52 protein-coding genes and 1 tRNA gene (1 of these 53 running past the window's edge) are annotated in these 56969 nt (G+C 68.1%); 27 read left to right on the top strand and 26 right to left on the bottom strand.

What is annotated here, in order from left to right; genetic code table 11:
- The 7 genes from FHY03_RS19885 to FHY03_RS19855 all read right to left on the bottom strand — a co-directional run.
- A protein-coding gene (locus FHY03_RS19885) for a VOC family protein (protein ID WP_183932182.1) crosses the window boundary here: on the bottom strand, nucleotides 1-440 show its 5' portion. It extends 415 nt beyond the left edge of the window; the window shows 440 of its 855 coding nt (coding positions 1-440); its start codon is at nucleotides 438-440; the stop codon falls past the left edge of the window.
- 722 nt (nucleotides 441-1162) lie between these two features.
- Complete coding sequence (locus FHY03_RS19880) at nucleotides 1163-1726, bottom strand: antibiotic biosynthesis monooxygenase (protein ID WP_183932181.1); 564 nt, start codon at nucleotides 1724-1726, stop codon at nucleotides 1163-1165.
- A 77-nt stretch (nucleotides 1727-1803) separates the two neighbouring features.
- Nucleotides 1804-4047, bottom strand: a complete 2244-nt coding sequence (gene paoC / locus FHY03_RS19875) for an aldehyde oxidoreductase molybdenum-binding subunit PaoC (protein ID WP_183932180.1) — start codon at nucleotides 4045-4047, stop codon at nucleotides 1804-1806.
- The gene (locus FHY03_RS19870; protein ID WP_183932179.1) at nucleotides 4037-5002 is read right to left on the bottom strand and encodes a xanthine dehydrogenase family protein subunit M; all 966 of its coding nucleotides are present in this window, start codon (nucleotides 5000-5002) and stop codon (nucleotides 4037-4039) included. Before FHY03_RS19870 ends, paoC begins: the two co-directional genes overlap by 11 nt.
- On the bottom strand, nucleotides 4999-5553 hold the full coding sequence (locus FHY03_RS19865) for a 2Fe-2S iron-sulfur cluster-binding protein (RefSeq protein WP_260159510.1): 555 nt from the start codon (nucleotides 5551-5553) through the stop codon (nucleotides 4999-5001). Before FHY03_RS19865 ends, FHY03_RS19870 begins: the two co-directional genes overlap by 4 nt.
- A gap of 117 nt (nucleotides 5554-5670) precedes the next feature.
- On the bottom strand, nucleotides 5671-6315 hold the full coding sequence (locus FHY03_RS19860) for a response regulator transcription factor (RefSeq protein WP_311722455.1): 645 nt from the start codon (nucleotides 6313-6315) through the stop codon (nucleotides 5671-5673).
- Complete coding sequence (locus FHY03_RS19855; RefSeq protein WP_183932177.1) at nucleotides 6312-9299, bottom strand: sensor histidine kinase; 2988 nt, start codon at nucleotides 9297-9299, stop codon at nucleotides 6312-6314. Before FHY03_RS19855 ends, FHY03_RS19860 begins: the two co-directional genes overlap by 4 nt.
- 216 nt (nucleotides 9300-9515) lie before the next feature.
- Between FHY03_RS19855 and FHY03_RS19850 the strand changes: the two genes are divergently transcribed.
- Both FHY03_RS19850 and FHY03_RS19845 read left to right on the top strand, forming a co-directional pair.
- Complete coding sequence (locus FHY03_RS19850) at nucleotides 9516-9872, top strand: hypothetical protein (RefSeq protein ID WP_183932176.1); 357 nt, start codon at nucleotides 9516-9518, stop codon at nucleotides 9870-9872.
- 100 nt (nucleotides 9873-9972) lie between these two features.
- Entirely contained in the window at nucleotides 9973-10494 is a 522-nt protein-coding gene (locus tag FHY03_RS19845) for a winged helix-turn-helix domain-containing protein (protein WP_183932175.1), read from the top strand.
- Nucleotides 10495-10511: 17 nt separating this feature from the next.
- Here the strand turns inward: FHY03_RS19845 and FHY03_RS19840 are convergent, their stop codons facing one another.
- A complete protein-coding gene (locus tag FHY03_RS19840) occupies nucleotides 10512-13586 on the bottom strand; it encodes a sensor histidine kinase (protein WP_183932174.1) in 3075 nt (1024 codons plus the stop codon).
- A 223-nt stretch (nucleotides 13587-13809) separates the two neighbouring features.
- On the bottom strand, nucleotides 13810-14733 hold the full coding sequence (locus FHY03_RS19835; protein ID WP_183932173.1) for a LysR family transcriptional regulator: 924 nt from the start codon (nucleotides 14731-14733) through the stop codon (nucleotides 13810-13812).
- 117 nt (nucleotides 14734-14850) lie between these two features.
- Here FHY03_RS19835 and FHY03_RS19830 point away from each other — a divergent pair, with 117 nt between their 5' ends.
- The 3 genes from FHY03_RS19830 (at nucleotide 14851) to FHY03_RS19820 (ending at nucleotide 17061) form a co-directional block, all read left to right on the top strand.
- On the top strand, nucleotides 14851-15645 hold the full coding sequence (locus FHY03_RS19830) for a DJ-1/PfpI family protein (protein ID WP_183932172.1): 795 nt from the start codon (nucleotides 14851-14853) through the stop codon (nucleotides 15643-15645).
- Between the two features lie 79 nt (nucleotides 15646-15724).
- On the top strand, nucleotides 15725-16021 hold the full coding sequence (locus tag FHY03_RS19825; protein ID WP_183932171.1) for a putative quinol monooxygenase: 297 nt from the start codon (nucleotides 15725-15727) through the stop codon (nucleotides 16019-16021).
- A gap of 29 nt (nucleotides 16022-16050) precedes the next feature.
- Nucleotides 16051-17061, top strand: a complete 1011-nt coding sequence (locus tag FHY03_RS19820) for an aldo/keto reductase (protein ID WP_183932170.1) — start codon at nucleotides 16051-16053, stop codon at nucleotides 17059-17061.
- A gap of 275 nt (nucleotides 17062-17336) precedes the next feature.
- On the opposite strand, the gene FHY03_RS19815 is transcribed toward FHY03_RS19820, so the two are convergent.
- The 3 genes from FHY03_RS19815 to FHY03_RS19805 all read right to left on the bottom strand — a co-directional run bounded on the left by FHY03_RS19815 (nucleotide 17337) and on the right by FHY03_RS19805 (nucleotide 19242).
- Nucleotides 17337-18566, bottom strand: coding sequence for a site-specific integrase (locus FHY03_RS19815; RefSeq protein WP_183932169.1), 1230 nt, complete (start codon nucleotides 18564-18566; stop codon nucleotides 17337-17339).
- A gap of 279 nt (nucleotides 18567-18845) precedes the next feature.
- Nucleotides 18846-19028, bottom strand: a complete 183-nt coding sequence (locus FHY03_RS19810; protein ID WP_183920408.1) for a hypothetical protein — start codon at nucleotides 19026-19028, stop codon at nucleotides 18846-18848.
- 124 nt (nucleotides 19029-19152) lie between these two features.
- Nucleotides 19153-19242: transfer RNA gene (locus FHY03_RS19805), tRNA-Ser, on the bottom strand.
- Nucleotides 19243-19339: 97 nt separating this feature from the next.
- Here FHY03_RS19805 and FHY03_RS19800 point away from each other — a divergent pair.
- The 14 genes from FHY03_RS19800 to mazG all read left to right on the top strand — a co-directional run bounded on the left by FHY03_RS19800 (nucleotide 19340) and on the right by mazG (nucleotide 31913).
- Nucleotides 19340-20398 carry a lytic transglycosylase domain-containing protein gene (locus tag FHY03_RS19800; RefSeq protein WP_183920406.1) on the top strand — a complete coding sequence of 353 codons (1059 nt, stop codon included), beginning with the start codon at nucleotides 19340-19342 and terminating at the stop codon, nucleotides 20396-20398.
- Between the two features lie 64 nt (nucleotides 20399-20462).
- Complete coding sequence (locus FHY03_RS19795; RefSeq protein WP_183920404.1) at nucleotides 20463-21635, top strand: D-alanyl-D-alanine carboxypeptidase family protein; 1173 nt, start codon at nucleotides 20463-20465, stop codon at nucleotides 21633-21635.
- Entirely contained in the window at nucleotides 21635-22264 is a 630-nt protein-coding gene (gene tmk, locus FHY03_RS19790) for a dTMP kinase (RefSeq protein ID WP_183920402.1), read from the top strand. Before FHY03_RS19795 ends, tmk begins: the two co-directional genes overlap by 1 nt.
- Nucleotides 22261-23250, top strand: coding sequence for a DNA polymerase III subunit delta' (locus FHY03_RS19785; RefSeq protein WP_183920400.1), 990 nt, complete (start codon nucleotides 22261-22263; stop codon nucleotides 23248-23250). The genes tmk and FHY03_RS19785 overlap by 4 nt, the downstream gene beginning before the upstream one ends.
- A gap of 9 nt (nucleotides 23251-23259) precedes the next feature.
- Nucleotides 23260-24810 carry a methionine--tRNA ligase gene (metG, locus tag FHY03_RS19780; RefSeq protein WP_183932168.1) on the top strand — a complete coding sequence of 517 codons (1551 nt, stop codon included), beginning with the start codon at nucleotides 23260-23262 and terminating at the stop codon, nucleotides 24808-24810.
- A complete protein-coding gene (locus FHY03_RS19775; RefSeq protein ID WP_183932167.1) occupies nucleotides 24810-25589 on the top strand; it encodes a TatD family hydrolase in 780 nt (259 codons plus the stop codon). Before metG ends, FHY03_RS19775 begins: the two co-directional genes overlap by 1 nt.
- Entirely contained in the window at nucleotides 25586-26350 is a 765-nt protein-coding gene (locus FHY03_RS19770; RefSeq protein WP_183920394.1) for an MBL fold metallo-hydrolase, read from the top strand. Before FHY03_RS19775 ends, FHY03_RS19770 begins: the two co-directional genes overlap by 4 nt.
- A complete protein-coding gene (locus FHY03_RS19765) occupies nucleotides 26347-26511 on the top strand; it encodes a hypothetical protein (protein WP_183920392.1) in 165 nt (54 codons plus the stop codon). Before FHY03_RS19770 ends, FHY03_RS19765 begins: the two co-directional genes overlap by 4 nt.
- Nucleotides 26512-26623: 112 nt before the next feature.
- A complete protein-coding gene (locus FHY03_RS19760; protein WP_183920390.1) occupies nucleotides 26624-27904 on the top strand; it encodes a glycoside hydrolase family 130 protein in 1281 nt (426 codons plus the stop codon).
- A gap of 118 nt (nucleotides 27905-28022) precedes the next feature.
- Nucleotides 28023-28259, top strand: coding sequence for a hypothetical protein (locus FHY03_RS19755; protein WP_183932166.1), 237 nt, complete (start codon nucleotides 28023-28025; stop codon nucleotides 28257-28259).
- Nucleotides 28250-29149: an alpha/beta hydrolase gene (locus FHY03_RS19750; RefSeq protein ID WP_311722444.1), complete on the top strand. Its 900-nt coding sequence runs from the start codon at nucleotides 28250-28252 to the stop codon at nucleotides 29147-29149. The genes FHY03_RS19755 and FHY03_RS19750 overlap by 10 nt, the downstream gene beginning before the upstream one ends.
- A gap of 54 nt (nucleotides 29150-29203) precedes the next feature.
- Nucleotides 29204-30538, top strand: coding sequence for an amidohydrolase (locus tag FHY03_RS19745; RefSeq protein ID WP_183920385.1), 1335 nt, complete (start codon nucleotides 29204-29206; stop codon nucleotides 30536-30538).
- A 113-nt stretch (nucleotides 30539-30651) separates the two neighbouring features.
- Nucleotides 30652-31116, top strand: a complete 465-nt coding sequence (locus tag FHY03_RS19740; RefSeq protein ID WP_183932165.1) for a VOC family protein — start codon at nucleotides 30652-30654, stop codon at nucleotides 31114-31116.
- A 38-nt stretch (nucleotides 31117-31154) separates the two neighbouring features.
- Nucleotides 31155-31913, top strand: coding sequence for a nucleoside triphosphate pyrophosphohydrolase (gene mazG, locus FHY03_RS19735; protein ID WP_183932164.1), 759 nt, complete (start codon nucleotides 31155-31157; stop codon nucleotides 31911-31913).
- Between the two features lie 170 nt (nucleotides 31914-32083).
- Here the strand turns inward: mazG and hflX are convergent, their stop codons facing one another.
- The 7 genes from hflX to dusB form a co-directional block, all read right to left on the bottom strand.
- Entirely contained in the window at nucleotides 32084-33376 is a 1293-nt protein-coding gene (hflX, locus tag FHY03_RS19730; protein WP_183920379.1) for a GTPase HflX, read from the bottom strand.
- A gap of 10 nt (nucleotides 33377-33386) precedes the next feature.
- On the bottom strand, nucleotides 33387-34079 hold the full coding sequence (hfq, locus tag FHY03_RS19725) for an RNA chaperone Hfq (RefSeq protein WP_311722441.1): 693 nt from the start codon (nucleotides 34077-34079) through the stop codon (nucleotides 33387-33389).
- A 91-nt stretch (nucleotides 34080-34170) separates the two neighbouring features.
- Nucleotides 34171-35541, bottom strand: coding sequence for a sigma-54 dependent transcriptional regulator (locus tag FHY03_RS19720; RefSeq protein ID WP_183920375.1), 1371 nt, complete (start codon nucleotides 35539-35541; stop codon nucleotides 34171-34173).
- A 6-nt stretch (nucleotides 35542-35547) separates the two neighbouring features.
- Nucleotides 35548-37797, bottom strand: coding sequence for an ATP-binding protein (locus FHY03_RS19715; protein WP_183920373.1), 2250 nt, complete (start codon nucleotides 37795-37797; stop codon nucleotides 35548-35550).
- A gap of 52 nt (nucleotides 37798-37849) precedes the next feature.
- Nucleotides 37850-39292: a nitrogen regulation protein NR(I) gene (ntrC, locus tag FHY03_RS19710; protein WP_183932163.1), complete on the bottom strand. Its 1443-nt coding sequence runs from the start codon at nucleotides 39290-39292 to the stop codon at nucleotides 37850-37852.
- Nucleotides 39289-40350, bottom strand: coding sequence for an ATP-binding protein (locus FHY03_RS19705; RefSeq protein WP_183932162.1), 1062 nt, complete (start codon nucleotides 40348-40350; stop codon nucleotides 39289-39291). The genes ntrC and FHY03_RS19705 overlap by 4 nt, the downstream gene beginning before the upstream one ends.
- Nucleotides 40347-41360 (bottom strand): tRNA dihydrouridine synthase DusB, encoded by a 1014-nt coding sequence (dusB, locus tag FHY03_RS19700; protein ID WP_183920367.1) that lies wholly within the window; start codon nucleotides 41358-41360, stop codon nucleotides 40347-40349. The genes FHY03_RS19705 and dusB overlap by 4 nt, the downstream gene beginning before the upstream one ends.
- An 81-nt stretch (nucleotides 41361-41441) precedes the next feature.
- On the opposite strand from dusB, the gene FHY03_RS19695 reads away from it, so the two are divergent.
- Genes FHY03_RS19695 through FHY03_RS19685 form a run of 3 tightly spaced genes read left to right on the top strand, consistent with a single transcriptional unit; the run spans nucleotide 41442 to nucleotide 43638 of the window.
- Entirely contained in the window at nucleotides 41442-42569 is a 1128-nt protein-coding gene (locus FHY03_RS19695) for a bifunctional 2-C-methyl-D-erythritol 4-phosphate cytidylyltransferase/2-C-methyl-D-erythritol 2,4-cyclodiphosphate synthase (RefSeq protein WP_183932161.1), read from the top strand.
- Nucleotides 42566-43105, top strand: a complete 540-nt coding sequence (locus tag FHY03_RS19690) for a hypothetical protein (protein ID WP_183932160.1) — start codon at nucleotides 42566-42568, stop codon at nucleotides 43103-43105. The genes FHY03_RS19695 and FHY03_RS19690 overlap by 4 nt, the downstream gene beginning before the upstream one ends.
- Nucleotides 43102-43638 carry a CinA family protein gene (locus FHY03_RS19685; RefSeq protein WP_183920361.1) on the top strand — a complete coding sequence of 179 codons (537 nt, stop codon included), beginning with the start codon at nucleotides 43102-43104 and terminating at the stop codon, nucleotides 43636-43638. The genes FHY03_RS19690 and FHY03_RS19685 overlap by 4 nt, the downstream gene beginning before the upstream one ends.
- On the opposite strand, the gene FHY03_RS19680 is transcribed toward FHY03_RS19685, so the two are convergent.
- On the bottom strand, nucleotides 43566-44060 hold the full coding sequence (locus FHY03_RS19680; protein WP_183920359.1) for a type II toxin-antitoxin system RatA family toxin: 495 nt from the start codon (nucleotides 44058-44060) through the stop codon (nucleotides 43566-43568). The two genes, FHY03_RS19685 and FHY03_RS19680, sit on opposite strands and share 73 nt — an antisense overlap.
- Nucleotides 44047-44967, bottom strand: a complete 921-nt coding sequence (gene lipA / locus FHY03_RS19675; protein ID WP_183920357.1) for a lipoyl synthase — start codon at nucleotides 44965-44967, stop codon at nucleotides 44047-44049. The genes FHY03_RS19680 and lipA overlap by 14 nt, the downstream gene beginning before the upstream one ends.
- Nucleotides 44968-45021: 54 nt before the next feature.
- Between lipA and FHY03_RS19670 the strand changes: the two genes are divergently transcribed.
- Entirely contained in the window at nucleotides 45022-45651 is a 630-nt protein-coding gene (locus tag FHY03_RS19670) for a carbonic anhydrase (RefSeq protein ID WP_183920355.1), read from the top strand.
- 153 nt (nucleotides 45652-45804) lie between these two features.
- On the opposite strand, the gene aspS is transcribed toward FHY03_RS19670, so the two are convergent.
- Nucleotides 45805-47628 carry an aspartate--tRNA ligase gene (gene aspS / locus FHY03_RS19665; RefSeq protein WP_183932159.1) on the bottom strand — a complete coding sequence of 608 codons (1824 nt, stop codon included), beginning with the start codon at nucleotides 47626-47628 and terminating at the stop codon, nucleotides 45805-45807.
- Between the two features lie 173 nt (nucleotides 47629-47801).
- Between aspS and rnd the strand changes: the two genes are divergently transcribed.
- Both rnd and FHY03_RS19655 read left to right on the top strand, forming a co-directional pair.
- On the top strand, nucleotides 47802-48977 hold the full coding sequence (gene rnd, locus FHY03_RS19660) for a ribonuclease D (RefSeq protein ID WP_183932158.1): 1176 nt from the start codon (nucleotides 47802-47804) through the stop codon (nucleotides 48975-48977).
- Nucleotides 48974-49285 (top strand): I78 family peptidase inhibitor, encoded by a 312-nt coding sequence (locus FHY03_RS19655; protein WP_311722436.1) that lies wholly within the window; start codon nucleotides 48974-48976, stop codon nucleotides 49283-49285. Before rnd ends, FHY03_RS19655 begins: the two co-directional genes overlap by 4 nt.
- A 188-nt stretch (nucleotides 49286-49473) precedes the next feature.
- On the opposite strand, the gene FHY03_RS19650 is transcribed toward FHY03_RS19655, so the two are convergent.
- From FHY03_RS19650 to FHY03_RS19635, 4 genes are read right to left on the bottom strand one after another with little or no spacing between them, the layout of a single operon-like run.
- Nucleotides 49474-50964, bottom strand: coding sequence for a Ppx/GppA family phosphatase (locus FHY03_RS19650; protein WP_221190370.1), 1491 nt, complete (start codon nucleotides 50962-50964; stop codon nucleotides 49474-49476).
- A 5-nt stretch (nucleotides 50965-50969) separates the two neighbouring features.
- The gene (locus tag FHY03_RS19645) at nucleotides 50970-53150 is read right to left on the bottom strand and encodes an RNA degradosome polyphosphate kinase (protein ID WP_183920349.1); all 2181 of its coding nucleotides are present in this window, start codon (nucleotides 53148-53150) and stop codon (nucleotides 50970-50972) included.
- Entirely contained in the window at nucleotides 53147-53767 is a 621-nt protein-coding gene (locus FHY03_RS19640; RefSeq protein ID WP_183932157.1) for an HdaA/DnaA family protein, read from the bottom strand. The genes FHY03_RS19645 and FHY03_RS19640 overlap by 4 nt, the downstream gene beginning before the upstream one ends.
- Entirely contained in the window at nucleotides 53764-55008 is a 1245-nt protein-coding gene (locus FHY03_RS19635) for a heavy-metal-associated domain-containing protein (RefSeq protein ID WP_183932156.1), read from the bottom strand. The genes FHY03_RS19640 and FHY03_RS19635 overlap by 4 nt, the downstream gene beginning before the upstream one ends.
- Before the next feature lie 63 nt (nucleotides 55009-55071).
- Here FHY03_RS19635 and purM point away from each other — a divergent pair, with 63 nt between their 5' ends.
- Together purM and purN are read left to right on the top strand one after the other, a co-directional pair.
- Nucleotides 55072-56163: a phosphoribosylformylglycinamidine cyclo-ligase gene (gene purM, locus FHY03_RS19630; protein ID WP_183932155.1), complete on the top strand. Its 1092-nt coding sequence runs from the start codon at nucleotides 55072-55074 to the stop codon at nucleotides 56161-56163.
- A complete protein-coding gene (gene purN / locus FHY03_RS19625) occupies nucleotides 56160-56741 on the top strand; it encodes a phosphoribosylglycinamide formyltransferase (protein ID WP_183932154.1) in 582 nt (193 codons plus the stop codon). The genes purM and purN overlap by 4 nt, the downstream gene beginning before the upstream one ends.
- Nucleotides 56742-56969 lie beyond the last annotated feature (228 nt).

Here is a 56969-nt window from a genome sequence, read left to right as displayed (position 1 = left end):
TCCAGGACCATGTTGTCGAACTGGATGAAGCGCACATCCAGGCGCTGGCTGCCGCCGCGCAGATCGGGAACCCCGATTGTCGCCGCATCGACGTGCTTCTCAGCAGCGACGATCTCCTGATCGGCGAGCAGTGTGTTCTGAACGGCGTCGCCCTGAAAATCTCCGTGCCGGAACACCTCGGTCCCGCCGAGGACCTGCGTATAGAACTCGTATGCGCGCTCCATGTTCTGCACGGTCAGCCCGAAGTGCTGCACGCCTTGCAGGCGGGCGCCCACTGGTGCGTCGTTCCTGCTGCCGCTCCCTTGCCGAGGCCTCGGCTGCGCATCCGCGGGTTCCGAGGCAACGGCACTGGCCATCGCGCCGGCGACGAGCGTGCCTCCTGCGGTGAGGACGTCTCTCCGGCCTAAGCCATGGATGTTTTCCTGTTCGACATTGCCCATTTCACAATCTCCTGAGGACATGGTGCTTTCGCAGGAACGCGGGTTCTCCATGCACGCGGCTGACGCCGAGTTCGCCGCTCCAGCTTGGCTCGAACGGACGTCGCGTCGGACGGCTCGCCCGCTTGAACTGCTGATGAGGGGCTATAAACGCTGCGCTTTGCGCCTGAAGTAAAACGGCGTAAAATCCCATGGAGCCCGGCATCCACCGCGGCTCGCTCCCCATTCCGCGTCGCCCCGAACGTCTAATCGAACGGCGCTGGAGCCGATCGCCAACCAAGCCGTTCCGGCACAGATCCTCTTATACTTAGATGGGGCCGGTCTCCGCGCGAGCGGCGTGCTTCTCAAGGACGCAGTCCGGAAGGCTTGCACGGGCCACGAAGGCGCCGGGGGGGCCGGCCATACCGATCTACAGGAGCGCGGCCTGATGGGCGCCTCGTGTCGCCGCTAAAGCTTCCGCATGACTTCGACCTTTGCGGGCACGGCGTCGCCGCTGGGTCGGCATTCGAAGTGCATTCCGCCGGTGACGACCTCTGAGCGGTATGGCACGCCCGCCACGATCTCGCAGTACCTTCACGCCCCCTTGGGCGTGAGCCGCTGTAGGGCGTTCTCCTAGTCGTCGAGCGAGTAGTGTCTGCTAGTGCCCGGTCCTATCCGAAGCGGCTTGGTCAAGGGCGGCCGCCCCGATCGCCGGTTGATGTTGAGACCGCCTGATCCGGCACGGCTCACGAGACTTTGGCAACCGGCGACGGGTACCTGGTCACCTCAACCCTCATCTGCTGGTTTCGTAGCCGCCATACGCGCGTAAGCGCGTGTGTCACGGGATTGATGACCCAGAGCGAGGCGACTGAGAGGACGCTCGACGTCACTGCCAGTCTCAATGCGAGTTGCAGGCCAGGTACGAGCAGGTCGAGGGTTAAGCTGAGCGCCAGAAGCATCGGATACACGACGATCCAGGTCGAGACAAAGACCTTCCACTTTGGCCCAGACCCATCGCTGGGGACGGCAACGCGCACGATTGGTTCGCCGATAACGCAGAGTTCACGCAGCGAGTCGCGTTCGAACGCACGGACCATTTCCTTGTGGGCCGGGGACGCGAGCCAACTGTCGTATTCAGCCTCGTCAGCAAATTGCGAAACGAGAAAGTTCAGACCGCCGTCCTGCTGAATAAGCAGGGTGCCGAGGTGGTGCGAATTTTGCCCGGCTTCGGCAAAGGCACGCTCGAAATCCTCGACTACCGCCCGCTCGTGACCATGCCGCGAGATCAATGTGGTGACAGTGGTCAGCATCGCCACATGTTCCAGCCCGATGAAGGACCGCTTCCGGCTGCGATCCGGAACGGTGAGATGGAGGGGCCCGCCATCGTTCAGTCGGCCGTATGCGAATTGAGTGAGGCGAGGGAGGGCAGCCTGTGCAGGTGCTTGTCTAGGGTGATCGGATACTCGCGCACCCGGATGCCGGTCGCGTTGTAGACGGCGTTGGCGACTGCCGGCGCCGCACCGCAGAGGCCGAGCTCTCCGATCCCCTTCGCCTTGACCGGCGAGATCGATGCGTCGGGGTGGTCCAGCAGGATCACCTCGAGATGGGGCACGTCCGCGTGCACGGGCACCTCGTAGCCGGCCATGTCGTGGTTCACGAAGAAGCCGCGCCTCTTGTCTACGCCCAGCTCCTCCATGAGCGCAGCGCCGATGCCCATGGTCATCCCGCCGATCACCTGGCTGCGGGCGGTGAGGGGATTGAGGATGCGCCCGGCGTCGCAGACCGAGAGCATGCGGTTGACCCTGATCTCGCCGGTGTAGACGTCCACCCGGACTTCGGCGAAGTGTGCGCCGAAGGTGGAGAGCTGGAACTGCTTGTCGAGGTCTCCGAACTCCATCTCGTCCTCGGCGACGATCTCGCCGGCAGCGGCGGCCTCCGCGATGGTGGCGACGCTGTTGCCGCAGCGTATTTCACCGTTGACGAACTCGCATCCCTCGGCCGGGAAGCCAAGATGCTCGGCGATCGCATCCCTGAGCTTCGTGCAGGCGGCGAACACTCCTGCCGTGACGTTGCCCGCACCCCACTGCCCGCCGGAGCCCGAGGCGCGGGGCAGGCTGGAGTCGCCCAGGTGGACCGTCACCGCATCGATCCCGAGCCCCAGCATCTCGGCCGCGGTTTGGGCGACGATCGTGTAGGTGCCAGTGCCGATGTCGGTCATGTCGGTCTCGACGATGAGGCGCCCGGACCGCTCGAGCCGGACGCGCGCGCCCGACGGCATCGGCAGCGCGTTCCGGATGCCCGCCGCCACGCCCATCCCGATCAGCCATTGGCCCTGACGCGCCTGCCCCGGCTTCGAACTGCGGCGTGACCATCCGAATCGATCGGCGCCGGTCCGCAGGCACTCGACGAGATGCCGCTCGGAGAAGCGACGTCCGGGCTTGTGCGGGTCCTCCTGCGTGTCGTTCAGGATGCGGAACTCGACGGGGTCGATGCCCAGACGCTCGGCCATCTCGTCCATGGCGACCTCGAGCGCCATCAGTCCGGGAGCCTCGCCGGGCGCCCGCATGAAGTTGCTCTCCGGCAGGTCCAGCGTAGCCAGGCGCATGCCGATCTCGCGGTTCGGGGCAGCGTAGAGCAGCTTCGTCTGGGAGGTAGCCATCTCGGCCATCCCTTTGGGCAGGTTGCCTGCAAGTCCGAGGTGCGAAATGCCGGTCAGCTGCCCGTCGGCATCGGCGGCGAGCCTGACCTGCTGCGAGGTGGCGGATCGGTGCGTCCCGTTGTTGAAGATCAGCGGTCGCTGCAGCGTGACCTTAACCGGTCGCCCGACGGCCTTGGAGGCGAGGGCGGCGACGACGACGTCGCTGCGGATGAAAAGCTTGGCCCCGAACCCACCGCCGACATAGGGTGAGAGCACATGGAGCTTTTCGGGATCGACGGAGAGCGCCTTCGGCAGGTCGCGCATCGCCCAGTTGATCATCTGGTTTGACGTCACGACAGTGAGGCGGTCGCCGTCCCAGGATGCCGTGGTCGCGTGCGGCTCCATCATGGCATGGCTCTCGTACGGGGTCGCGTATTCGCCCTCGTGGGTGAACGCCGCAGCCTGGAAGGCCCTCTCGAAGTCGCCCACTCGATTCACGTCGGGTGCGTCGGGACCGTCGTTCTCCTTGTCGGGTGCGGCCTCCGCGTTTGGTGCCTCGGCGGCGAGGTCGAAGCGGCCACCCTCGCCATCGTAGCTGACGACGAGCAGCTGCGCGGCGGCGCGGGCCTGCTCGAACGTCTCGGCGATCGCGACGGCGACCGCCTGATGGTGGTGTTCTACCTTGTCGCCGCCGAACAGGGTGGCGGCTGCGCCCTGCGCAACCGGGAGGGGATCGTGGTCCAGCGTTGTTACGACGCCGAGTACGCCCGGCGCGGCGAGCGCAGCTGCCGTGTCCACGGCTCGGACCCGTCCCTTCGCGATGGCCGAGCCGACGATGTAGCCATATGCGCGGTTCGGGAAGGCATCGTTGTGCTCGTAGGCGTAGCGCGCTTCCCCGCTGACCTTCAGGGGGCCGTCGATCCGCTCTGTCGGGCGTCCTACCACGGACAGCTTGTCGAGCGGGTTGAGCGCTGCGGGTTCTTCAAAGCGCATTGTTCGCCTCCTTGGACTGGGCGATGACCGAGGCGAGCGCGCGCGCGGCAAGCGGCACCTTGAAGGCGTTCTGCTCCGTCGGGGCGGCATCCGCGAAGGCGATCTCGACCACGGCCTCGGGCCCCTCGGCCAGCGCCTGCTCGGCCTCCTCGACGCGCCAGGGCTTCGGAGCGACGCCGCCGAACGCGACCCTGCCGGTGCCGTCCACGTGGAGCACGGCGGCGACCGAGACGAGCGCGAAGGCGTAGGACGCCCGGTCCCGGACCTTCTGATAGAAGTGCCGTCCACCAAGTGGCGGCGGGAGTATTATCGCCGTGATCAGCTCGCCCGGGGCGAGCGCGTTCTCGATCTGCGGGGTGTCGCCTGGTAGTCGGTAGAACTCCGAGATGGGGAGCGTCCTCTGCGTGCCGTCCACGGCGACCATCTCGACGGAGGCATCCAGGAGACGCAGCGCCACGACGAGGTCGCCGGGATAGGTGGCGATGCAGGCCGGGCTCGTCCCGATGACCGCCAGGCCGCGCGACGCGCCGCCGATGGCGGAGCAGCCCGACCCGGGCACACGCTTGTTGCAGGGCTGATCGGTGTCGTAGAAGTAGGGGCAGCGGTTGCGCTGCAGCAGGTTGCCGGCGGTGCTCGCCTTGTTGCGCAGCTGGCCGGTGGCTCCGGAGACAATCGCGCGGCTGATCGCGGCGTAGTCCTGTTTGATGCGGCGATCCGATGCCAGGTCGGTGTTCGTCACCAGCGCTCCGACGCGGAGACCGCCATCGGCGGTCGGATCGATGCCCTTGAGGTCCAGGTCCCGGATGTCGATCAGGTGCGTCGGCACCTCGATCTGGAGTTTCATCAAGTCCAGCAGGTTGGTGCCGCCAGCGATGTATTTGGCGCCGGGGTTGAGCGCGAGCGCGGAGGTGGCTTCAGCGGCCGTGCGGACGCGCTCGTAGGTGAACTCCCTCATGCTGCGTCTCCGATATAGTCGGCGATGGCCTCCTGGATGTTCGAGTAGGCGCCGCAGCGGCAGATGTTGCCGCTCATCCTCTCGCGCATCTCGCTGCGCGAGGCGTGCATTGGCTCGACCAGCTCCTCCGTCACGTGGCTGGGCACGCCGCGCTCGACCTCATGCAGCGCGCCGACAGCGGAGCAGATCTGCCCAGGCGTACAGTAGCCGCACTGGAAGCCGTCGTGCTTGATGAACGCTCGTTGCAGCGGGTGGAGCGCGCTGGCGCTCCCCAGTCCCTCGACGGTCGTCACCTCATCACCGTCGTGCATGATCGCCAGGCTGAGGCAGGAATTGATCCGGGTGCCATTGACTAGGACGGTGCAGGCCCCGCACTGCCCTTGGTCGCAGCCCTTTTTTGTGCCGGTCAGGTTCAGATGCTCGCGCAGAAAGTCTAGTAGGCTAGTGCGCGGATCGGCGGGGAAGGGCCGGCGGACACCATTGACCACTATTGATCGCGCGGACGCAGGTTCGGCGAGCGGATCACTGTCTCGGTGTTCCGAAGAAATCAAATCTGCCACCGCACGCGCTCCAGCCAAAGCTTCAAGGTATGGAGGCTAGCCAGATCGACAGCCCGGAAGAAGTAAATCAGGGTAAAGGTCCCGGTGGGCCTGCGTCTGGCGATGCACCTACAGAAAGAACAGGCCTCGCCGCAGCGCTGTCGTCACCGCCTGGGTGCGATCGTGGACGTTTAGCTTCGCTAGAATGTTCTTCATGTGGCCCTTTACGGTGTCTTCCGTGAGAGACAGCCTCCAGGCAATTGTCTTATTGGCATGGCCGTCCGCAACCAGCTTCAGTATCTCGATTTCGCGCGGCGTGAGGCTCTCCTCGCCGGCATGAAGCGCAATCTGTTGCGCTACTTCAGGAGGAATATGCTTGCGGCCCGAATGCACCGCACGGATCGCCTCCAGCAGCTCTCGTCGAAGTGAAGCCTTTAGCAGGTAGCCGACGGCGCCAGCCTTCAGCGCTTCTACCGCCTGCAGGTCGCCGTCATAGGTGGTCAGTACGATAATTCGCGCATGACGTGATCGCTCGCGAATGGCGCGGATCGCACCGATGCCATTCGTTCCTGGCATCTGCAAATCCATCAGCGTGACGTCTGGACGTAGGCGTTCGAACGCCTCCAACGCCGCCTCGCCATCTGGTGCCTCGCCCACGAACGCGATGTCGGTTTCATATTGCACCATCGCCGCGACGCCCTCGCGCAGCGCAGGATGGTCGTCGACGATTAGGAGCCGTATGCGGCTGTCGCTCCCGGTGACGCTGGCACTCACGACTTTCTCCTGAAGCGGCTGACGATCCAGCGACGCCGTGGCTGGGTTATTGGCGCGTAGGCGACGGTCCCTGGCACTGTCGCGATCACTTCGGTATAGGCGCCGAGCCGACTGGTGATTGTCAGCGTACCGCCGATCTTGGTTGCGCGTTCGCGCATGCCGATCAATCCATAATGCCCATCGCGCAGGCCGTCTGCCTGTACCGCGCTCGGGAGTCCGACGCCGTCGTCGCGAAGGGCGAAGCGCAGTTCTCGCTGACGATAGGTCAGCACAGCTTTGATCGAACGTGCCTCGGCGTGGCGAAAGGCGTTGCGGATTGCTTCCTCACCGATGCTCCGAAGTTCCTGGGCGGCGACGGGATTGAGCGTGCGCGAGTGCCCCTCGGTCGTGAGCGTGAAGCTTCCCGGCCAGTCGATACTCATCTGTTGCGCGACATCCGTTAGCGCCTCCGAAAGGTTGCCGGCGTCGGAACGTAGGTCGCGGACGCGATTTCGCCCTTCAACCAGCACTGCTTCTCCTCTGCCCAGCGCCTCTTCTAACTCCTCGCCGAGCGGTACGTTTGCCGGCATGCGATTGGCGATCGACTGGAACCGAAGCAGGAGCCCTTGAAAGCCCTGAAGCAGCGTGTCGTGCAGTTCGCGGGCGATTCGCTCACGCTCCCCCAGCCGCTCTTGCATTCGCTCGGCGAACCGGGTCGACAGCGTCTGCACACGCCATCGATAGGCGACGATCAACGCCACGACGAGCATCAGCATCATTGCGACGCGAATATCGTGGCGCTCCAGAATCCCGGGCCTGATGACGAAGGCCAAGCTTTCGGCCCTTCGGCTCGGCAAGCCGGCGCTGTTCAAGGCGCGCAGGTGAAAGACGTAGCGACCGGGCCGCAAATTCGTATAGATCGCCTCGCGGCGTGGTCCCGCATCGATCCAGGCGCTGTCTTGCCCTTCCAGTCGATATGAGAACCGTGTTCCGCGTGGATCGGTCAGCGATGTCGCAGTATAATCGATCTCGATTGACCGTGTCCCGACTGGGAGCTTGGCGGTGCCGTCGAGCGCGAAGCGTCGCCCGCCGGCAAGCAGGTTTGTCACCACGGCGCGGGGCGGCATGGTCGACGCATCCGCCCGTCCCATGTCGATCGAGACTAATCCTTTGGTTGTGAACGCCCAGAGCCGACCGTATCTGTCCGGCGCCATCGAACGGGAAACGAAACCGTTCGGGTCACCCCGCAACCCTTGTTCCGTTCCAAAGCGCTCGAAATGTAGGGGCTGCCCTGGGGCGGCAAAGGCACCGGCTAGGTCGCGCGTCGAGATGCGCAGGAGCCCGGCGTTGGATGACAGCCATGTCCAGCCGTCCTGAGCCTCAACAACGCCGCTGACGTTCAACAGCTCCGGATAGGCGCTCGATCGCAGCGCGCGCATGCGCCTGCCGGTGAGGCAGAACAGCCCGTTCTGCCCGCCGAAGAAAGTGCACTTCTTCCCGGCGGCCACGGTGCGGATGTAGCCTGCCGCCTCGCCTTCGGCTTCCAGCGGCATGATGCCGTTGTCCCGCACGACGCCGATACGATCAGGCTTGAAGACGACATACGTTGTTCCGTCAGCACTGCGCACGAACAGCAAAGCGCTAAGATCCTGAAACGTCGACACCGGAATGGCGCGCCATCCGGCCTTGTCGTGCCGCCAGAGGCCGCCGTTAACGATCGAGACCAACAAAGTGCCGTCGACACCGACAGCGCACGCCATGACATAACGCGCATTGGTGCCGAGCCCTGGGGGAGAACGGAACGGCCTGGCCCGTCCGCCGGCCAAATTGAAAAGTCCCGCCGCAGTACCGACCACAAGTCCGGTGTCGCGGTCGCCGCAGATCGTCGACGCGTTGGCCAGCGCTGCGAGTCTGCGTAAGGACGTCGATTCCGAACGATAGACGTTATTTCCGGAAAGAAGGTAGGTAGCCCGCGCCGTCACAAGGCTGTCGACCGTATAACTCTGCGGCAAGTCGCTGCGTTTGACCGACCGCGACGTGGCGAAGCGGTCGAGCCCAGCTACCGTGCCGACCCAAATGTTGTCCTCCCGATCGCGCAGCATTGACAGCGTGATGCTCGAACTAAGTCCGTCGTCCGCGGTGTACCGGCCCGGCACTCGACGGAATTGGTCTCCTCCGGCGTCTGGCGCGAGGACGCGAATTCCGTCTTCGGAACCTCCGAGCCAAAGCATCCCATCCCGCGAGAACGCAAGTCGGCGATAGACGCTCGTGTAGTTGGCACGCTCTAGCGGAGTGGGCGGCCCTACGAAGCCCTTGCCCATCTCGACACGGGATAGGCGGCTATCATTGGCTAACCAAATTCGCCCCCGTCTGTCCTCCGCAATTGTCGCGCCATCGCCCGGGTTCAATGGCTGGAAGCTGAAGCGACGCCCCCCACGCGGCAGGTGCCGCAATCCATCGGTGCTTAGCAGATAAAGTGCTCCGTCGCGGGTGACGAGCATTGCGACGGTTGAAAGCGTTGAGGGCAGATTCCACCTGCTTCCCACATGCTCCCATCGGCCGAGCGCATAGCGTACGATGCGGCTGCCTTCGCTGCCGCCTACCCGAGCCCACAAGGCGCCGTCAGGCGTGACGGTCAGGTAGACCGCGCGGGGGCTCGGCTTGCCAGGATTTAGCCTTTGCAGTCGGCCGCCCCTGTATCTGGCAATACCCCCGTTGGCATATCCGATCCAAACGTCCCCATTCGGTGCGGCTGCAATGGACGATACCTGCAGCGACGGGCTGGGTAGGCCTTCCTCCGGGACGGTGAAGCGCTCAAACGACAAGCCGTCGAAGCGATAGAGACCTGTGCCGGTCGCGAGCCACAGGAAACCGTCCGGCGTTTGTGCCAGCCCTTCGATGCCGCCGGGCGCATTGTCTTCTGATCGCCAAGCTAGATGGCTGGTCTGCAGGAATGGAAGAGGCGGGCTGGCTGCTGCGAAAAAGGGAATATTCAGCAGCAGCAAGATCAGCAGGCGCTTCCCACACCTCATAGGCGTCCCGACAGGTTCAGCATCGCCTCCCCAAACCCGCGACCAAGCGGCGTATTGCATCGCGACCTTGCATCCGCACGCTGCAATTTACCACAGCGGCGGGGGTGCTAGAAAACCACCCTAAAGGGGGGGTGGTGAGCGGCTCGAAGGAGCCTGCCGACACGGGCGAAGTAGTTTTACCGTTGCTTTATGAAACATCCGTTCTCCGCCTTTCCTGCGGGGTCGGCCGGCGTCGCCCTGCTGCTCCTGCGCGCCTCCGTTTCGATCCAGCTGCTCTCGCAGGGACTGTTGCGAAATGATCGCGACCCGTGGCTTGCGCTCTCAACGCTGCTCCTGGCCCTTGTGATCACAGGGGGACTTTTGGTGCGGGTGGCAGCGGTGATCGCTGTCGTGCTGAGCTATTGGGCGATCTGCCGCGTCCCTGACCCGAACGAGCTGCGGCTTGCTTCCGACGTACTTAGCGCGCTTGCGCTCGCTCTGGCAGGTCCGGGTGCCTTCTCGATCGATGCCTGGCGGTTCGGCCGTTCGACCGTGACACTGCGGTAAAGGCCGACTGCTCGAAGGTGTAGCTAAGCACCCCCCCGAAGGCGGCTGGCTCCCTGCGTGACCACGAGCGATCTTGATTACGACGAAAGGGAGACGAGAGGTGATCCGAACGCCATCGTTAGTCGCCGAGCAGAAGCACCGCGGGGACCCCGGACACGTCATCCGTGTCGGGATGCTTGAAGTCTTCCCCGCCGCACGCTCGCTGTCGCTGTGCGGCCGTGAGGTCGTGCTGGGTGGACGAGCGTTCGATCTCCTCCTGGCCCTCCTTCGCGCGCGGGGGCAGATCGTCTCGAAGCAGCAGCTCATTGACGATGTCTGGCCCTCGGTCACCGTGGTTGACGCAAATCTTAAGGTGCAGCTCAGCCTGTTGCGGCGTGCCTTGGGACCGGAACGCTGGCGCATAAAGACTGTCGCCGGCCGTGGTTACATGTTGGTGAGCGACGACTTTGCTGCCGCCGACACTGATGCGAGGGCTGCGGAGATCGAAAATTCGCTATGGATCGTCGTCGATGGCGAACCTGCTGTGCAGGCGCTCGTCGCGCGAATGCTGTCCCGACTAGTGCGCCGCATCCCGCGGGCTGCGCGTCTCGCGGTCTACGGCGGCGGTGAAATGCTCCTCTGACCAGGGTGGCCGCGCCGCTATTTGGTCCGCCGTGCCCAAAGAAGGCGCAGGAAGTTCGGGACCAGGGGCCTGTGGGTCGCGGCGTATGCCGTCCGTGCGGGCACATTCAACGTTACTTCAGTCCCCCCTTGGTCTGTATTGTGGATGCGCAGGGTGCCACCGATCTTCTCAGCACGCTCCCTCATTCCGATAATTCCGAAATGCCCGGCTCGCCCGGAAGTGCGAACCTCCAGCGGCAAGCCGATGCCATCATCCATGATGATCACCTTCAGCACGCTCCGGTCATAGGCGACATGGACTGACACGCGAAAGGCTCGCGCGTGCAGGCAGGCGTTGCGAAGCGCTTCCTCGCCTATCGCTGCGACTTCGAATTGGGCGGCGACATGGAGATGACGTGAGCGCCCGCTGGTACTTACGCTGACCTTCGGCGGCGCCTCGCCGGAGAAGACGCGCTTCGCGATCGAGCGAAGCTCGGCATCGATGGGAAGCTGCCCTTCGGAGCGACGCAGATCATGTACCCGATCCCGCCCTTCGACAAGGACCGTCTCAGCGCGATCGAGCGCCTCGTCAAGAAGCCGCCGCGCGGGCTGGCTTGCGGGAAAGCGTTGCGCGACCGCTTGGAACCTCAGCATGAGACCCTGAAAGCCTTGGAGCAGGGTGTCGTGCAGTTCCCGCGCAATCCGCTCCCGCTCGAAGACCCGCTCCTCAAGCCGGCCACGGATGCCGGAGGCAACTGCACGAACACGCAGCGCATAGGTCAGCCACAGAGCACCGACTGCCGCGGCGAGACAGAGGATCCTGAACATGTTCGACTGAACGAACGTCGGCGGTAGAATAAAGGCATACTCTGTCGCGGTATTGCTAAAGTCGCCGTTGCGATGCGCAGCGCTCACCTGGAACACGTAACGGCCCGGCGCAAGATTTGTGTAGGCCGCGCCACGGTCGTTCCCGGCAGAGATCCATGATCGGTCAAACCCTTCAAGCCGGTAGCGAAACCGCACTCCGCTCGGGTCGGCAAAGCCGGGCGCAGTAAAGCCGATTTGGACGCGGGAAGCACCCGCCGGCAGCGTCGCGGGTCCGCCGGACGCGAGGCTGTGGCCATCAACGCTAACGGACCGGATCAGCGCCGCTGGCGGGGGTTCTGACATGCCAATCTGCGACGGGTCGATCCAGGATACACGGCCGCTGGCCAGGACGAGAATACGATGGTCCGGCGCTTCGGCGAGGAAGTCCGACTCGGTCCGGCTGAGGTCCGGTGGGCCGGGCAGACCGTCGCGCCAGTCGAGCAGCGTCGCGCGAAGCGTGGCGGGCGGGTTGTCGAACGCTTGCTCCAGTGACAGCGTATCGAACCGGATCGCGCCAGCCTGGCTCAACACCCAAGTCGATCCGTCTCGAGTCCGGATCATGTCGGATGTCTGTTTAAGGATCGGAAAGCGGCTCGCGGACAATGTACTTAGCCGGCCGCCCATCAATCTCCCCAGGCCAAAGTCGCCACACAGGTAGATGGCTGTTTCGTGCCTCACGATCGCACGAATTAGGCCGAGTGGATTGCGGTCAGCCTTAAGGAGGACGCGCCAGCGATCGTTCGCAAATATCTCAAGATTGCCGAACGGCGCGTAGATAATCTGGTCTTGCCCGATGTCATGAGCGGCGCTGAAGAATGAACGACGCTCGGTCGCCGGGTCGTGTGACCATGTCCTTCCCTCGTCTGCTGATCGGTATAACCCGTGCGTGAACACCGTCACCAACAAGTCACCATGGGCGTCCACGGTACAATCGACCATAAAGCGGGCTGCATCGACCGACGGCACCGCGATCGGGGTCAGCTTTCCCTTATAAAGCCGCATCAGCGGCGCGCGCGCGCCAAAGTAGAGCCCGCCCTCACGATCCTGGCACATCACCGTCGGCCGGCGGGGCAGGCTTGCTACGCGCCGCCATCGTCCTTCCTGCAGCCTGTAGAGGTCGCTGCTGGATGCCACGAACAGATCGCCACCGGCGGCTTGCCGCGCCACCAGTCCCATCCGCGTTGAAGGGAGGACAGTGTCCTGTACGATGGCAGTATCACTGAACCGCTCGAGTCCACCAGCTGCCCCGAGCCAGACGCCCGTCTCCTTGTCCTCCATCACCGGCCCGGTGGCGAACTGGGTCAATCCGCCCTTCGGCAGGTGACGCTGTACCGTAAGGGGTTGGCCCGCCTGATTGAGTGGTACACGGGTCACACCGCCTTGGGCGGCGATCCAAGCTACATTGTTCTTGTCGAAGAAAAGCTGGCCGATCTCCCCATCGGCGGGCTGGTGGATAGCCTTCGCATCAAGGACATCAACGGTGCGACCGTTCAAGTCCGCGAGCCGATGGAGGCCGAGCGAATCGGCCACCCACATCCGGCCCCGCCGGTCCTTCGCGATTCTCGCGTACTGACCCACCTTTACTCGGGTGCGCTGCACAAGGCGGCTTCCAGGCGGGATGACGTGCAGTGCATCCTGCTCCAGCGCGAACCATACCGCCCCCCTGGAGTCGACCGCCATGCCGGTTATCCACGGAATGCTAGATCCCCCGATGGTGATCGGCGACTGCCAGCCGCTTGCAGTCCGGTGCCAAATCCGTGACCTGGATCCGAGGGTTGAGACCCAGATGTCCCCCTGGCCATTTTCGGCAATCGCGTTCACCGATCCTGTAGGGTGACGGTAGCCCGCATCCACGACTTTGCCATTTCGCACCGCGGTGACGCCGCCCCAGTCGTGCCCCAGCCAAAGGTCGCCACTACGAGAGGCGAGCAGCGAATTTATCTCGACCGATTTCTTCTGCCCCCACCATGACGGCAGCCGCTCGAAGAGTACCCCATCGAAGCGGGAAAGCCCCTGTTGCCCTGCGATCCACAAGTAGCCGTCTTGGCTTTGAGCAAGGGCATTCACGTTGACGGGGCCGCCCTCGCGCAATCCCCAAAACTGTGCGCGCGCATAGGATAATGGCCGCGCGGGATCGAGCGCAGACAGAGGCGTCGCGACCGCGCATGCGGTGGCTATCGCCATCAGGACCCTGCACAACGTTCCGAACATGCCGTTCTTCTCGCACGAAGCCGAGCGTCTGGACATGAAGCAAATGATCTCAGCCGACCGAGCGTAGGGGGGGGCGGCAATCGTCTGAAATGCCGAGATGGCCGACTGGACCGAAGGCCGTGCCGACAATAGGATCCAGACGGCTGCTGATGACCGTTCGCAAAACAAGGATTGGTACCGGCGTCCTGAGTGGTTCATTAAGAAGTAAGTTGAGCGCTTCCGTGCGAAACAACGTGACACCGATCAGCGCTGCCGATCTTCAGTCAGGGCCTTGATTTTTCTTTGCTGTTAGTTTGTCCGCCACCTGCGAGACGATTGAGCGTAGCCAGCGGTGGGCGGGATCGTGACGATAGCGGACGTGCCAGGCCATCTCTACCGGAAAGCTGCCCAGATCGACCGGCGCGGGCAGGATGCGCAGCCGCCGGTCCTTCGCCAGTCGGCGGCAGATTAGCCGGGGAAGCGTTGCTACATAGTCGGTGACCGCAATCATTTCGGCGACCGCGAAGAAGTTGGTGACCGACAGCGCGACCTCGCGCTTCAAATGCTGCTGTGCCAGCGCTTGGAACAGTCCGGCGCGCATCCGGCCTGGCGGCACGACGTTGACGTGGCGCATGCCCTGGAATTGTTCGCGGGTGATCGCCCCGCCGATGTCCGGATGCCCCGCGCGCACCACGCAATCCAGCGCCTCGTCCATCAAATGCTGAACCACGAGATTGTCCGGAGGATCGGTGATGCGGCCGAGCACCATTGCGGTCGTGCCGGAGACGACGCCGGTCTCGGTCAGGTCGTTGCCATAAGGCGTTAGCCGCAACTTGATCCCGGGCGCGACCTGCGCGAGCCTCGCCACCAGCGCCGGCACGATCACGAATTCGACATAGCCGTTCGGCGCGATCGTGAAGAGCCGCTCGGCGCTGGCGGGATCGAAGTCCCGCTGTCCGAGCACTGCGTCATCGAGGCTCGCCAGCGCGTTAGCAATCCCCGGCGCTAGCTCCAACGCGATCGGCGTCGGCTGGATGCCATAGCGTGCGCGCACGAACAGCTGATCCTTCAGCATCAGGCGCAATCTCGCGAGTGCGTTGGATAGCGCGGGCTGCGTCATGCCCAGACGCTCCGCAGCACGGGTGACGCTGCGCTCCTCCATCAGCGCCACGAAGATCGGCAGCAGGTTGAGATCGTAGCGCATAAGTTATGCTCTCACACGTATATCTAAAATCCAAGAAATAGAGTTCTGCCATGAGTGACGAGAGCGCATCTCCTGACCGTCCGGAATGCGGACGAGATCGAATGACAGGAGGTTCCCATGAGCAAGGGTACGGTTCTGCTGATCGGCTCCAACGCGACCCGCATCGAGGTACAGGGCAACAAATGGGGCGCTACGGGTCAGTATCTCAACGAAACGGTCGTCCCGGCGATGGCGCTTGAGGCCGCCGGCTATGAGGTCGTGCTCGCAATGCCGAATGGCGCGAAGCCGACCATCGATGCCGCGTCGGATGCGCCGGCGCATTTCGGAAATGACGAAGCTGCCTACCGCGCCGCTCGCGATTATTACGACAACAGCCCCGCGATGAACGCACCGGTGACGCTCCGCTCAGTCATCGATGGCGGGCTCGACCAGTATGCCGGTGTCTTCTTCCTCGGCGGACAGGCCCCGGCGGTCGATATCATGCAGGACGACGAGACCGGCGAGGTTCTACGCCACTTCCACAGGACGGCCAAGCCGACCGCGCTCCTCTGCCGCGGTCCGATCGCGCTAACCGCCGCGATGAACGATCCTCGAGCCTTTCGCGCCGCGCTGATGGCCGAGTCCGACGACAAGGCGCGCGAATGGGCGCGCAGCTGGCCCTATGCCGGCTATCGCATGACGATCTTCTCCGCGACCGAGGAGAAGGTGGTTGAGGAACACATTCTTCACGCCAAGATGTACTTCGACATGCCGCAGGCGCTGACTGCCGCAGGCGGCAGGGTAGAGACGACGACGGCGGACTTCGAGCCCCATGTGGTCATCGACCACGAGTTGATCACCGGCCAAAACCCTCGTTCGGACCACCCGATCGCCAAGGCGCTGGTCGAAGCGCTCGACGCACGTCAGGCATGAGAACCCGGATGACCGGTGGAGCGCTGCGGACGTCCCCGCCTCGTCCCCCCCCCGTCCATTCCAGGCAGGAATAAGCGCCATGACCAGCCCTATCAAGATCGTCGCGATCCTCACCGCTCGCCCCGGCAAGGCCGACGCGCTGCACGACCTGCTCGACGGCATGATCGAGCCTTCGCGATCCGAGCCCGGCAATCTGCGCTACGATCTCTGGACCGATCATGCCGAGCCGGGCCGGTTCTTGCTCGACGAGCTTTATGAAGATGCGGACGCCGTGGCAGCGCATCGTGCATCCCCGCACTTCCAGACCTATCTCGCCACCATTAACGACATCGCCGAGCGGAGCGCCTTCACGCTCGCGCCTGCGGCGGTCGCCTGAACGCAATTACCGACACAAGGATTATCGTTATGGCCCTCAAGGACATCCTTTTCTCCAAACTCGGCTTCGGCGCCGCGCCGCTTGGCAATATGTTTCGCGCGATCCCGGAGGAGGAAGCGCTCGCCACCGTCGAAGCTGCTTGGAACGACGGCATCCGCTATTTCGACAACGCGCCCTTCTATGGCGCCGGCCTTGCCGAGATCCGCATGGGCGAGGCGCTGAAAGGCAAGCCGCGCGATCAATATGTGGTCAGCACCAAGGTCGGCCGTATCGTGCTCGACGAGATCGACGATGCCCCGCGCGCCAATGGCGAGAAGGGCGACGTCTTCGCCAATGGCCGACCCAACAAGGTGATCAACGACTATTCGCACGACGCGACGCTGCGCTCGATCGAGGACAGCCTGAAGCGCCTGCAGACCGATCACATCGACATCGTCTGGGTGCACGACGTGGCGCAGGACTTCTACGGCGACGAATGGCTGGCGAAGTTCGAGGAGGCCCGCACCGGCGCGTTCAAGGCGCTCGATCGCCTACGCGACGAAGGCACGATCAAGGCCTGGGGTCTGGGCGTGAACCGGGTCGAGGCAGTCGAGCTGTTGCTCGATCTCGACGGCCCGCGCCCCGACAGCTCGCTGCTCGCCGGCCGCTACACGCTGCTTGACCATGACCGCGCGCTCGAACGCCTAATGCCGAAGGTCGCCGAGCGCGGCTTGGGCATCGTAGTTGGCGGTCCCTACAGTTCGGGCGCGCTCGTCGGTGGCCCGAACTTCGAATATGCCCCCGCCACGCCTGCGATCCTTGCGAAGGTCGTCGCAATCAAGGCAATCGCTGATCGCTACAACATCAGCATGAAGGCGGCCGGCCTGCAATTCTCGCTCGCCAACCCCGCCGTCGCCGCGGTCATCCCCGGCGCGAGCCGGCCGCAGCGCATCGCCGAGGACACCACCGCGCTGAACGAGGTCGTGCCCGACGACTTCTGGCGGGAGTTGCGCGAAGCCGGTCTTGTCAATCCGGCCGCACCGCTTCCTGGCTCTATCTGAGCGCGGTCCCCAACCTGCGCCTAAGGCACCGTTTATGGTCCATAAACTTATTTTAGGGTCCATAAACTTATCAAAGATGTCGCAGATTCGATTAAAGGAGATCAAGCGATTCACCGATATGATCCGGTCTGTGACGCGATCCGCCGGTTGCGTAGAAGACAACAGGGTAAATGATCTTACGAAAAAAGCAGGGCTTCTTTGATAAGTTCGACATTTCTATCGGCTGTCGATAGCCAATCATTCTGTAAAGCTTTTGAGCAACGGCGCTGCTGAGGTCAGCTCGGCGTTGCTTCTTCCACGATCCGTTTTAACTCGCTAGCCCAGCTCTCCAAGGCTTCCCGTTTTTCTCGCTGGTAATCGTAGCGTTGATAGACGCCTGCGATGCCCGATCGGGAGCCGCTGATGTGGTTCAGAACGGCTTCGGTAACGGGCATCGGTACTCCTAGGCGCTGCATGCCTGTCGCGACTGTCCGTCGCAGATCATGCAGGATGAAGTGATCCACCGTTTCTAACTTCATGATCTTGGCCATCTCCCGAAGGAGGCGCGGATGCCCTTTGCTGAAGCCGTTGACCGAAGCGTCCGGATTACCTGCGACGGGAAAGAGCTTGCTGGAGCCATCCATCACCGGAAGGTCGTCGATCAATGCCTTGGCGCTTTTGGTAAGCGGCACGATATGGGCTTTGCCGTTCTTTGCTCGAGCGGCTGGGATGACCCAGGTGTCGCCGTCAAACTCGGAACGGGCTGCGTCGAACACCTCTCCGCGACGTTGACCGGTTAAGAGAAGCAGCTTGAAGCCAGGTCCGAACGGCCATCCCATAGCGTCGCATGCCTGCCAGAAAACCCGGATTTCTGCATCTGAGAGGAAGCGGTCCCGAGCCTTTGGCAGGGGAGGGCGACCCGCATCACGACATGGATTGGCTGGTAGCTTTTCCAGCTTCGGCATCGCCCAAGTGAAGAATGAGCTCAGCTGTTGGTGCACTCCCAACCCCGCTCTTGGCGTCGGATTGTTCGCGTCTCGGTAGGTGACGTCTTCGACTAGCGCGGTCACCTCCGAGCGGGTGATAGTGTCGGCCAGCCGATCGCCAAAACGTGGAAGGATGAACTTCTTTCCGATGCGCTCAATCTCGGAGGCGCTCCTCTTTTTACCCCGTACAGCACGCTCAAGGTATTGCCCCCAGAGTACGGAGAAGGTGAGGCGTCCGACAGCGCCAGCGGTGCTACTGGTCGGCTGGGGCAGCCCCTTTCCGGATTCAAGATCGATCAGCAACGATCGAGCTTTCTTGCGGGCGTCGGCCAGCGTGAACGCATCCGAGAAGCGGCCTAAGGTAACATTCCGCACAGAGCCTCCAACGCGCTTGCGCAGGATGAAGGTTTTGCCTCCGGACGCGCCGACACGGACACGAAGTCCGCCAACGAGTTGATCGAGCAGTTCCACTTGGCCGGAAGAGGGCGGGGTAAGGCCGCGGATCTTAGCATCCGTCAGACCTACAGCTTTGCTGGGCATAGCTATGATCCTGGTTCGTTCCGGCCACCATGCTGTTACCTTAGGTAACAAATGGGTGCTGATACCCTAGAACATACAGGGAACGTGCGGAACGCTCAAGTTGTTGTATTCGCACCAGAAAGGGATGTTCTGGGACGCTGCTGGATAGCGCTTTATCGCCCTACGAATCTGAGGGTCGGACGTTCGAATCGTTCCGGGCGCGCCATCGTTCACTGCCGCAAGGCGCGCGGGAGCCGGGTCAGCGATGGCCCGGCTCCGCCGCCTTCGGGGACGCCGGCGTCAGGCGCCGCTGATTTTCTGGCCGCTGTTGTCAGACTCGGCCGCATCCTTCTTCTTCGTCGCCGCTTTCTTGGCGCCCGTCCCGGTACCGCCACCGCGTTCGGTGCCGAGGCTGCCGCGCGCCCCGTCGCTGCCCTTGGCGGTCACCGCTCCGGGATTCCCGCCGGCACCTTTCTGTGCCATGATCCGTCTCCTCGCTTAGGTCGCGACAAGAACGTCGACACCGACGGAGCAGTGTCGCGCGAATACAGTGGCTTGGGTGGGCAATCTCGATCGAGCCTCAGTATGGCGATGCGATCGGATCAGGTGGCGGAGAGGGTGGGATTCGAACCCACGGTGAGCGTGAACCCACGGCGGTTTTCAAGACCGCTGCCTTAAACCACTCGGCCACCTCTCCGCAGGCGACCCGCTTAAGCGCGACGCCGCGGCGAGTGCAAGGATTCGCTCGATTTGCGGTTCCGCGCGCCGACGCGCTGTGCCAGAACGCCCCGACCATGACAGCGGTCGCAACGCTCGCCCGCGGCATCGCCGCCACGCTCCTCCTGCTCGCCGCGCCCGCCTCCTCGGCGCAAGGCGTCGTGCCATCCGCGGTGGACGCCGAGGCGTCGGGCTTCCAGACCTATCTGGCGCAGGTCCGCGCGCGCGCCGTCGCCGCTGGGGTGCGCCCGGTTACGGCAGACAGCGCGCTCGCCGGGCTCACCTTCAACCCGCGCGTCGTCGCGCTCGACCAGCAGCAGCCCGAGGCGCGCCCGAACGCGCCGGTCCCGCTGTTCGCGCCCTATCGCGCCGCGCACGTCGACACCGCGCGAATCTCGCGCGGGCGCGCCGCGTACACCGCCAACCGCGCCAAGCTGGCGCGCGTCGAGGCGGAGACCGGCGTGCCCGAGCAGATCATGGTGGCGATCTGGGGGCACGAGACCAACTACGGCTCCTACACCGGCAATTTCGACCTGCTGCGCAGCCTCGCGAGCCTCGCCTATGAGGGGCGTCGCCGCCCGTTGTTCGAGGGCGAGCTGATCGCCGCGCTCAAGATGATCGATCGCGGCGTGCCGCGCTCGCAGCTGGTCGGCAGCTGGGCGGGCGCGATGGGCAACCCGCAGTTCCTGCCCTCGGTCTACCTGCGCCTCGCGCGCGACGGCGACGGCGACGGGCGGATCGACATCTGGAACTCCTCGGCCGACACGCTCGCCTCGATCGGTAATTACTTCACCCAGGCGGGCTGGCGCGCGGGCGAGCCGTGGGGCGTCGCGGTCAGCGTTCCCGCGAGCTTCTCGCGCGCGAGCGTCGCCAATCGCCTGATGTCGCCGCGCTGCCCGCGCGTGTTCGAGCGGCACAGCGGCTGGCGCAGCATGGCGGAGTGGCGCGCGCTCGGTCTGGCACCGCTCGACGGGCGCTGGCCCGGCGACCGGGTGCAGGCGGTGCTGATCGAACCCGACGGCCCCGGCGCGCCCGCTTACCTGCTGACGAGCAACTATCGCGTCATCCTCGACTATAATTGCTCCAACTTCTACGCGCTGTCGGTGGGCTTGCTCGCCGACGCGATCGCGCGCTAGGGCGCGAGCCTCGACGCGCATTCACGCAATGTCCCCCGCCTGCCATCGAACCGGATTCCGCCCCATGACCAAGCTGCTGACCGTCCTCGCGCTGCCCGCCGCCGTCCTCGCGGTCGCCTATCCCGCCATGGCGGCGGCGCCGCAGTTCGACACGCCCGCGCCGGTCGCCTTCATGGAGGACCTGTCCTCGGGCGCGATCCTCTACGCCAAGGACGCCGATCGCCGCATGCCGCCCGCGTCGATGGCGAAGATGATGACGGTCTACACCATCTTCCAGATGATCAAGTCGGGCGACGTCAAGCTGTCGACCGAATATGAAGTGCGCCCCGAGACGTGGCAGCGCTGGCACGGCCCCGCGGCGGGCTCGACCATGTTCCTCTCGGTCGGCGAGCGTGTGTCCGTGGCGAACCTGCTGTACGGCATCGTCACCTTGTCCGGGAACGACGCCTGCGTCGTGATCGCCGAGGGTGCCTCGGGCACCGAGCAGGCCTTCACCGAGCGGATGAACGAGAACGCGCAGAAGCTCGGGCTGACCAACAGCCATTTCGGCACGTCGAACGGCTGGCCCGACGGCGGCGTCACCTATGTCACCGCGCGCGACCTCGCCAAGCTCGCCGCCGCGACGATCACCGAGTTCCCGCAGCTCTACAAGCAGTTCTACTCGCGCCGCGATTTCACCTGGGGCAAGACCATGGGCGCGGGCGCCGCGATCACCCAGGCCAACCGCGACCCGCTGCTGGGCCGCGTCGCCGGCGCCGACGGGCTCAAGACCGGCCATACCGAGGAGGCCGGTTATGGCTTCACCGGCTCGGCCGAGCAGAACGGGCGCCGGCTGGTGATGGTGCTCGCCGGGCTGACCAGCTTCAACCAGCGCGCGCAGGAGTCGGTACGCTTCATGGAATGGGGCTTCCGCGCGTGGCAGGCGCGCCCGGTGGTGAAGGCGGGCAAGACCGTCGGCACCGCGGCGGTGCAGCTGGGCAACTCGAGCGAGGTCGAGCTGGTCGCGCCTAAGGCACTGGCGGTGACGGTCCCATCGGGCACGCGCCCGCAGCTGTCGGGCAAGATCGTCTATGACGGGCCGGTCAAGGCGCCGATCAAGCAGGGCGCGCACATCGCCGATCTCGTCGTCTCCGCGCCGGGCCTGCCCGAGCAGCGCATGCCGCTGGTGGCGGCGCGCGACGTCGGCGAGGCGGGCTTCTTCGGGCGCGCCATGGCGGGCCTGCGCGGCCTGTTCTGATGCCGCGGGGGCGCTTCCTCAGCCTGGAGGGCGGGGAAGGGGCCGGCAAGTCGACCCAGGCACGCGCGCTCGCCGCGGCGCTGCGCGAGCGCGGCGTCGAGGCGGTCGTCACGCGCGAACCCGGCGGCAGTGCGGGCGCCGAGGCGATCCGGGCGCTGCTCCTCGAGGGCGAGCCGAAGCGATGGAGCGCGCGCGCCGAGACGCTGTTGTTCGCCGCCGCACGCGCGGATCATGTCGAGAAGGTGATCCGGCCCGCGCTGGACGCAGGCCGCTGGGTGATCTGCGACCGTTTCGTCGACTCGACGCGCGCCTATCAGGGCGTGGCAGGCGGCATCGACGACGCGGCCGTGCTGGCGCTTCACGCCTTCGGCAGCGAGGGTCTGCGGCCGGACCGTACGTTCCTGCTGACGCTGCCGCTCGCACTCGGCGCCGAGCGCACAACGCTTCGCGACCGCGGGGCGAGCGACCGGTTCGCGGCGCGCGGGCCTGACTTTCACGCCGCGGTAGCCGCGGCCTTCGAACGCTTCGCCGCTGCCGAGTTCGAGCGCTTTCGCCGCATCGATGCTGCCCAGCCACCCGAGGCGGTGACCGCCGCGATGCTCGCCGAGCTGGCGGACTGGTTGCCGTGACCGACCTGCGCGGCCATCGTGCCGCGGTCGACGCCTTCACCGCCGCGCTGCGCGGCGGCAACGTCCACCACGCCTGGCTGCTCGCCGGGCCCGAGGGCGTCGGCAAGGCCACCTTCGCGCGTGCCGCGGCGGCGCGGCTGCTCGCCGAGGCGATGACTCCGGGTCAGATCGACCCCGGCCTCGCGGTACCGCCGAACCATCGTGCCGCCACCTTGCTCGCGGCCGGCTCGCATCCCGATTATCGCGAGCTGCGCCGCCTAGCCAAGAAGGACAAGGATGACGAGCTGGCGCGCTCGATCACGGTCGACCAGGTGCGCGCGCTCGGCCCGTTCCTCGGCACGATGCCCTCGCTCTCGCCGCGCCGTGCGATCGTGATCGACGCCGCCGACGATCTCGAGCGCCCGGGCGCCTCCAACGCCTTGCTCAAGAGCCTGGAGGAGCCGCCCGCGGGCACGGTGTTCCTGCTCGTCAGCCACGCGCCCGGTCGGCTGCTCGCGACGATCCGCTCGCGCTGCCGCGTGCTGCGGTTCGAGCCGCTCGGCGACGACGACATGGCGGCGGTGCTGCGCGGCGCGCTCCCAGACGCCGAGCCGGACGAGATCGCGTCACTCGTCGGCGCCGGCGAGGGCTCGCCCGGTCGCGCGCTCGGCTATGCCGGGCTCGATCTCGGCGCGATCGAGCAGGCGCTGGCGGGCATCGCGCGCGACGGCGACCCGACGCTGACGCGCCGCGGCGCGCTGGCCAAGTCGCTCGCGCTCAAGGCGGCGCAGCCGCGCTACGAGGCCTTTCTCGACCGTGTGCCGACAATGATCGCGCGCGCCGCGGCGACGCGCGTCGGCACCGACCTGCGGGCCGCGCTGGACGCCTATGACGAGGCGCGCTCGGTCGCCGCGGCGGCGCGCGCGCTGTCGCTCGATCAGCAGGGCAGCGTCTACGAGCTCGCCGGCATCGTCGCGCGGCTGGCATCGCGCGAGGGAGAGCGTTAGGAGGCGGCCATGGGCCATCCCTTCTACATTACCACCGCGATCAGCTATCCCAACGGCCGTCCGCACATCGGCCATGCCTATGAGGCGATCGCGGCCGACGCGATCGCACGCTTCCAGCGCCAGGCCGGGCGCGACGTCCGCTTCCAGACCGGCACCGACGAGCACGGGCTCAAGATGGTGCAGACCGCGCGCGACCGCGGCGTCGAGGTGCGCGCGCTGGCGGACGAGATGTCTGGTTATTTCAAGGCGATGTGCGACAGACTTGCGATCAGCTACGATCGTTTCATCCGCACCACCGACGCGGATCACCACCGTGCCAGCCAGGCGATCTGGCAGGCGATGGGGGACGCCGGCGACCTCTACCTCGACCGCTACGAGGGCTGGTATTCGGTCCGCGACGAGGCCTTCTACGACGAGAAGGAGCTGACCGAGGGGGAGGGGGGCGCCAAGCTCTCGCCCCAGGGCACGCCGGTGACCTGGACCGCGGAGGAGACGTGGTTCTTTCGCCTGTCGAAGTACCAGCAGCCGCTGATCGACTTCTACGCGGCGAATCCCGACTTCATCCGCCCCGAGGCGCGCCGCAACGAGATCATGCGCTTCGTCGAGGGCGGGCTGTCGGACCTGTCGGTGTCGCGCACGAGCTTCGACTGGGGCGTGGCGGTGCCGGGCAGCCCGGGGCACGTCATGTACGTCTGGGTCGACGCGCTGACCAACTATCTCACCGGCGCTGGCTATCCCGACGGCGAGCTGCGCTACTGGCCGGCCGACCTGCACCTGATTGGCAAGGACATCGTGCGCTTCCACGCGGTCTACTGGCCCGCCTTCCTGATGTCGGCCGGGATTGCGCTGCCGAAGACCGTGTTCGGCCACGGCTTCCTGCTCCACCGCGGCGAGAAGATGTCGAAGAGCCTCGGCAACGTGGTCGATCCGCTCGATCTCGCCGAGGCGTTCGGGGTCGACGGGCTGCGCTACTTCCTGCTGCGCGAGGTCAGCTTCGGGCAGGACGGCAGCTACTCGGCCGAGGCAATCGTGACGCGAGTCAACGCCGAGCTCGCCAACGCCTTCGGCAATCTGGCGCAGCGGACGCTGTCGTTCATCGCCAAGAACCTTGGCGGCGCCTTCCCGGACGCGGGCCGCGCCGAGGACGCCGACGCGCAGCTGATCGAGGAAGTGGTCGTGGCCTGCGCCGGGCTGCGCGCCGGCTTCACCGACCTGCTGCTCAGCCAAGGCGTGGAGGCTTGGCTGCGCGGCGTGTTCGCGTGCAACCAATATATCGACGCGCAGGCGCCCTGGTCGCTGCGCAAGACCGATCCCGAGCGGATGCACGCGGTGCTGCGGACGCTGGTGCGCGCGATCCGCATGCTCGGGATCGCGATCCTGCCGGTGGTGCCCGAGGGCGCGGGCAGGGTGCTCGACCAGCTCGGTGCCGACGAGCGCGACCATGAAGCAATCGACGACGACGGCTGGTACCAGCGCCGCGTCGACGCCGGCGCGACGATCGTGCCGCCGACGCCGGCCTTCCCGCGGCTGGAGCTGCCCGCCGAGACGGAGCCCGCCTGATGCTCGCCGACAGCCACTGCCACCTCAACTATGAGGGCGTATTCGAGCAGCAGGCCGCGGTGCTCGAGCGCGCGCGCGCGCGCGGCGTCACCGCGATGCTCAACATCGCCACGCGCGAGCGCGAGTGGGACGCGGTGCTCGCCACCGCCGAGCGCGAGCCCGACGTCTGGGCCAGCGTCGGCATCCACCCGCACGAGGCGGATCAGCACCCGCATGTCGACACCGCCAAGCTGGTGGAGCGCGCGCGCCACGCGCGCGTGGTCGGCATCGGCGAGAGCGGGCTCGACTATCACTACGATCACTCCGACCGCCAGCGGCAGCAGGCGAGCTTTCGCGCACATATCGCCGCCGCGCGCGAGAGCGGCACGCCGATCATCGTGCACACGCGCGACGCCGAGGAGGACACCGCCGCGATCCTGCGCGAGGAGATGGAGCAGGGGGCCTTTACCGGCGTGATCCACTGCTTCACGGCGAGCGACAGCTTCGCCGATCAAGCGCTTGAGATTGGAATGTTTATCTCGATCTCCGGCATTGTCACCTTCCGCAACGCCGAGGCGTTGCGCGCGACCGCCGCACGGATCCCGCGCGAGCGGCTGTTGATCGAGACCGACGCGCCGTTCCTCGCGCCCATACCCCATCGCGGCAAGACCGGCGAACCCGGTTTCGTCGCTGACACCGCCGCCTTCCTGGCCCAGCTTCGCGGCGAGGAAGTCGAGGAACTTCAGCGCTATACCGCCGAGAACTTCCACTCGCTCTTCAGCAAGACGCGGCCCGCGTGAGGGTTCGCATTCTCGGCTCCGGCACGTCGTCGGGGGTGCCACGGATCGGCGGCGACTGGGGGGACTGCGATCCGACCGAGCCACGCAATCGCCGCACACGCTCCTCGCTGCTCGTCGAGCATGACGGCGTGCGGATCCTCGTCGACACCAGTCCCGACATGCGCGAGCAGCTGCTCACCGCCGGGATCGGGCAGGTCGACGCGGTAATCTGGACGCATCAGCACGCCGATCACGTTTTCGGCATCGACGACCTGCGCCAGGTCTATCACGCGCTCGGCCATCCCGTGCCGGGCTATGCGCGCGCGAGCTGCGCGGCGGCGCTGCGCCAGCAGTTCGCCTATGTGTTCAAGGGTGCCGGCGGCTATCCGCCCACCGTGGATCTCTCACTGCTGCCCGATCGACTCAGCGTTGGCGGCCTGACGATCGAGGTGGTCGACCAGCCGCACGGCTCGATCAGCTCGGCCGGGCTACGCTTCAGCGCGGCCGGCTGCTCGGTCGGCTACGCCACCGACATCAGCGGCATGACCGGGCCGATGCGCGAGCTGTACCGCGGTGTTGACGTCTGGATCGTCGACGCGCTGCGCCGCCGGCCGCATCCGACCCATCCGGATCTCGCCACCGTGCTCGGCTGGGTCGAGGAGCTGCGGCCGGCACGGACGGTGCTGGTCCATATGGACCAGTCGATGGACTATGGCAGTTTGCGCGCCCAGCTGCCGCGCGGTGTCGAGCCCGGCTACGACGGCTGGGAGGTCACGGCGTGAGCGAGCGTGTGGGTACCGCACTGATCCTGCTGCTCGTGCTGGTGCTGCCGTTATCCGCGCTGGTTGCCCGACGTATGCCGAGACAGACGATGCTACGCTATGCGCTGGCTTGGAGTGGGGTATTCATCGCACTACTTGTGATCGTTGCGCTCTTTACATAATACATATTATCACTTTTAGGTTCTCACGATCGATCGGGTGTGGGCAATCTTTCCTAACGGATATTAGCGTCGCCCCGCGCGCTATCGGCTGCGCAACCAGCATGAGGCTGACATGGACGCCGCCGCGGTCTTCACCACGCTCGATCTCGAGCTCAAGCCCGATCCCGCTCGCACGGTGATCCGGCCGTTCAGCTTCGACTATCCGGAGGCGTTCGCCGCAGGAAAGCCCAGCCGCGCGCGCGCCGTGGCGGCGCGGCTGATGGCGCTCGACGAGCCGATGCGCCAGCGCATGCTGCGGCTGCTGCACGAGGCGATGCGGCCGCGCCACCGCCGCGTCGACCAGGTCTTCCTGCGCCGCTTCGACGAGGTGCGCGAGGCGATCGGCATCCCGGTCGCGGCCGAGTGCGATCGGCTGCTCATCGGCGCCTATTTCAGTCAGGAATATGCTTTCGAGAGCGCGGCGCTGTTCAACCCGTCGATCGTCGCCGTGCCCGACCAGGATCCAAGCGACGATCGTCTCTCCTTCCTGCTCTCGCTGCGCGGCGTCGGCGAGGGGCATATCTCCTCGGTGACCTTCCGCTCGGGCAACTGGGACGGCGGCACCCAGCTCACCGTCGACCCGCCGAGCACCCAGGGCGTACCGCCGCGCATCGAGCGCGACGACGACGCCGGCTGGGTGCGGCTGCGCTCCGATGACAGCGAGGACATCTCCGAGACGGTCATCTTCCCGATCCTGCCGAGCCAGCGCAGCGGCGTTGAGGACCTGCGGCTGGTCCGCTTCACCGACCATGACGGCACGCAGAGCGTCATCGGCACCTACACCGCGTTCGACGGCCGCGTCGCCCGCGCCGAGTTGCTGCGCGGCATCGACGTGCGCACCTATGAGATGCGCCCGCTCACCGGCGCGATGGCGGGCTACAAGGGCATGGCGCTGTTCCCAAGGCGGATCGGCAACGACTTCGTCATGCTCGGCCGTCAGGACAATGAGAATATCTGGCTGCTCCGCTCCGACGACCTGCATCATTGGGAGCGCGGCGAGATCATCATGCGCCCGGAGTATCCGTGGGAGTTCGTCCAGATCGGCAACTGTGGCTCGCCGATCGAGCTCGACGAGGGCTGGCTGGTGTTCACCCACGGCGTCGGGCTGGTGCGCGGCTATTGCGTCGGCGCCTGCCTGCTCGACCGCGATGACCCGAGCAAGGTGCTGGCGCGCACGCCCTCCCCGCTGCTTTTCCCCAGCGCCGAGCAACGTGGCGGCTATGTACCGAACGTGACCTACAGCTGCGGCGCGCTGCTGCACCGCCGCCGCATCCTGCTGCCCTATGCGATCGGCGACGAGCATACCGCCTTCGCCACCGGCAGCGTCGATGACCTGCTGAGCGTGATGCGCTGAGAACATTGCCCCTGCCTCACCGCTATGCTTCATTAGGGATTGTTTCCCAGGGAGAAAAGCGATGTGGGTGGGCCACGGAAGCACGCTGCTTGGCGGCTTCCTCTTCATAATCGCGAGCGTGAGCGGAGCGGCGGTGCAGGCGCGCCAGACAACGACCGCGGACGCGCCTGAGCGCGCCGCCGATGCGCGCGACAAGATGATCTGCAAGCGGTTCGTTCGGACCGGCTCGCTGGTCGCCGGCTATCGCACGTGCAAGACCAAGTGGGAGTGGGAGCGCGAACGCGAGAACCTGCGGCAGCAATCCATCAGTGACTCGTGTCGTGACCGCGCCAACGGTGGTGCCTTGTGCAGCTGAGACGATCCGCCCTTGCGCTCCTCCTCGCGTCGCTGATCGCCGCGCCGGCGGCATCGCAGGATCCGGCACCGGAGCGGCCGCCGCATTATGACCATATCCCGCTGTGGCCGAACGGCGCGCCGGGTGTGGGGCGCCGCCGCGGCGAGGCCGAGGTCGCGCGCGACTATTGGGTGCGCAACATACACGACCCGTCGCTGATCCCCTTCCCCGCTCCCGCCGGCAAGCGCAACGGCGCCGCCATCGTGGTCCTGCCGGGCGGCGGGCACAAGCTGCTGGTCTGGACCAACGAGGGCACCAAAGTGGCGACCGCGCTCAACCGCGCCGGCATGACCGCCTTCGTGCTGAAATATCGGCTCGCGAACGAGCCCGGCTCGGCCTACACGGTCGAGGGCGACGCCGCCGACGACGCTCGCCGCGCGATCCGCTGGGTGCGCGCGCACGCCGCCGAATACGGCATCGACCCGACGCGCGTCGGCATGATGGGCTTCTCCGCGGGTGGCGAGCTTGTCACCCAGGTCGCCGATCATCCCGAGCCAGCGGGACGACCACGGACCGACGCGATCGACTCGCTCTCCGCCCGGCCCGACTTCCAGGTGCTCGTCTTTCCCGGTCCGCGCGGCGTGCCGGCGCCGGCGCCGGCGATCGCGGCCGCGCCGCCGGCCTTCCTCGTCGCCGGCAGCCGCGACGAGTGCTGCGCCGCGCCCACGGTCGCCCTGTACGAGCAACTGCGCCGCGCCGGCGTCTCGGCCGAGCTGCACATGTATGCGGACAGCGGCCACGCCTTCAATCTCGACGAGTCCGAGCGGCTCTCGATCCTGCACTGGCCCGATCGGTTGTACGACTGGCTCGCCGACGGCGGCTGGCTCTCGCCGCGACCGGCCAAACGCTGAGCGGCGTTGCGTCGCACCGCGCCGCCGCTACGCTGGGCGCGAAGGGGAATTCACATGCGCTACCTGCTTGCCGCGACCGCGCTGTCGCTCGTCGCCACGCCCGCGCTCGCCGCGCCCGATGATGCCGCGGCGATCGGCGCCGACTATGACAAGACACTCGGCGCGATGTGGGACGACTTCCACCGCAATCCCGAGCTGTCGTTCAAGGAAGTGCGCACCGCGGCCAAGATGGCGGCGGCGCTGCGCGCGGTCGCGGGAATGCAGGTGACCGAGAAGGTCGGCGGCACCGGCGTGGTCGGCGTGCTGCGCAACGGGGCCGGGCCGGTGGTGCTGGTCCGCGCCGACATGGACGGGCTGCCGGTCGAGGAGAAGTCGGGGCTGCCGAACGCCAGCAAAGCGCGCCAGGTCGGCGTCGACGGCGTCGAGGCGCCGGTGATGCACGCCTGCGGGCACGACACGCATATCGTCGGCCTGCTCGCCACCGCGCGTCGGCTCGCCGCGCTCAAGGACCGCTGGGCGGGCACGATCGTCTTCATCGTCCAGCCCGCCGAGGAGCGCGTCGGCGGCGCCGCGGCGATGCTGCGTGACGGGCTCTACACCCGCTTCCCCAAGCCGCAATATGCGCTGGCCTATCACTCCAACTCGGAGGGCCTGGCCGGCACCGTCTCGGCGTCGGAGGACATCCAGTACAGCTCGTCCGACAGCGTCGACATCACTGTTCCCGGGATCGGCGCGCACGGCGCCAGCCCGCACACCGGCAAGGACCCGGTCTATATGGCGAGCCAGCTCGTCATCGCCTTGCAGGGGCTGATCAGCCGCGAGCGCCAGCCGCTCCGCCCCGGCGTGATCACCGTCGGCAGCTTTCACGCCGGGCTCAAGCACAACATCATCTCGGACGAGGCCAAGCTGCAGGTCACCGTCCGCGCCAACGACGAGGCCACGCGCAAGCAGCTGCTGGCCGGGATCGAGCGGGTCGCGCGGGGTATCGGCGAGCTCAACGGCATGCCGGCCGACAAGATGCCGGTGGTGAAGGTCATTGAGGGAACGCCGACGACGATCAACGACGCCGCGCTGGCGCGCCGGCTCAACGGCGTGATGGCGGCGACGCTCGGCCCCGACAAGGTGATCCCGTTCCAGCAGAAGGGCATGGGCGCGGAGGATTTCGCCGCCTTCGTCCAGCCCGAGCTCGGCGTGAAAGGCTACTACTTCGCTGTCGGGGGGACGCAACAGGCGGCGTTCGACGCCGCCGCCAACGGCGGACCGCCGGTGCCGTCGCATCACTCGCCCTTGTTCAAGGTCGACCCGCGCGCGGTGGTGACCACCGGCGCCACCGCGATGACGGCAGCGGTGCTCGAGCTGCTCAAGCCGGGCCAGCCGAGCGCGGGCTGAATGGATCGCGGGCTCCTGCGGGCGCGGGAGCCCGGCGGAGCTCGCCGCGGCGCCAATGGCTTCGGCCTGCCGCGAGCGGGCAAGCACGTTAGAGGACCGGCGAGGAGAGGATGATGCGTTTTTCCCTGGCAGCGCTCGTCTCGGTGGCCGGGCTGATGCCGGTCGCGGCGATGGCACAGGCGACGATGAACCATGTCGCGATCAACGTCACCGATCAGGCGCGCAGCGTCGCTTATTACAAGGAGGCGTTCGGGCTGAGCGAGATACCGGCCGCGCTCGACGCCGCGCCGGGCGGTCCGCGTTGGATGCGGCTGGGCAACGGCGTCGAGCTGCATATCCAGGCGATCAAGGTGCCGTTCACCCCACCCCCGCGGATCATCCACTTCGCGCTGACGGTGAAGGACCTTGATCCCGTGATCGCCTATCTGAAGAAGACGGGCCGCACGTGGACCGACTATGCCGGCAAGGAGGGCGAGATCAAGCGCACGCGCACCGACGGCGTCCGCCAGATCTTCACCCAGGACCCGGACGGCTATTGGATCGAGGTCAACGATGCCGCCGACGGCCCGCCGCGCTGACGCTGGCCCTGCGCACCGCGCGCTGCTAGCGCGTCCGCATGAGCGAGCAGCGAACGAGCGCCGAGATCGATCGGTTGGTGGCGATCATGGCGCGCCTGCGCGGCCCGGGCGGCTGTGAGTGGGACCGCGCACAGACCTTCGCGACGATCGCGCCCTACACGATTGAGGAGGCCTATGAGGTCGCCGAGGCGATCGAGCGCGGCGCGATCGACGAGCTGCGCGACGAACTCGGCGACCTGCTGCTGCAAGTGGTCTTCCACAGCCGCATCGCCGAGGAGGATGGCGCCTTCGCGCTGGCCGATGTCGCCGCCGCGATCAGCGACAAGATGGAGCGCCGCCACCCGCATATCTTCGGCGACCGGGCCGAGGGCGGCCACCATCTCTGGGAAGAGGTCAAGGCGGCCGAGCGCGCGGACAAGGGCGCGGCCGGGGCACTCGACGGCGTCGCGGTGGCACTGCCCGCGCTCATCCGCGCCGAGAAATTGCAGAAGCGGGCGGCACGCACTGGCTTCGACTGGCCTGACGCAAGCGGATCGCGCGCCAAGGTCGACGAGGAGCTCGCCGAGGTAGCGGCGGCGCGCGATCAGGCCGAGCGCGTTGAGGAGATCGGCGACCTGCTGTTCGCGGTGGTGAACTGGGCGCGGCATCTCGGGGTCGACCCGGAGCAGGCGCTGCGCGCGGCCAACGCCAAGTTCGAGCGCCGCTTCCGCACGATCGAGGCGGCAGGCGGCGCGGGCTTCGCGGCATTGCCGCTGGATCAGAAAGAGGCGCTGTGGCAGCGAGCGAAGGCGGGGTAAGAGGCAGGACAGTGCTTCGAGACGAGGCTTCGCTAGGCTCAGCCTCTCCTCAGCGCGAACGGTTACATCCGTTCCCTTTACGCGGCACCGTTTACGCGGCACCGTTGGTGCTGAGTACGCGCTGAGCTTGTCGAAGTGCCGTCTCGAAGCACGGCCGCGCAGCGAACCCCTCACCCCTGCCGCGACAGGAAACGCTCATGCACCGCTGGCGCCATCCGCACCTCGTAGCGCACGCGGTCGCCCTCGACATGCTGGTCGAGCACCTCGCCGTTGGCGTGGAGCCATGCCGCTCCCGCACCGTCACCTGCGTCGAGCGCGATGGCGTAGCGCTGGTGGCCCTGGGTGAGCAGGTCGGCGACGTGGCGGATCAGTTCCTCCACCCCCTCCCCGGTCAGCGCCGACAAGGCCACCACGTCGTCCCGTCGCGCCGCCTCGTCGAGCAGCTCGGTGCGCGCCTCGCCGTGGAGCAGGTCAAGCTTGTTCCATGCCTCGATCCGCGGGGTCGTCTCGCTCACGCCGACATCGGCGAGCACGCCCTCCACGTCCGCCTTCTGCGCCGCGGTGTCGGGGTGCGCGACATCCCGCACATGGATCAGCAGGTCGGCCGAGACCACCTCCTCCAGCGTCGCCTTGAACGCCGCGACCAATTGGGTCGGCAGCTCCGAGACGAAGCCCACCGTGTCCGAGAGGATCGCCTTGTCGATGCCGGGCAGGCTGATCTGGCGCAACGTCGGGTCGAGCGTGGCGAAGAGCAGGTCCTCCGCCATCACGTGCGCGCCGGTGAGCCGGTTGAACAGCGTCGACTTGCCCGCGTTGGTGTAGCCGACCAGAGCGATCACGGGCCAGGGCGCGCGCTGGCGCCGCTCGCGGTGAAGTCCGCGCGTCCGGGTCACCTGCTCCAACTCGCGTCGAAGCCGTGCCATCCGATCGCGGATCAGGCGGCGATCGGCCTCGATCTGGGTCTCGCCCGGGCCGCCGAGGAAGCCGAAGCCGCCGCGCTGGCGCTCGAGGTGGGTCCAGCTGCGCACCAGCCGCCCCGACTGATAATCGAGGTGCGCGAGCTCGACCTGGAGCCGGCCTTCGGCGGTCGCGGCGCGCTCGCCGAAGATCTCGAGGATCAGCCCGGTGCGGTCGATCACCTTGGTCTCGAGCGCGGTCTCGAGGTTGCGCTGCTGGATCGGGGTGAGGCTGCCGTCGACCACGACCAGTCCCGCCTCTTCCATCCGCGCGCGCGCGGCGAGCTCCTCTATCTGGCCGGCGCCCATCAGCGTCGCCGCGCGCGGGGTGCGGATGCGCAGCGCGACCCGGTCGGCGACGACCACGCCGATCGCCTCGGCGAGCCCGGCGGTCTCCTCCAGCCGCGCCTCGGCGTCGCGCGACGAGCCGCCCAGGTCGGGATACACCACGATCGCCCGCGCGCCGCGCGAAAATTCGTCGCGATCGCGCTCGAAGCCGCCGCTCATGCGCGCTTCCTCACTCGTCCTCGCCCGCGGCCTGCTCCTCGGCCAGGTTGAGCGGGCGCGACGGCTGGATCGTCGAGACCGCGTGCTTGTAGACGAGCTGCGACATGCCGTCGCGCTGGAGCAGCATGCAGAACAGGTCGAAGCCCGCGATCGCGCCCTGCAGCATCACGCCGTTGACGAGGAACATCGTCACCGGGTCCTCCGACTTGCGTACCGCGGAGAGGAAGATGTCCTGCAACAGCTGCTTCTTGCCGCTCTCGCCGAGCTGGCCGACGATGCCGGCCACGTCAATCGGGCCGGCGGGCATGATGGTGGAGATGGCGTGCTTGTAGATCAGCTGCGACTGGCCGTCGCGCCGCAGCAGCACCGAGAAATTGTCGAACCAGGTGACGATGCCCTGGAGCTTGACCCCCTTGACGAGGAACATCGTGACGGGGGTCTTGGACTTGCGCAGCGCGTTGAGGAACAGGTCCTGGAGCGAGGTCTGCTTGTCGGCCATTGAAGGGTCCTTGTTCTTGGCGGGAGGTTCCCCGCGAGGTGCGCCGTTGCCGGCGTCGGACGTATCGCGCTGTAAGCGGCGGGCGTAAAATAGGGTTCCGGCAAGGGCGCGTCTAGGTGGAGTGACGACGCGCGCCAGTCTTGCTCCCGTTCGCGCTGAGGAGGCGCTGAGCGGAGTCGAAGTGCCGTCTCGAAGTGCAGCCACATCCGCCGTGGCGGTGCTTCGAGACGAGGCTTCGACGAGCTCAGCCTTCCCTCAGCAAGAACGGCTCGGGCTGAGTTGAGGCCGTGACTACCTATTCCTCCCGCGTCTCGGTGATCCCCAGCAGCTTCAGCTTGCGATGCAGCGCCGAACGCTCCATCCCGATGAAGCTCGCCGTGCGCGAGATATTGCCTGAGAAGCGCCGGATCTGAACGCGCAGATACTCGCGCTCGAAGGTCTCGCGCGCCTCGCGCAGCGGTGCCCCCATGATCGCGGTCGCGCCCGGGCCGGCGTCATGGCCGCCGAGCACCTCGGCGGGGAGCAGGTCGAGGTCGATGCGGCCGATCCGATCGCCGGGGGCGAGGATGATGGTGCGTTCCACCACGTTGCGCAGCTCGCGCACGTTGCCGGGCCAGTCGTAGGACTGGAGCGCCACGAGCGCGTCTGTGGCGATCTCGGGGACGGGCACGCGGCGCTCGGCGGCATAATGCGCGACGAAATGCTCGACCAGCGCGGGAATGTCCTCGCGCCGCTCGGCCAGGGGTGGGATCGTCACCGGCACCACGTTGAGGCGATAATAAAGGTCCTCGCGGAAGCGGCCCTCGGCGATCTCCAGCGAGAGGTCGCGCGCGGTGGCGGAGACGACGCGGACGTCGACCTTGACCACGCGCGTGCCGCCGACCCGGGTGAAGCTCTGGTCGGTCAGCACGCGCAGGATGCGCGCCTGGGTCGCCTGCGGCATGTCCGCGATCTCGTCGAGGAACAGCGTCCCGCCGTGCGCCTGTTCGAGCAGCCCGGTTCGGACGAGGTCGCCCCCCTCCTCCACCCCGAACAATTCCTCCTCGACCCGGTCGGGGCTCATGCCCGCGGTGCTGACGATGACGAAATTGGCGTGAGCGCGCTGGCTCCAGCCGTGTAGCAGCCGCGCCGCCACCTCCTTGCCCACCCCCGCGGGACCGACGATCAGCACGCGGCTGCCGGTCCCGGCCACGCGCTTGAGCGTGGCGCGCACCGCGTTGACCGCGGTGGAGCTGCCGGTGAGGTCGGTGCCGCGCCCGGACGCTGCGCGCAGGCTCGCCACCTCGGCGCGCAGCCGCTCGGTCTCGGTCGCGCGCTCGACCATCAGCAGCAATCGCTCGGCCTGGAACGGCTTCTCGATGAAGTCGGCGGCGCCCTTGCGGATCGCCGCGACTGCCGTGTCGAGCGTGCCGTGGCCCGAGATCACCAGCACCGGGATCGAGGGATCGCGCCGCTTGATCTCCTCGAGCAGGTCGAGCCCATCGAGCCGCGAGCCCTGCAGCCACACGTCGAGCAGCACAAGGCTGGGGCGGCGCGTCGCGATCGCCTCCAGCGCGGCGTCGCTGTCGCCCGCCATGCGGGTCTCATAGCCCTCGTCCTCGAGCACGCCGGCCACGAGTTCGCGGATGTCGAGTTCGTCGTCCACGACGAGGATGTCGATCGCCATAGCTGTCTAGATCCGATTCCTGGTCAAAGCGGCGATCGTGCGATCGTCGTCGGTGGAGCCCGCGCCGGGCGGAAGGGAGTCCTCGGCGGCGAGCGGGGCCAGCAGCGCCGCGTCGAACGACAAGGTCACCACGGTGCCGCCGCCGGCACGGTCGGCGAAGGTCATTGTGCCAAAATGCTCCTCCACGATCTTCTTGACGATCGCGAGCCCCAGCCCGGTGCCGCGCGCGCGCGTCGTCATGTAGGGCTCGACGATGCGGTCGCGCTCGAGCGGCAGGCCGACGCCGGTGTCCGCCACCTCGATCACGACGCGGCCCTCACCCTCTCGCAACGTCATCGTCACCGCGCCCTCGCTGACGTCGGCGGCCTCGACCGCCTCGACCGCGTTCTTGACGATATTGGTGAGCGCCTGGCCGATCTGGCGCCGGTCGCACACCAACGTCGGCGCGGGCTCGTCGTGATCGAGCACGAAGCGGATGCCGGGATGCGCGACCTCGTGGAGGAACATCGTCTGGCGCGCGATGTCGACCAGCGCTTCCTCGCGGAACACGGGCTTGGGCATGCGCGCGAACGAGGAGAATTCATCGACCATGCGGCGCAGGTCGCCGACCTGACGGACGATCGTGTCGGTCAGCCGCGCGAAGGTGGTGTCGCCCGCCTCGATCTTGCTCCCGTAGCGGCGCTGCAGGCGCTCGGCCGCGAGCTGGATCGGGGTGAGCGGGTTCTTGATCTCGTGCGCGATGCGGCGCGCCACGTCGGCCCAGGCGGCGCGGCGCTGGTCGGTCAGCTGCTGGGTGATGTCGTCGAAGGTGATGATCGGCCCGGTGCCGTCGCGCGCGATCCGCGCCGCGAAGGTGCGCATCTCGCCCTGGACATTGTGCTGGACGTTGGACTCGCGCGCGCCCTGGTCGAGCATCGCGTCGAGCTCGGGCGCCACCGCGCGCAGCACGCGGCCGACCGGTGGCGCGTCGAGCCCCAGCAAAGTCTGCGCCGAGCTGTTGACCAGCCGGATCGTGCGATCCTGCGAGTCGATCGAGATCACCCCCGCCGACACGCCCGACATCACCGCCTCGATCAGCGCGCGGCGGTTCTCCAGCTGGGTGTTCGCGGTGACCAGCGCGGTGTTCTGTGTCTCGAGCCGCGCCGTCATGCTGTTGAAGGCGTTGGCGAGCGTGCCGACCTCGTCGCGCGCGGGCGTCTCGGGCACGCGCGCCGCGAGATCGCCGCCCTCGACGCGGCGCGCGGCGTCGACCAGCTCGCCGACCGGGCGGACCAGCCGGTCCGCCACCGCCAGCGCGATCCACACCGCGACGCCGACGATCAGTAGCGAGACGATCAGCAGCGCGGCGTTGAATTGGAGCTGGAGCGAGCGCGCGCGCGCGATCAGCTGGCGATAGTCGGCGAGCACCGCGCCGCCGCGGTTGAGCTGGTTGGCGAGCTGCGGGTCGAAGACGCGCGCCGAGTAGAGATAGGTGTGCGGCTGGTAGTCGAGCCGCGTCAGCACGCCGACGCGGTCGCCCGAGCGCACCACCACCGAAGCGGCGCCGCCCTCGATCTGGTCGATCATCGGCGCGGTGACGACCCGCTCGAGCTGACGGTCATACGGGTTGACCAGCGCGCGGGTGCGCAGCTCGCCGTCCTGCCCGCGCTGGACAATCAGCGCCTCGGACAGGTTGCGGAGGTACAGCTGGTAAGCCAGTCCCGCGGCGAAGCGCTTGCTCTCGATCGGGTCGGCGCGGAGATAGTCGGCGAGGTCGCCCGCCATCGTCATCGTCTCGCGGCCGACGCGGTCCGACTCGTTCCGGTAGCTCTCCTGCGCCACCGAGGCGGCGTTCTCGAACATGCCGCGGGCGCGGTCCGAGTACCAGAACTGGACACCATACTGGAAAAGCAGCGACGCGAAGATCGTCACCAGCAGCGCGGGCACCGCCGCGACCAACGAGAAGAGCAGCACCAGCCGGACATGCAGCCGCCCCTCCCCGCCGACCGGCGAGCGGGCGGCGCGATTGAGCGCGATCCGCCGCCCCAGCAGGATCATCAGCGCGATCCCGGCGACCAGGTTGGCGACGAGCAGCAGCGCGACCACCGGCGGCTCGATCAGCGCGGCGGTGCCGCCCTCGCTGCGCACCGAAAAATAGCTGCCGACGCCGATCGCGACCGCCACCGCGAGCACCGCTAGCTCCAGCGCCGGCGTCACCGTCGGCCGCCGGCGGGCGGACGACGTGGTAGAAGAGGAGGGAGTGACTCCCGCGATCATCGCTCCCCCGCTACAACATCGGTGTTGCACAGAGAACACATATTTCGGAAACTTATGGCTCGTCCGATCCCGCCGCCCGCGCGCCCGGGCTGATCCCGAGTGCGTCGAGCCGCTTGCGCAGCGTGTTGCGGTTGAGCCCGATGGCGCGGGCGGCGCGCAGCTGGTTGCCGCCGTGGCGTGCCAGCATCGCCGCGATCAAGGGCCGCTCCACCGCGCCGATCACGCGATCGTAGAGCGAGCCGTCGTCGAGCGCCCGCGGCTCCTCGCGCGCCAACCGCTCGATCATCGCGCGCACCGCCGCCTCGATGCCGGGATCGGGCAGCGCCTCGACCAACGTGGGAACGGCGCCAATCGTCGCCGTCACCTCGGCCGCGCCGATCCGGTCGTCGCGCGACAGCGCGGCGAGGCGGCGCATGAGGTTCTCGAGCTCGCGGACGTTGCCGGGCCAGTCATGCGCCTCCAGCGCGGCGACCGCCTCGGCGGCGAGCGTCTTGCGCGGCAGCCCCGCCTCGGCCGCGCGGTCGAGGAAATGGCGCGCCAGCTCGGCGATGTCGCCGCGGCGCTCGCGCAGCGCGGGCAGCGCGACCGGCACGACGTTGAGGCGGTAATAGAGGTCCTCGCGGAACTGCCCGCCCGCGACCGCCTGCTGCAGGTCACGGTTGGTGGCGGCGACGATGCGGACGTCGGCGCGGATCGTGCGCGCGCCGCCCACCGTGGTGAACTCACCCGACTGGAGCACGCGCAGCAGCCGCGTCTGTGCCTCGATCGGCATGTCGCCAATCTCGTCGAGGAAGAGTGTGCCGCCCGCAGCCTGCTCGAACCGCCCCGCGCTCCGCTGCGTTGCCCCGGTGAAGGCGCCGCGCTCGTGCCCGAACAGCTCGGCCTCGATCAGCTCGCGCGGGATCGCCGCCATGTTGATCGGCACGAACGGCGCGGCACGGCGCCCGCCGAGATCGTGAATCGCGCGCGCGACCAGCTCCTTGCCCGTGCCCGACTCACCCGAGACCAGCACGGTCAGATCGTTCGAGATCACGCGCGCGATGACGCGGTACACGTCCTGCATCGCGGGCGAGCGACCGATCAGCGGCAGCTGCTCCTCCTCAACGGCACGATCCTCCGTCGCCGCGCCCCCGCGCTTGAGCGCCGCCGCGATGGTGCGGGTCAGCGTGTCGAGGTCGAACGGCTTGGGGAGATAGTCGTAGGCGCCCGCCTCAGTGGCGCGCACGGCAGTGGTCAGTGTGTTGCGCGCGGAGAGCACGATCACCGGCATGTCGGGGCGCTCGCTCGCGAGCCGGCCGGCATGGTCGATGCCGTCCCCGTCGGGCAGCACCACGTCGGTCACCAGCACGTCGGGCGGGTGGGTGCGCAGTTCGCGCGCCATGTCGGCCAAGCTGGCGGCGGTGCGCACCGTGTGACCGGCCCGCCGCAGCGCGTGCGCCACCACGGTGCGCACCGCATCGTCGTCGTCGACGATCAGGATCTTGCCGACGATCACGCGGCGCGCGGCAGCAGCAGGCGGAAGACGGTGTGATGCGGCTGGCCCTCGCGCGCATATTGCACGATCCCGCCCATGTCGCGCACCAGCTTGTCGACCAGCGCCAGCCCCAGCCCCTTGCCCTCGGGCCGGCCCGACACGAACGGGTCAAAGAGATGGTCGGCGATGTCGTCGGGCGCGCCCGGCCCGGTGTCGATCACGCACAGCTCGATCGGCAGCGCGACGCGCTCACGCCCCTTGCCTGTCGCCACGGTGATGCCGTGGCGATAGGCGGTGGTGAGCGTGATGCGCCGCTCGCCGCGACCGCCCAGCGCCGCGGCGGCGTTCTTGAGCAGGTTGAGCACCACCTGGAGCAACGCGTCGCGGTTGCCGAGCACCGGCGGCAGCGACGGGTCGTAGCGCTCCTCGATCGGGATATCGCGCGCGAACCCCGCAAGCGCGACGCCGCGCGCGTGCGCCAGCAGCGGGTAGATGTTGAGCGGCGCCACCTCGCGCGGTCGGGTGTCGGTGAAATCCTCCATATGATCGATCAGCGCGGCGATCCGGTCGACCTCGGTGATGACCAGCCCGGTGAGCTCGTCGGGCGCCGCGCCGTCGGCGATCAGCTGCGCCGCGCCGCGGATGCTCGAGAGCGGGTTCTTGATCTCATGCGCCAGCATCGCCGCCGCCCCGACCGCTGCGCGGGCCGCCGCGGCGCGGTCGCCCGACACGCCCAGCCGGCGCGACGCCGCGGCATGGTGGAGCGTGATCGTGCGCCAGCCCGGCTGATCGACCACCGCCGCCTCGACCAGGTCGACGCGGACGCGGGCACCGCCGCGAGTCTCCACCTCGATGTCGAAGGCGGCGAAGGCATGATTGGCACGCCGCGCCTCAGCGTCGGCCACGCCGAGCAGCTCGGCGACGGTCTGGCCGCGCATCGCTCGCTCGGAGAGGTTGAGCAGCGTTTCCGCCTCGGCGTTGGCGCGCTCGACGCGATCTTCGGGATCGACCACCAGCACCGCGACCGGCAGCGCGGCGAGCAGCTCGGCCTCGCTCGGCCCGCGCTGCGTCGATCTCACGCGGCGTCCCGCATCCGGTGCGGCGCGTAGAAGTCGGCGAGCATCGTCTTGACCCGCTCGGGATCGGGCTCCTGGTTCACCGCGTTGCGGAACTCAGCCGAGCCGTGGATCCCCTTGGTGTACCAGCCGATGTGCTTGCGCGCCATGTTGACGCCGGTGACGATGCCGTAGTGGCTCAGCATCATCTCATAATGCTCTGAGATCACTGCATATTGCTCGTCGAGCGTCGGGTCGGGCCGGCGCTCGCCGGTGGCGAACCAGTGCATCAATTGGCCGAGCAGCCATGGCCGCCCATAGGCACCGCGGCCGATCATCACGCCGTCCGCGCCCGACTGGGCCAGCGCGGTCTCGGCGTCGTCGATCCCGCAGATGTCGCCGTTGACGATCACGGGGATCGAGACGGCCTCCTTGACCGAGCGGACGAAGCCCCAGTCGGCGTTGCCCTTGTACATCTGGTTGCGGGTGCGGCCGTGGACCGTGACCATGCGGACGCCGAGGTCCTCCGCGATGCGCGCCAGCTCGGGCGCGTTGAGGCTGTCGTGGCACCAGCCCATCCGCATCTTGAGCGTCACCGGTGCGTCGACCGCGCGCACCACTTCCTTGACGATCGCCGCGGCGAGCCCGAGGTCGCGCATCAGCGCCGAGCCGGCGTCGCCGTTCGTGACCTTGCGCACCGGACAGCCCATGTTGATGTCGATGATCGCGGCACCCTTGTCGCGCGCCAGTCGCGCCGCCTCGCCCATCTCGTGCGGGGTGCAGCCGACCAGCTGCATCGACACCGGCTCCTCCGAAACGTGCCACATCGCCTTCTGCAGAGACTGGCGCGTCTCGCGGATCGCCGCCTGGCTCGCGATCATCTCGGTGACGTTGAGCCCCGACCCGTAGCGCCGCACCAAGGTACGGAACGGCTGGTCGGAGACACCGGTCATCGGCGCGAGCACGACCGGCTGGTCGACGCTCACCTCACCGATGCGGATCGGCGTGAGCCGGGAGGGAAGAGGCTGATTCATCGCTGCTGCTCGAAAAATGGGCAGGTAGTCGACGCGCACCGCTCTGGCAAGCTCGGCGCGGAGCGGCTAGGGCGCGCCGCCATGACCACGGTCGCCCTCATCGTCGCCGCCGGCAGCGGCTCGCGCAGCGGCAGCGCCGCGCCCAAGCAATATGCACTCGTCGCGGGTCGGCCGATGATCGCGTGGAGCCATGCCGCGCTGTCGGCGCACCCCGCGATCGACCGCGTGATCGTCGTGATCGGCGCGGGGCAGCAGGCGCTGCTCGCGGCGGCGGTGCCCGGCGCCGAATGGGCGATCGGCGGTATCGAGCGGCGCGACTCGGTGCGCGCGGGGCTCGACGCTGCCGCGGGCGCGACGCGCGTGCTGGTGCATGACGCGGCACGGCCGTTCGTGCCCCATGCGGTCGTCGACCGGCTGCTCGCCGCGCTGGCCGACGCACCGGGCGCGATTCCGGTGCTGCCCGTCGCCGATACCTTGGTAGCGGCGGACGGTGCTACGGTAGCGCGGGAGACGCTCGCGCGCGTGCAGACGCCGCAAGCGTTCGACGCCGCCACACTGGTGCGCGCGCATGCGGAGTGGGATGGCGGCGCGGCGACCGACGACGCGCAGATGGTGCGCGCGCTCGGGCTGAGCGTGGCGCAGGTCGAAGGGGACATGATGCTCGACAAGATCACCTACCCCGCTGATTTCGCCGCCGCGGCGGCGCGCGTCGGCACGGAAACCCGCTCGGCGAGCGGCTTCGACGTTCACCGGCTCGAGAACGGCGAAGAGCTGTGGCTGGGCGGCGTGCTCATCCCGCACCACCAAGGTCTCTCCGGCCACAGCGACGCCGACGTCGCGCTCCACGCCATCACCGACGCAGTTCTCGGCACGATCGCGGCGGGCGACATCGGCACGCATTTTCCTCCAAGCGACCCGCGATGGCGCGGTGCCGAATCGGGACAGTTTCTCGCGCACGCGCGCTCGCTGGTCGAGGCGCGCGGGGGTTGCGTCACCTTCGTCGACCTCACGTTGATGTGCGAAGCGCCCAAGATCGGCCCGCATCGCGCTGCAATGCAGGCGCGGATCGCGGAACTTCTCGGGCTGTCGACCGATCGAGTCAGCGTGAAAGCGACCACTACCGAGCGACTCGGCTTCACCGGACGTGGCGAGGGGATCGCCGCGCAAGCGGTCGCCACCGTGACGCTGCCGGGCGGACTGGACGCATGAACCGCCTCCCCTCGCTCGCCGCGGCACTGGCCGGCGTCGCGCTTCTCGCCGCGCCTCCCGCCGCCGCGCAGGACCGCTGCCTATCGAGCACCGACGCCGAGTCGATCGCGCTGGTCGCCCTGCCCGAGATCATCCGCGACGCTGGCCGCGTCTGTGCCGCGCTGCCCGCCTCCAGCCTGCTGCGGAAATCGGACAGCGCCCTGCTCGCGAAGTATGATCGCGAGGCCGACCTCGCCTGGCCAGCGGCGCGCACCGCGATCGCGAAGCTCAGCGACCCGGCGGTGGAACTGCTGCTGCTGAGCGACTATGCGCGCCCAATGCTGACCTCGCTCTTCGCGCCGCAGATCACCGGGCGGATCCAGCCCGGCGACTGCGGGACGCTCGACCGGCTCGTGACGCTGCTCGAGCCGCTGCCGGCGCGCAACACCGCGGGCATCGTCGTCGCGACGCTGCAATATCTCAAGGGCGAGAAGAACAAGGGCAAGCGCGACGCCATCCCCGACCTGCCGGTCTGCGCCGCGGTGACCGGACGGTGAGCGACGACGTGCTCCCCCAGCAACTGGTCGACGCGGCGCGCCGCGTGATCGAGGCCAATCGCGCTGCCGGGCGTCGCGTCGCGGTGGCGGAGAGCTGCACCGGTGGGCTCGTCTCCGCCGCGCTGACCGAGATCGCGGGCTCGTCCGACGTCTTCGACGCGGGCTTCATCACCTATTCCAACGAGGCAAAGCAGCGCCAGCTGCGGGTGAGCGGCGACGTGCTCGACACCTTCGGCGCGGTCTCGATCGCGGTGGCGTGGAGCATGGCGCAGGGCGCGCTGGCGCAGTCCGCGGCGGACGTCGCCGTAGCGATCACCGGCGTCGCAGGGCCGGGCGGCGGGACCGAGAAGAAGCCGGTCGGCACGGTCGTGTTCGCGCGCGCCGAGCGCGCGGGCGATCCCGCCAACGTGGTCGCCGACAAGCGCTTCTTCGGCGACCTCGGCCGCGCCGGGGTGCGGCTTCAGGCGGCGCTGTGCGCGCTGGAACTGCTGCTGCCTGAGCCCGACGAGGAGCCCGCGACCGAGTCGCCGTAGAGCGCGCGCGCGCGCTCCTCGAAGGCGCCGATCATCTTGCGTAGCGCAACGCCGAACACCTGCCCGGCGAGCATCTCGAACATGCGGTTCTTGAAGGCGAAGTCGACGGTGAAGTCGACCAGCGAGCCGCCCTCGCCGTCGGGACGGAAGCGCCAGTCGTTGTGGAGGTACTTCAACGGCCCGTCGACATATTCGACGCGGATCGTGTCCGGCCGCGCCTTGGCCACCTTCGAGGTGAAGGTCTCGCGCAGCCCCTTGAAGCCGACGATCATGTCCGCAAGCGTCTCGCTATCGCCGTCGCGGCGCACGCGCATCGCAGTGACCCAGGGCAGGAACTCGGGGTAGCGGCGCACGTCCGCGACCAGGTCGAACATCTGCTCGGGGCTGTAGGGCAGCCGGCGGGTCTCGCTATGCTTGGGCAAGCTTCGCCTCGCGCGCTGCCCGCATCTTCGCAAAGTCGTCCCCCGCGTGATAGCTCGACCGCGTCAGTGGCGACGACGCCACCAGCAGGAATCCCTTTGCGCGCGCGATCGCGGCATAGGCGTCGAATGCCTTGGGGGGCACGAACTCGGCCACCTTGGCATGGCGCGGGGTCGGCTGGAGATACTGGCCCATCGTCAGGAAATCGATGTCGGCCGAGCGCATGTCGTCCATCACCTGGTGGACCTCGAGCCGCTCCTCGCCGAGCCCGAGCATGATGCCCGACTTGGTGAAGATCGACGGATCGAGCTTCTTGACGCTCTCGAGCAGCCGGATCGACGCATAATAGCGCGCGCCTGGCCGGATCGTCGGGTACAGCCGCGGCACGGTTTCCAGATTGTGATTATACACGTCTGGGCGCGCCGCGACGATGGCCTCCACCGCGGCTTCGTGCTTGTTGCGGAAATCGGGTGTGAGGATCTCGATCGTCGTCGTCGGGTTGGTGCGACGGATCGCCTCGATCACCCGTACGAACTGCCGCGCGCCGCCATCGGGCAGGTCGTCGCGGTCGACGGAGGTGACGACGATATGCTCCAGGCCCATCTGCGCGGCGGCGTCGGCGACGTTCTGCGGCTCCATCGGGTCGACCGCGCGCGGCATGCCCGTCTTGACGTTGCAGAAGGCGCAGGCGCGCGTGCAGGTGTCGCCCAGGATCATCACGGTCGCGTGCTTCTTGGTCCAGCACTCCCCTATGTTCGGGCAGGCGGCCTCCTCGCACACGGTGGTGAGGCTCTTCGAGCGCATCAGCGCGCGCGTGGCGGCGAAGCCCTCGCTGGTGGGCGCCTTGACGCGAATCCAGTCGGGCTTGCGCTGGCGTGCTGGAGCCGGAAGCGGAGTCATCTCGTTCATGCCGTCGCAGATAGCGGCTGGCAGTCCCCGAAACAACGGAAGGGTAACTGACGAATGAGCAAGTTTAACGATATGGTCGAGGGCTACTATCGCTTTCGCGGCAACGAGTGGCTGGAGGAGCGCGAGCGCTGGACCGAGCTGGCCAGCGGCCAGTCGCCCAAGGTAATGGTGATCGCCTGCTCGGACAGCCGGGTCGATCCCGCCACGATCTTCGGCAGCCGCCCGGGCGAGGTGTTCGTGGTGCGCAACGTCGCCGCGCTGGTGCCGCCGTTCGAGACCGGCGGCGGGCGCCACGGCGTCTCGGCCGCGCTCGAGTTCGCGGTCACCGTGCTCCAGGTCGAGGAGGTGCTGGTGCTCGGCCACGGCGCGTGCGGCGGCGTCAAGGCGGCGCTGTCCGGCGACCTCAAGCAGGCCGAGCCGGGCCATGGCGGCTTCGTCGCGGCGTGGATCGACCTGCTCGACGACGCGCGCGAGAAGGTGATCCACGAGCACGGCCAGGGGCCTGAGGGCCAGACCGCGCTCGAGCAGGAGGGCGTCAAGGTCTCGCTCGCGAACCTGATGACCTTCCCGTTCGTGCAGGAGCGGGTCGAGGCGGGCAAGCTGCGGCTGCACGGCGCGGTCTTCGCGATCGCCGACGGCAAGCTGCGCGTGTTGCAGGAGGACGGCCACTTCGAGCCGGCGTGATCGGGTCGGGGGTGATCGCGGGAGCGGGCACCTCCACCCTCTTCTGTTCCCCGGCGGAGGCCGGGGTCCAGTCGGGGGCCGTAAATGGAACTCACCACGGCCGGCCCAACTGGGCCCCGGCCTTCGCCGGGGAACATGTCTAGCTGAACGCCCTCACCCCGCCGCGGGCGCCACCAGCGCGTCCTTGTCCTTCGGCAGCTCGGCGGTGACCTTGATGTTCAGCTCCTTGAGCTGCTTGGCCGAGACGAAGCTGGGCGCCCCCATCATCAGGTCCTCGGCCTTTTGCGTCATCGGGAAGACGATCACCTCGCGGATGTTGGGCTCGTCGGCGAGCAGCATCACGATCCGATCGATCCCCGGCGCCGACCCGCCGTGCGGCGGCGCGCCGAACTTAAAGGCGTTGATCATGCCGGCGAAGTTGGTGTCGACGTCGGCCTTGGTATAGCCCGCGATCTCGAACGCCTTGTACATGATGTCCGGACGATGGTTCCGGATCGCGCCCGACGACAGCTCGATGCCGTTGCAGACGATATCATACTGATAGGCCAGGATATCGAGCGGGTCCTTGGTCTCCAGCGCATCCAGCTCGCCCTGCGGCATCGAGAAGGGATTGTGGCTGAAGTCGACCTTCTTGTTGTCCTCGTCATACTCGAACATCGGGAAATCGACGATCCAGCAGAACTCGAAGCGTGACGTGTCGATCAGCCCGAGCTGGTCGGCGACGCGGGTGCGCGCCAGCCCGGCGAGCTTGGCCGCCTGCGCTTCCTTGCCCGCGGCGAAGAACAGCCCGTCGTCCGGCCCCAGGCCAAGCGCGTCGGCGAGCGCGTTCATCTTCTCCTCGCCGTGATTCTTGGCGATCGGGCCGCCCCACTCGCCCGCCTTGCGGGTGGCGTAGCCGAGCCCGGCATAGCCCTCGGCCTGCGCCCAAGCGTTCATGTCGTCGAAGAACTTGCGGCTCTTGTCGGCGGTGCTGGGCGCCGGGATCGCGCGCACCACGTCGCCGGCCTCGACGATCGACGCGAAGCGACCGAAGCCCGAGCCGACGAACTGCTCGCCGACGTCGCTGATGATCAGCGGATTGCGCAGGTCGGGCTTGTCGTTGCCGTACTTGAGCATCGACTCGCGGTACGGGATGCGGCGGAACGGCAGCGCCGAGACGGTCCGACCCTTGCCCTGCCAGTTCGCGAACTCCTCGAACACGCCGTGCAGCACCGGCTCGATCGCGGCGAAGACGTCGTCCTGCGTGACGAAGCTCATTTCGAAGTCGAGCTGGTAGAACTCGCCCGGGCTGCGATCGGCGCGCGCGTCCTCGTCGCGGAAGCACGGCGCGATCTGGAAATAGCGGTCGAAGCCCGCCACCATCAGCAGCTGCTTGAACATCTGCGGCGCCTGCGGCAGCGCGTAGAACTTGCCGGGGTGAACACGGCTCGGCACCAGATAATCGCGCGCGCCCTCGGGCGACGAGGCCGTCAGGATCGGCGTCTGGAACTCGGTAAAGCCCTGGTCCACCATGCGGCGCCGGATCGAGGCGATCACGCTCGAGCGCAGCATGATGTTGGCGTGGAGCTTGTCGCGGCGCAGGTCGAGGTAGCGGTTCCGCAGCCGGATCTCCTCCGGATACTCGGCGTCGCCGAAGACGGGCATCGGCAGCTCGGCCGCGGCGCTCTGCACCGTCGCGGCGCGCGCGTACACCTCGATCTCGCCGGTCGCGAGCGCGCCGTTCACCGTCGCCTCGCTGCGGCGCTTCACCTCGCCATCGATCGTCACCACCGACTCGACGCGCACACTCTCGAGCAGCGCGAGCGCGGGCGAGTCGCTGTCGGCGACGATCTGGGTGACGCCATAATGGTCGCGCAGGTCGACGAAGAGCACGCCGCCATGGTCGCGCTTGCGATGCACCCAGCCCGAGAGGCGGACGGTCTGGCCCGCGTCGTCGGCGGTCAGCGCGGCGCAGGTGTGGGAGCGATAGGCGTGCATGGGGCGGAAACTCTGGCTACGGCGCCGCGCTTCGCTCCGGGCGCCGGCGCCGCGGGAAGCGACGGCACGGCGGCCTTCGACGCGCCGCGACGGCGGTTGTCGGATGGTCGCCGCCCTCTCGCGTCATTACCCTCTTTGTCAACCCGCGCCTGCCCGGCTATGGGCAGGCGCTTATGCACGTTCACCCCCTGATCACCGACAGCGCGACGCTGGCCAATCTCTGCACCCGCCTCAGCGAGGCGCCGTATGTGATGGTCGACACCGAGTTCATGCGCGAGAGCACCTACTATCCGGAGCTCTGCCTCATCCAGATCGCCGACACCGAGGAAGCCGCCGCGATCGATCCGATGGCGGCGGGCATCGACCTCGCCCCCTTGCTCTCCCTGCTGGTCGACAATGAGGACGTGCTCAAGGTCTTCCACGCCGGCGGGCAGGACATCGAGATCATCTACAATCTCACCGGCAAGACTCCGCACCCGTTGTTCGACACGCAGGTGGCGGCGATGGCGCTCGGCCAGGGTGAGCAGATCGGCTATTCCAACCTCGTCGACAGCTGGCTCGGCATACCGGTCGACAAGGGCGCGCGCTTCACCGACTGGGCGCGCCGCCCGCTCGACGCGCGCCAGATCGAATATGCCATCGGCGACGTCACGCATCTCGCCGCGATCTTTCCCAAGATGCTGGAGCGGCTGCGCAAGACCGGCCGCGGCGCGTGGCTCGACCAGGAGATGGAGCGGCTCGCCGACGCCGCCAATTACGCCAACGACCCCGACGTGGCGTGGAAGCGCGTCCGCGTGTCGAGCCGCAAGCCCGAGGTGCTCGGCCGGCTCAAGGCGATCGCGCGCTGGCGCGAGCTCGAGGCGCAGGCCAAGGACCTGCCGCGCGGCCGCATCGTCAAGGACGAGACGATCGCCGACCTCGCCAGCCACCCGCCGCGCAAGCAGGTCGATCTCGCCAAGGTGCGCGGCCTGTCGCAAACTTGGGCGGGCAACGACATCGGCGCGCGGCTGATGGCGGCGATCGAATCGGCCGGGCCGCTGCCCGAGGCGGAGCTGCCGCCGCGCGAGGACCGCAAGCCCGGGCTCGGGCGCGAGGGCGCGCTGGTGGCGGACCTGCTCAAGCTGCTGCTCAAGATCCGCGCGCGCGACATCGACGTCGCGCCGCGGCTGCTCGCGCGCGGCGACGAGCTCGAGGCGCTGGCGGCGGGGCAGCGCAACGGGCTGCAGATCCTGCAGGGGTGGCGCTACGACCAGTTCGGTCACGACGCGCTCGACCTGGTCGAAGGGCGGCTCGGCTTCGCGGTGCAGGGCGGCAAGCTCAAGATGACGCGGACGGAGGCGGCGGCGTGAGCCGGGCGGCGGTCGCGTCCGTCGTGCTGATCGTGCTGGCGGGCTGTGCGCCCAAGATGGCGGCGCCGGTCGCTGCGACGCCGGCCGCGGGCGCTGAGGCACCGGGCACGCGCTGCGACGCCGGCGTCGCGGCGGCGCTGGTCGGGCGCCAGGCGGACGCCTCGGTGGCGGAGGCGCAGCGGCTGAGCAGCGCGCGCACGGTGCGGCGCTATGCCACCGGCGACGCGCTGACGATGGACTATCGCGCCGACCGGCTGAACGTGGAGACGGACGCGCGCGGGACGATCGTCAAGCTGAGCTGCGGCTGAGGCCTGAGGCCTGCGGGGTAATCGTTGACGTCCCGCCCCTCCCCTACTGCCGTCATCCCGGACTTGGTCCGGGATCCACCGTGCCGCACTTTTGGTGGCCGCTGCGTTTGCGGATGGGTGGATCCTGAAACGAGTTCAGGATGACGCTGGTGGGTGGTGAAGGCGGCGCACGCCGACCTCAGCCTTCCTCATCCCAGTCGCGGCTGCAATCCCAGCGCCTGCGCCAGCGCCTTGTGCCGCTTATGCACCGTCTCACCGTACAGCGCGGCGTCGTCGCCCGACAGCGTCACCACCAGCTCCCCCGCCTCTACGCGCAGCGACGAGCGCCCCAGCGGCCCCGCCACGCCACCGCTGAGCCGCTGTCCCAGCCGCATCGCGGTGCCCCACGCCGCCGCGCGCTTCAGTGACGGCTCGTCCGCGAGCAAGGTCAGCGGAGGCGGCGGCGTGACGGCGCCGCCCATGCCGGTCCACAGCGCCTGGCCCAGCATCGCGCGGCCGCGCGCGTCGATCCCGACCCAATTGCCGTGAAGTGCGATCTCCAGCCCGCGTTCGGCGCGGAAGTCGGGGTTGGCCCGCCAGCCTACGTCTGCGAGGTGGCAGGCCGCGGTGCGCAGCCGCGCATCGCCCGCGTCCTCGTCGGCGAACAGCGGCGCGATCCAGGCATCGAGCAGGTCGCCGTGCTCGATGAAGCGCCCGCTCACGCGCCCCTCGTCGCGCGTCGCCACCACCAAGGGATCGAGCGCGCGTTCCTCGGCGCTGAGCTCGTCGTAGAGCAACCCCTCGCGCAGTCCATAGGCCGAGACGATCGTCCGCGTGCTGCCGAGATGCCGCAGCACCGCGGCGAGCAGCGCGGCGGCGTCGCTGAGCGTCGGCACGCGACCGCCCGAGATGCCGGGTATCTCACGCAACCGCGCCTTGTTGACGTGCGCCAGCGTGCGCCGCAGCCGCGCGACCGTATCCGCCGACATGGCATATTGGTGGATGACGGGAAGTGGATAATGGGTCACGACCATGTCCAGCCGCGCCAGCGCGCGCCACGAGCCGCCCACCAGGTACAGCGGCACGTCGCGCCCGGCCCCGCTCCAGCCGCCCGCCGCGAGCAGCGCTCCGACTTTCTTGTCGAGCTGCCCCGTCCCGCGCAGCGCACCGATCCTTAGCACCCCGAGCGGGAAGGAGGCGCGCTCGTGCAGCGCGCCGCCGCGCACGCGGACCAGCTCGAGGCTGCCGCCGCCCAGGTCACCGACGATCCCGTCAGCATCGGGGATTCCCGACAGCACACCCAGACCCGCCGCCTCCGCCTCCTTCTCGCCGGGGAGCGTCTCGACAGTGAGGCCCGCCGCCTCGGCGACCGCGATCAGTTCGTCGCCGTTCGCCGCGTCACGCACCGCCGCGGTCGCCACGGTGCGCAGCCGAGTGACCTCCATCTCGCGCGCCAGCCCGGCGAAGCGCTGGAGCGCGGTGCGCGCGGTCGCCATCGCCGGCGCGTCGATCGCGCCCGACTGCGCCAGGCTGCGCCCGAGGCCGGCGAGGACCTTCTCGTTGAACAGGATCGAGGGCAGCCGCGGCGGTCCCTGATAGACCACGAGGCGGATCGAGTTGGAGCCGATGTCGATGATCGCGGTGCGTGGCGGCTCGTCGCCTCCGCCTGCCGGCGTGCGCCGCACCCGGCGCGACGGCAACAGTCTCAACGCCGCCGCCTCAGCGACAGCACCGGCACCTCGTCACCGTCGAGCGCCGCCCCGCGCCCCGACAGCGACGGATTCACCATGAAATAGCGGTGGAGGTTGAACGGCTTGTCCCCCGGTTCGACGCGCACGTAGCTGCCGTCGGACTGGAGTTCCCAGCTCTGCTCATTGTCGATGAGGTTAGCAACCATCACTTGGTCGAGCACCTGATCATGCACCGTCTCATTATCGATCGGCAGCAGATACTCGACACGGCGATCGAAGTTGCGCGGCATCCAGTCCGCGGACGAGATATAGACCAGCGCATCGTCGTTGGGGAGCGCGGCGCCGTTGCCGAAGGCGGCGATGCGGCTGTGCTCGAGAAAGCGGCCGACCACCGACTTGACGCGGATGTTCTCGGACATGCCGGGCACGCGCGGCTTCAGGCAGCAGATGCCCCGGACGATCAGGTCGATCTCCACCCCGGCGTTGCTCGCCTCGTAGAGCTTCTCGATGATCGTGGGATCGACCAGCGAGTTCATCTTGGCCCAGACCGCGGCCGGGCGGCCGGCGCGCGCATGCGCGATCTCGCGGTCGATGTCCTGCATCAGCCGCTCGCGCAGGCTACGCGGGCTGAGCACGACCTTCTCCATGTCCCCCGGCTCGACATAGCCGGTAATGTAGTTGAACAGCCGTGCCGCGTCGCGCCCTACCCGCGGGTCGGCGGTGAAGAAGCTGAGGTCGGTGTAGATCCGCGCGGTCACCGGATGGTAGTTGCCGGTGCCGAAATGGCAGTAGGTGCGGAACTTGCCGTTCTCGCGTCGCACCACCATCGCCACCTTGGCGTGCGTCTTCCAGTCGATGAAGCCGTAGACCACCTGCACGCCGGCGCGCTCCAGCGCACTGGCCCATTGCAGGTTCTGCTCCTCGTCGAAGCGTGCCTTCAGCTCCACCACCGCGGTGACCGACTTGCCCGCCTCGGCCGCCGCGATCAGCGCGCTGATCACCGCCGACTGCTTGCCCGCGCGGTACAGCGTCTGCTTGATCGCGACCACGTCCGGGTCGTTCGCCGCCTGCTTGAGGAAGGCCAGCACCACGTCGAACGTCTCGTACGGGTGGTGGACGACGATGTCCTTCGAGCGGATCGCGGCGAAACAGTCGCCGCCGAACTCGCGGATTCGCTCGGGGAAGCGCGGCGCGAACGGGACGAACTTGAGGTCGGGCCGATCCTCGTCGGCGAGCAACGACAGGTCGCCGATGCCGAGAAACGACCCGGTCTCGGTGACGATCGCGTCCGCGCCGCCGAGCTCGTCGCGCAGCACCGCGGCGAGCGTGTCGGGCATGCCGGTCTCCAGCTCAAGACGGATCACGCGGCCGCGGCGCCGGCGCTTGATCGCGTTGGCGAAGTAGCGAACGAGGTCCTCGGCCTCCTCCTCGATCTCGATATCGCTGTCGCGCAGCAGCCGGAACTCCGCCGCGCCGAGCACGTCGTAGCCGGGGAAGAGCGCGGGCGCGAAGCGCTTGAGGATCGACTCGGTGGCGACGTAGCGCGCGCCCTCGCCCGGCACGCGGACGAAGCGCGGCATGCCCGGAGGCAGCATGACCAGCTCGCGGATCGGCTCCTGGTCCGAGCGGCGCACCAGGTCGAACATCACCGCCATGCCGCGATTGGGAAGGAACGGGAACGGGTGCGCCGGGTCGAGCGCCTGCGGCGTGATCACCGGGAAAAGCTGCTCGTGGAAATGCGTCTGGAGCCAGGCATGCTGCTCGGCGTCGAGCGCGGTGGCGAGCGCGTGGCTGCCGAGCACCGATATACCGGCCTCCGCGAGCTCGGCGCGGATGTCGCTCCACACAGCCTGCTGGCTCGCCATCAGCGAGTCGGCCTCTTCGACGATCGCGGCGAGTTGCTGGCCAGGGGTGAGCCCGTCGGCCGAGCGCGCCTCGACGTCCTGGAGCTGCTGCCCCTTCAGTCCGGCGACGCGCACCATGAAGAATTCGTCGAGGTTGGCGCCCGAGATGGCGAGGAAGCGGAGGCGCTCGAGCAGCGGATGCGCGCGGTTGCAGGCCTCGTCGAGCACGCGACGGTTGAACGACAGCCACGACAGCTCACGGTTGAAGTAGCGCCCGCCGTCGCGATCAACGAACGGATCGTCGAGCACGTCCTCGGCGTCGATGCGGGCGATGGTGGTGGGTCGGGTCATGACTGGTCGCTCTGCGCGGTGAACGCCGCGTCGGGCTGGAGGGTTTCGCGCGCCAGCGGGATCGACAGTCGGCGCCGACCCGCCAATGCGGCGCGGTCCAGTCTCTCTATAGCATCGATGACAGCGGCATGACTCCGCTCGACCCGGGCGGCGAGCCAGGCGATCAACTCGGGCCGCGCGTCGAGGTGACGGCGCGCGAAGCCACGCTCGATCAGCGCGCGCACCAGCGCGTCGTCGGGCGCGCCGATCGTCGCCGCCGGGCTGGCGGCGAGGCGCGTGCGCAGGTCGGGCAGCGCGATCGCCCAGTCCGGCGGCAGTGCCGCGGCGAGCAGCAGCAAGGGGCGGTGTTCATCCTGCGCCCGGTTCCAGGCGTGGAACAGCGCCTCCTCGTCGCGGGTCTCGGCATCGTCGATGAGGTTCCCACCCGAGCGCGCCGCGAAGATCTGCCCCAGCAGCGTGCGCCCCGAGCGCGGCGGGCCGGCGATGATCGCGGTGCGCACCGGCCAGGTGGCCCAGTGATCGAGCAGCCGCACCGCGGCCGCGTTGGAGTCGGTGACGAGGAACTCGGCGTCGCGCGCGTCGATGGGCAACGCCAGCGGCAGCGCGAACTGGCTCATCCCGCCGGACCGCGCGGCGGCGCCGCGGCAGGAGCGGGCGCCGCGGGCGTGGCGCCAGGCGGCGCGCGCCGGATCCGCAGCGTCGTGCCGGTGCCGAACACCTGCCAGCCGCGCGCCTCCATCGCCGCGCGGAAGGCCTCGGGCGTGCCCGCGTAGCTCACCGCCATCAGCGAAACGCCGCCGAGCGCGAGGCTGGTCGTCGCCGCCGAGCTTACGCCGGGCACGCCGCGCAGCGCGCCCTCGGTGCCGGTCACCGCGCCCGCGTCAGGCGTGTCGAACTGCACCGTGATGCTGCTGGTGATCGCCGTCGACGCGGTGAGGTCGGCGAAGGCGTCGGTGAGATCGATCGGCGTCGGCGTCGCCTCCGGCATGATCGGATTGAGGCCGCTGTCCGGGTCGAGCGCGCCGCCGCGCAACGCCTCCTGGTAGATCGAGTCGAGTCGCCTCACCGCCTCGTCGAGCAGCGCCGGGATGCCGCGCGCGCTGCCGACGCGCAGCGTGAAGCCACGCAGCAGGCGATGATCGGGTCCGTAGCGCGCCTCGAAACTGCCCACCACCGGGCCGCCCGGCCACTGCCGCGTCAGCCGCGCGGTCGGCATCAGCACGTCGCTGGCGCCATATTGGTCGAGCACGGCGCGCCACCAGCCGCGGTCGGGGCGCTGCGTCTCGCCGACGTTGAGCAGCAGCGGGTCGGGCCCCGTGCCGCTCGGCCGGACATAGTCGATCGTGCTGCCGCCGGTGCGGAAGCGCGCCCATGCTTCCTGCCACAGCGTACGCTGCTCGAACGCGGTGCCGACCCCGGTCGCCCATTGCACCGGCACGACGACGAAGGGCGGCGAACGCTCGACATAGGCCGACACGCCGAGCAGCGCGGCGGTGCGCGCGCGATCGAACAGCAGGCCGAGCCGCGCGATATAGCGGTTGGGTCCGATCTGCTCCTGCTCGACGACGATGCTCGACACGATCGAGTCGAGCGCGCCGTCGGGCAGCGTCCGCTCGCCCGCGCCGAGCCGCTGCGCGAGCTGGGTGAAGCCCTTGCGCTGCGCCTCGCGCCAGCCGGCGAGCCGCGCCGCCTCGGCGTTGGGTCCCGAGACGTCGACGCGCACGCCGCTGACCTCGAAATCGTCCGAGCTGTCCACGGCGGCGACGCCGCGGTCGCCGCCCTCGATCTGCGCGACGACCGCGGCGGCGCCGAGCGCGCTCGCGGCCACGGCGGCGATGATGGCGGGGAGGCGTCGCATGTCGCGCGTCTTTTGGCGAAGCAGGCGTGGAAATCCAAGCGCGATGTGGCTAGGCGCGTCGCCATGAGCAACGAAGGTTACACCTACGAGCAGGCCGGGGTCTCGATCGCCGCCGGCAACGCGCTGGTCCGCGCCATCGCGCCGCTGGCCCGCGCGACGCGACGTGCCGGCGCCGACGCCGACCTGGGCGGCTTCGGCGGCTTCTTCGACCTGCGCGCGGCGGGCTTCACCGATCCGCTGCTGGTCGCCGCCAATGACGGGGTCGGCACCAAGCTGAAGCTCGCGATCGAGTGGCAGCGGCACGAGGGCGTCGGCATCGACCTGGTGGCGATGTGCGCCAACGACCTGATCGTTCAGGGTGCCGAGCCGCTGTTCTTCCTCGACTATTACGCGACAGGCCGACTCGATACCGTGGTCGCGGAGCGAGTCGTCGCCTCGATCGCGGAGGGCTGCCGTATCGCCGGCTGCGCGCTGATCGGCGGCGAGACCGCGGAGATGCCGGGCATGTACGGCGAGGGCGACTATGATCTCGCCGGCTTCTGCGTCGGCGCGGTCGAGCGCGGCGACGTGCTCACCGGCACGACGATCGCGCCGGGCGACGTCATCCTCGGGCTCGCTTCCTCGGGCGTCCACTCCAACGGCTTCTCGCTGGTACGCCGCCTCGCCGCCGACAAGGCGTGGAAGCTCGACCGACCGGCTTTGTTCGATCCCGACAAGCTGCTGGTCGATCACCTGATGGTCCCGACCCGTATCTATGTCGCGAGCCTGCTGCCGCTGCTGCGCGCACACCGGGTCAAGGGCCTCGCGCATATCACCGGCGGTGGGCTGCTCGAGAACATCCCGCGCGTGCTGCCCGCCGGCACGCACGCGATGGTCGACGCCGCCGCCTGGGAGCAGCCGCGGCTGATGGCCTTCCTCCAGGCGCAGGGTGCGATCGAGCCGGAGGAGATGGCGCGCACCTTCAACTGCGGCATCGGCATGGCGGTGGTGGTCGCGGCAGATCAGGCGGACGCGGTCGCCGCGGCGCTCCGCGACGCGGGCGAGACGGTCCATGCGATCGGGCGGATCGAGGCGGGCGAGCGCGGCTGCACCGTCTCGGGCTCGATCGAAACGTGGAGCGCGCGCGCCGACTGGACCGCGACCCACCGCGCATGAGCATGCCGGTGCGGGTAGCGGTGCTGGTGTCGGGCCGCGGATCGAACATGCGCTCGCTCGCGGCAGCGGCCGGCGACGCTTACATGATCGGGCTGGTCGCCTCGGACAAGCCCGAGGCGGCGGGGGTTGCCTGGGCGCGCGAGCAGGGGCTGGCAACCTTCGTGCTGTCGCCGCGCGGGATCGGCAAGCCCGCCTATGAGGCGGCGCTCGACGCGGCGCTGCGCGAGGCGGGCGTCGAGGTGATCGCGCTGGCCGGTTATATGCGCCTGCTGTCCGACGCGTTCGTCGCGCGCTGGCGCGGGAGGGTCATCAACATCCATCCCTCACTGCTGCCCAAGTACAAGGGGCTCGACACGCACGCGCGCGCGATCGCGGCGGGCGACGCGGCCGCCGGCTGCTCGGTCCACGTCGTCACCGAGGAACTCGACGGCGGCGCGGTGCTCGGACAGGCGGAGGTGCCGATCGAGCCTGGCGACACGCCCGATACGCTCGCCGAACGGGTGCTGGCAGCGGAGCACCGGCTCTACCCCGAGGTGCTAGCGCGCTTCGTGCGCGGGGGAGCGTGGCGCGAGGATTGAGCGGCGTGGGTGCGATCGTCCGCGAGAGATAACGACCATCTCTCCCCTCTGGCGTCATCCTGAGCTTGTCTCGGGATCACCCGTCCGAACGCCCAGGTGCGGAGGTGTTCGCGATACGGTGGATCCTGAGACAAGTTCAGGATTGTCTCTCAGGATTGTGGTGTAGGCTGTCGGAGCTGGAGAGCGTGCCGCGGGGTGGCCACCCCGCGGCACGTGGTGTCACGGCGT

The organism is Sphingomonas sp. BK345 (genome assembly GCF_014193845.1).
In the GTDB taxonomy this organism is placed as follows: Bacteria; Pseudomonadota; Alphaproteobacteria; order Sphingomonadales; family Sphingomonadaceae; genus Sphingomonas.
The sequence above is the reverse complement of the archived record's forward strand: the minus strand, read 5'-3'. Positions and strand labels throughout refer to the sequence as shown.

Bases quoted from the DNA above. Each gene is read 5' to 3' on its own strand.
- FHY03_RS19720 (WP_183920375.1), bottom strand. From the start codon at position 35,541: ATGGCGATCGACATCCTCGTCGTGGACGACGAACTCGACATCCGCGAA.
- FHY03_RS19810 (WP_183920408.1), bottom strand. From the start codon at position 19,028: ATGGCACAGAAAGGTGCCGGCGGGAATCCCGGAGCGGTGACCGCCAAG.
- rnd (WP_183932158.1), top strand. From the start codon at position 47,802: ATGCACGTTCACCCCCTGATCACCGACAGCGCGACGCTGGCCAATCTC.
- FHY03_RS19745 (WP_183920385.1), top strand. From the start codon at position 29,204: ATGCGCTACCTGCTTGCCGCGACCGCGCTGTCGCTCGTCGCCACGCCC.
- FHY03_RS19640 (WP_183932157.1), bottom strand. From the start codon at position 53,767: ATGAGCCAGTTCGCGCTGCCGCTGGCGTTGCCCATCGACGCGCGCGAC.
- FHY03_RS19635 (WP_183932156.1), bottom strand. From the start codon at position 55,008: ATGCGACGCCTCCCCGCCATCATCGCCGCCGTGGCCGCGAGCGCGCTC.
- metG (WP_183932168.1), top strand. From the start codon at position 23,260: ATGGGCCATCCCTTCTACATTACCACCGCGATCAGCTATCCCAACGGC.
- FHY03_RS19740 (WP_183932165.1), top strand. From the start codon at position 30,652: ATGCGTTTTTCCCTGGCAGCGCTCGTCTCGGTGGCCGGGCTGATGCCG.
- tmk (WP_183920402.1), top strand. From the start codon at position 21,635: ATGCCGCGGGGGCGCTTCCTCAGCCTGGAGGGCGGGGAAGGGGCCGGC.
- purN (WP_183932154.1), top strand. From the start codon at position 56,160: ATGAGCATGCCGGTGCGGGTAGCGGTGCTGGTGTCGGGCCGCGGATCG.
- FHY03_RS19690 (WP_183932160.1), top strand. From the start codon at position 42,566: ATGAACCGCCTCCCCTCGCTCGCCGCGGCACTGGCCGGCGTCGCGCTT.
- lipA (WP_183920357.1), bottom strand. From the start codon at position 44,967: ATGAACGAGATGACTCCGCTTCCGGCTCCAGCACGCCAGCGCAAGCCC.
- FHY03_RS19820 (WP_183932170.1), top strand. From the start codon at position 16,051: ATGGCCCTCAAGGACATCCTTTTCTCCAAACTCGGCTTCGGCGCCGCG.
- purM (WP_183932155.1), top strand. From the start codon at position 55,072: ATGAGCAACGAAGGTTACACCTACGAGCAGGCCGGGGTCTCGATCGCC.
- aspS (WP_183932159.1), bottom strand. From the start codon at position 47,628: ATGCACGCCTATCGCTCCCACACCTGCGCCGCGCTGACCGCCGACGAC.
- FHY03_RS19715 (WP_183920373.1), bottom strand. From the start codon at position 37,797: ATGATCGCGGGAGTCACTCCCTCCTCTTCTACCACGTCGTCCGCCCGC.
- FHY03_RS19670 (WP_183920355.1), top strand. From the start codon at position 45,022: ATGAGCAAGTTTAACGATATGGTCGAGGGCTACTATCGCTTTCGCGGC.
- FHY03_RS19695 (WP_183932161.1), top strand. From the start codon at position 41,442: ATGACCACGGTCGCCCTCATCGTCGCCGCCGGCAGCGGCTCGCGCAGC.
- FHY03_RS19800 (WP_183920406.1), top strand. From the start codon at position 19,340: ATGACAGCGGTCGCAACGCTCGCCCGCGGCATCGCCGCCACGCTCCTC.
- FHY03_RS19760 (WP_183920390.1), top strand. From the start codon at position 26,624: ATGGACGCCGCCGCGGTCTTCACCACGCTCGATCTCGAGCTCAAGCCC.
- paoC (WP_183932180.1), bottom strand. From the start codon at position 4,047: ATGCGCTTTGAAGAACCCGCAGCGCTCAACCCGCTCGACAAGCTGTCC.
- FHY03_RS19880 (WP_183932181.1), bottom strand. From the start codon at position 1,726: ATGCTGACCACTGTCACCACATTGATCTCGCGGCATGGTCACGAGCGG.
- FHY03_RS19840 (WP_183932174.1), bottom strand. From the start codon at position 13,586: ATGTCCAGACGCTCGGCTTCGTGCGAGAAGAACGGCATGTTCGGAACG.
- FHY03_RS19830 (WP_183932172.1), top strand. From the start codon at position 14,851: ATGAGCAAGGGTACGGTTCTGCTGATCGGCTCCAACGCGACCCGCATC.
- hflX (WP_183920379.1), bottom strand. From the start codon at position 33,376: ATGAGCGGCGGCTTCGAGCGCGATCGCGACGAATTTTCGCGCGGCGCG.
- FHY03_RS19870 (WP_183932179.1), bottom strand. From the start codon at position 5,002: ATGAGGGAGTTCACCTACGAGCGCGTCCGCACGGCCGCTGAAGCCACC.
- FHY03_RS19795 (WP_183920404.1), top strand. From the start codon at position 20,463: ATGACCAAGCTGCTGACCGTCCTCGCGCTGCCCGCCGCCGTCCTCGCG.
- FHY03_RS19815 (WP_183932169.1), bottom strand. From the start codon at position 18,566: ATGCCCAGCAAAGCTGTAGGTCTGACGGATGCTAAGATCCGCGGCCTT.
- FHY03_RS19775 (WP_183932167.1), top strand. From the start codon at position 24,810: ATGCTCGCCGACAGCCACTGCCACCTCAACTATGAGGGCGTATTCGAG.
- dusB (WP_183920367.1), bottom strand. From the start codon at position 41,360: ATGAATCAGCCTCTTCCCTCCCGGCTCACGCCGATCCGCATCGGTGAG.
- FHY03_RS19645 (WP_183920349.1), bottom strand. From the start codon at position 53,150: ATGACCCGACCCACCACCATCGCCCGCATCGACGCCGAGGACGTGCTC.
- FHY03_RS19825 (WP_183932171.1), top strand. From the start codon at position 15,725: ATGACCAGCCCTATCAAGATCGTCGCGATCCTCACCGCTCGCCCCGGC.
- mazG (WP_183932164.1), top strand. From the start codon at position 31,155: ATGAGCGAGCAGCGAACGAGCGCCGAGATCGATCGGTTGGTGGCGATC.
- FHY03_RS19835 (WP_183932173.1), bottom strand. From the start codon at position 14,733: ATGCGCTACGATCTCAACCTGCTGCCGATCTTCGTGGCGCTGATGGAG.
- FHY03_RS19850 (WP_183932176.1), top strand. From the start codon at position 9,516: ATGAAACATCCGTTCTCCGCCTTTCCTGCGGGGTCGGCCGGCGTCGCC.